The organism is Pseudohaliea rubra DSM 19751 (assembly GCF_000764025.1).
In the GTDB taxonomy this organism is placed as follows: domain Bacteria; phylum Pseudomonadota; class Gammaproteobacteria; order Pseudomonadales; family Halieaceae; genus Pseudohaliea; species Pseudohaliea rubra.
On sequence record NZ_KN234755.1, the window covers coordinates 1 to 57,671 of the forward strand.

The window sequence follows — 57,671 nt, forward strand, 5'->3', positions numbered from 1 at the left end:
CGCCGCGCCCTGCCCGCGGCGTGGCACCGCGCCCCGCCGCGGACCGCGGTGCGACCGCGGACAGCTCGTCGTCATCCCGGGTGGGGACCATGGAGGGGATAGCTTCGGGATCGTCGTCGCGGGACATGGCAGGCGCCGGCTAGCAAAGGAGCCGACGATTATACCGTCCGATAGCATCCCCTTACAGGCGCCCTTCCTGCTCTTCCTGCTCTTCCTGCTCTGGCGTCGTGAGCCGAGCCTCCTGCACCGGGGGCGGTTCATGTTATTCTAATCCCGACAAAAGCACTGCGGCATAGATCGGAGAGCACTTTGCCAACGTATGTCCGGTATACTCATCGTCAACCCAGGAGAGCACCATGGCTTTTGAACTTCCTCCCCTCCCCTACGAGCAGAATGCCCTCGAGCCGCACATCTCTGCGGAAACGCTCGAGTTCCATTACGGCAAGCATCACAAGACCTATGTGGACAAGCTGAATGGCCTGGTCGGCGGCACGGACATGGAAAGCAAGTCGCTCGAAGATGTGATCACGTCTTCCGAGGGCGGCGTGTTCAATAATGCCGCGCAGATCTGGAACCACACCTTCTACTGGCACTGCCTGGCCCCGAACGGCGGCGGCGCACCCACGGGCAAGCTCGCCGACGCCATCGACGCGGCCTTCGGCTCCTTCGACAAGTTCAAGGAAGAGTTCACCGCCAGTGCCGTGAATAATTTCGGTTCCGGCTGGACCTGGCTGGTGCAGAAGGGCGACGGCTCGGTTGCCATCGTCAACACCAGCAACGCCGGCACGCCCCTCACCGACAGCAGCGTCACGCCGCTGCTCACGGTCGATGTCTGGGAGCACGCCTACTACATTGACTACCGCAACGCCCGCCCCAAGTACATGGAAGCGTTCTGGAACCTGGTCAACTGGGAGTTTGCCGCGTCCAACATGAAGTAAGGCGCTTTCAACACGCCATCGAAGAAGCCCTCCTCGGAGGGCTTTTTTGTGTCTGGGGATTTTGTGGCCGGGGGTTGCCAGAGCGAGCTTGCGGGCGTCAGACCGCGGCGTGTTGTCCACACGAACCGGGCATGCAGGCGGCAGGACGCGGCATAGGCCCCCCGGGACACGCTACAAGCACATCCATGTGCGCTCGACGCGGGCCATCCATGGCCCGCGACGGTCCCGGGGGGCCTATGCCGCGCCCTGCCTTCTCAGTGGACGCCTTCACACCGTCGACGCACGTCAAACACGCTTGGATAACAACAACAGTGCCAAGATACTGGCTCTTGAGTGGATGCAGCCTATAACTGCTGTCGGAAGTAGCACTGCGCCGGGGGAGAAGGAAGGGACGGGAGAAGGGGGGAGCGGACCGTCGGCGGCCATGGATGGCCGACGTCGAGCGCACATGGATGTGCTTGTAGCGTGTCCGCTCCCCCCTTCTCCCGGCCCTTCCGCCACAGCCGCCACAGCCGCCACAGCCGCCCCGTTGACCACCCCAAAAATTACGCAGACATAAAAAAACCCGGCACTGAGGCCGGGTTTTTCGTCAGGCTCGGGGGGCGCTTACATCATGCCGCCCATGCCGCCCATGCCGCCCATATCGGGCATTGCGGGTGCCGCTGCCTTGTCTTCCGGGGCGTCGGCGATCATCACCTGGGTGGTGATCATCAGGCCGGCGACGGAGCCAGCAGCCTGCAGCGCCGTACGGGTAACCTTGGCCGGGTCGATGATACCGGCTTCGATCATGTCCACGTACTCGCCAGTAGCAGCGTTGTAGCCGTAGTTGCCCTCGCCCTGGCGGACCTTGTCGAGGACCACAGAGGCCTCGTCACCGGCATTGCTGACGATGTGGCGCAGCGGGTTCTCCATGGCGCGCAGGGCTGCGGCAATGCCGATGTCCTGGTCATGGTTGTCGCCCTTGAGGCCACGGATGGCGTCGATGGCGCGGATCAGCGCGACACCACCACCGGCAACCACGCCTTCCTCGACGGCAGCACGGGTAGCGTGCAGCGCGTCTTCGACGCGGGCCTTCTTCTCCTTCATCTCGATCTCGGTGGCGGCACCGACCTTGATCACCGCAACACCGCCGGCGAGCTTGGCGACACGCTCCTGGAGCTTCTCGCGGTCGTAGTCGGAGCTGGTGTTCTCGATCTGGACGCGGATCTCCTTGATGCGCGACTCGATGGTCTCGGACTCGCCCTCACCGTCGATGATGGTGGTGTTGTCCTTGTCCATGGTCACGCGCTTGGCGTTGCCCAGGTGCTCAAGGGTGGCGGACTCGAGGTCGAGACCGACTTCCTCGGAGATGACCGTACCGCCCGTGAGTATGGCAATATCCTGGAGCATGGCCTTGCGGCGGTCGCCGAAGCCCGGGGCCTTGCAGGCTGCAACCTTGACGATGCCGCGCATGTTGTTCACCACCAGCGTGGCCAGGGCCTCGCCTTCCACATCCTCGGCGACGATAACCAGCGGCTTGGAGGCCTTGGCAACCTGCTCGAGGAGCGGCAGCAGTTCGCGGATGTTGGAGATCTTCTTGTCCACCAGCAGGATGAACGGGGCGTCCTGTTCGACGCTCATGTTGTCCTGGTTGGTGATGAAGTAGGGAGACAGGTAACCGCGGTCGAACTGCATGCCCTCGACCACATCCAGCTCGTTCTCGAGACCGGAACCTTCCTCGACGGTGATGACGCCGTCACGGCCGACCTTGTCCATGGCCTCGGCGATAATGTCGCCGACGGCCACGTCGCTGTTGGCAGAGATGGTGCCCACCTGGGCGATGGCCTTGCCGTCTTCACAGGGCGTGGAAGCCTTCTGTACCGCTTCCACGGCAGCGGCCACGGCCTTGTCGATGCCGCGCTTGAGGTCCATGGGGTTCATGCCGGCGGCAACGGCCTTGAGGCCTTCGTTGACGATGGCCTGAGCCAGGACCGTGGCGGTCGTGGTGCCGTCACCGGCGGCGTCGGAGGCCTGGGAAGCAACTTCCTTGACCATCTGCGCGCCCATGTTCTCGAACTTGTCCTGAAGCTCGATTTCCTTGGCCACGGAGACACCGTCCTTGGTCACGGTCGGTGCACCGAAGGACTTGTCCAGGATGACGTTGCGGCCCTTGGGGCCGAGGGTGGCGCGCACTGCGTCGGCCAGGATGTTAACGCCGGCCAGCATACGGTGCCGGGCTTCGTCTCCAAAAAATACGTCTTTTGCTGCCATGATGTGTTCCTTGCTTGTTCGTTGCTTGTCAGATCGGGATGGTCAGGTGCGGGAGTCTTACTCCACGACAGCGTAGATCTCGCTTTCACCCATGAGGATCAGCTCTTCACCATCGATCTCGATGGTGTTGCTGCCGGCGTACTGGCCGAACACCACCGTGTCGCCGACCTTGACGGCCACCGGGCGCTGCTCACCGTTGTCGAGCACCTTGCCATCGCCAACGGCGACAACTTCACCCTGATTCGGCTTTTCCTTGGCGGAACCCGGCAGGACGATGCCACCGGCGGTGGTCTCTTCTTCTTCCTTGCGACGAACGACCACGCGGTCGTACAGCGGACGGATTTTCATTGGCTACTTCTCCAAGCTTACACGTTAGCAATCCCCCGTCGGGGCCTGCCGCATCAATTGGGGCCCGGGGATCGCTTTTCAAGGGATTTTTAGCACTCTTTTTTCGAGAGTGCTAAAAAATTCTGCAGGTCTTTGTTTTTATTGCTTTTTTTCAGCGACGAGGCGAGCTGTCCTCGTCGTCTACGCGGGTGAAATCGCCCTCGATGGTGGCGTCGTGGCGCCAGTCCCGGGCCGTGTGGCCGGGGCCGTAGGGGTCTTCTGCGGCGCGGGCACCGAAAAGCCAGCGCGACAGCCGCCGGCGCAGCGGGCCGATAAGCACCAGCAGGGCCAGCGTATCGGTGATGAGCCCCGGTGCCATCAACAGCAGCGCAGCGAGGCCCACGGCCATATCGTCAACGAAGATCTGCGGGCCGAACAACCGCCCTGCCTGGGCCTCGCGCAGGCGGTTGAACAGGTCACGCCCCTGCACACGCAGCAGCGCCAAACCGGCGACAAAGGTGAGGAACACATAGGCCAGGGCCGTGAGGGCACTGGTGGCAACGCCGAGCTGAATCAGGGTGAACAGCTCCAGCCAGGGGAGGAGCAGGAGGAAAACTCTCATAGGGGCAGTATGGGGGCGGAAATGGCTTTTGCAAGGCGTGCTTGCGAACTTCCCGGTGCGAGGGCGAGCTGCCGCCCTGGCGGCAGCTCCGACCAGCGACGAACATAGCGGGCTGTTGGTGGCGAGCATCCCCCCCGGGCGGGTCTGCAGCTACGGGGATGTCGCCCGCCGCGCCGGTGCACGCCCGGCGGCCGTCACGGTACAGGCTCCCGCGCAGCCGCCGTCACGGTCCGGTGTTCCCGCGCCATGAGCACCAGGACGAGAGTGATCGCCGGGATGCCGAGCGCCGCCGCCACGACGAAAAACCAGGGATAGCCACCGACATCGACCAGCCAGCCCGAGAAGCCGGAAATGAACTTGCCCGGGAGCGTCATGAGCGAACTGAACAGGGCGTACTGCGTTGCCGTGTAGCTGCGGTGCGTGAGGCTGGAGAGATACGCGACAAAGGCCGTGGCGGCGATCCCGCCGCTCAGGTTGTCGGCGCTGATCACGAGGGCGAGCCAGACGATCGGTGGCGGCGCAGTGCCGCCCTCGAGCGCGAGGAGCGAGAACAGCAGGTTGGTCGCGGCGACGAGCACGGCGCCGAGCAGCAGCGGCTTCAGAATACCGAAGCGCAGCACCAGCAGGCCGCAGAGCGCGGAACCGGCGATGGTCATGAAGAACCCGAAGAGCTTGGCGATGCTCGCAATCTCCGACTTGCTGTAGCCGAGGTCCAGGTAGAAGGGGTTGGCCATGACACCCATGGCGATGTCCGACAGCCGGAACACGGCCACGAAAATAAGCACCACCACCGCAAAGCGGCCATAGCGCTGCAGGAACTCGAGGAAGGGGCAGATGACTGCCCCGAGAAGCTGACGCTGCCAGAAGGCGCGGCGCTCCAGGTGCATGGGACGGCCCATGACCTGATCGACCATGGCGGCATCCATGCGCCGCTGCTCCGCGGCGCCCCGGTGCGGTGGCTCGTCACCCCACAGAGTGGCCGCCACGCCCACAGCAACCAGCGCAGCCATGGACAGATAGGCTACGGACCAGCCGCTCGCATCGGCGATATAGAGCGCCCCGGCGCCAGCCACCAGCAGCGCGACCCGGTAGCCGAAGATGTAACCGGCAGAGAGCGCACCCTGCTCCTCATCGGGCGCCGACTCGATACGGAACGCATCCAGCGCAACGTCCTGGGTCGAGGATGAAAACGCCACGAGCACCGCTGCGGCGGCAATGGGCGTCAGCGACGCGGCCGGATCGAGCTGGCTCATGGTGGCCAGCCCCACGGCAATCCCAAGCTGGCCGAGGAGTATCCAGCTCCGACGCTGGCCGAGGGACGGCGTCAGCAACGGCAGACGCAGCCGGTCCACCACGGGCGCCCAGAGGATCTTGAGGGAATAGGTCAACCCGACCCAGGCAAAGAAGCCGATGGCAGTGCGGGCCACCCCCTCGTCGCGGAGCCAGGCCGTCAGGGTGGAAAAGACCAGCAGGAACGGCAGCCCCGCCGAAAAGCCGAGCAGGGTGATGACCAGCACAGGCTTGCGGGTGTAGACCCGCAGCGCGACCCACCAGGGAGGCGCCAGCGCGCTGCGGCTAGCCACAGCGCCGATCCCGCAGCGCCAGCGCCTGGCGGTACAGAGCCATGTCGCGCGCATGCCAGGCCTCCACCTCGCTGCGGAACGCTGCGTCTTGGATATAGGGCGAGCGGCTGTCCTGCCCCTGCTCCGCGTTCATATTCTGCGGTGCGACCGGGGGCCTCGCCCCGGCGAGAAACTGCTCGCTGAAGTAACGTATGTCTGCCTCGTAGTGCTCGGTGATACCCACGAAGTCGAAGCGCGACAGCGGGAAACCCCAGAGGAAGGCGCTGTACATATTGCGCAGCTCCGACCCGAGGCAGAAGCGCTCGAGGGACCAGCGCTCCTCGACCACCTGTCGGTGCAGCCGACCGGCGTCCCGCGGGTTATAGCTTCGGTACCAGTAGTGGTAGTGGGAGGCCAGGCGCTCCACCGGATCGCGCAGCCAGACGATGAAGCGACGGCCGTCCCGCGCGGGCAGCAGCGCGTATTTCAACGGCAGAAAGTGTCCATGGATGCACTGCGCGGCCCGGACCCGCGCCGGGGGGAGCGCGTGGCGCAGGCAGCCACCCAGCGCGCGCAACCGCCGCGCGGCGACGGAACGATTGATCGGCCGGTCCCCATAGTCGCGCAGCAGCCCGTCGCCATAAACCGCCTCGAGCAGCCCGAGGAAACTCGTCCCCGCGGTCTTGGGCAGGTGCAGGGAAATCAGCACGCCGGGGAAGACTGACCGGCGGCGAAGCCGGCAAGCAGTGCCGCGGCACGCTCCCAATCCACCGGCGCGGGGGCCTCCGGGTAGCGGGAGAAGTCCTCATTGAAGAGCTGCTCACGGCCGAACCAACGCCGCGCGACGGCGGCGTTGCCGGCCGCGAAGGCGGCGTAGAATTCCTCGGCCTCGGCCCGCGCCGGCAGCACGCTCCTGCCGGCACCGTGGGCCTGCAGGTAGGCCGCAAGGGCGTTGCGGGTCGGCCGGTGCCGCTCGCGACTCTCGCGATCCCCACCGCAACATTCGTTGAAGCGCAGCAGCGCGGCCTGCGCCGGAGCCGAAAGCGCCGTATTCACCGGCGACGGCAACACCACATCCAGAAGCGGCAAAGCCGCGAAGTGGCAGAAATCACTCACCACCTCACCGCCCTGCAGCAGACTGCGGTCGTAGAGGCAGGGATACACGGCCGCCTCACCGAAGGCATCGGCCCAGCGCTCGAGCAGGGCCTGGAAATCAAAATAAGGCGGTGGCGTTCGCGGCGAGCGCCGGACGTTGGCAAGGGGCAGAATCGTCGGCGGAATAAAACCGGCACGAAGCTTCTGGCTGTAAAAGCTGAGCGCGAGTTCGTCCTGCCGACGCAGGTAAACACGCACCTGGATATCATCGAAAAGCGGCCGCAGGAACGCCGCGAGCGCGGCAACCTGTGCCGGCGCCAGGAGCCGGGAATGAAAATGCTCGGAGCTGATAACGAAAAGGTCTGCGGTGCAGGCGGCGACCTCTGCCTCGAAGGCCTCAAGGTACGCAGCTCGCCAGGCGGCACGGGTCTCCGTATCGTCGAGGCCGTGCAGACGCGTGTAGTCGTCGCTTTCCTCCAGGTCCATGAACGCGGTGACCAGCGCGCGGTTGTTGCCGTCCCCGGCGCTGGTGCAGCAGTGCACCCCGGCCACAGCCAGCTCACCGGCGCCGCTGCACAGGTAGGCCTGCAGGGAGCTTGACCCCGTCTTCTCGGTGCCGATGTGGATGACGGCGCGCATGACTCAGGCGTCCCGGTAACGCTCAGGGGAAGCTTTCACGGGCGCCTCCCGGCGGCGCGTCAACGCGTCACTAGCCGCCATGCCCGCCGTTTTCGGAAAAAGAAGGAATAGCAGTCCATCGTTGAAAACCACGTCGCGGTAACCCCGGGAAACACTGAGCAGCACCCGACGGGCAACGCCCCGGGCGAGTGGCGCAGTGTACCACCGGCGCGGAAACAGCGCCCAGCGACCGGGACAGCTGCGGGGACGCCCGGTACACTGCAGCGATGCTCGATCAAGCCCTCATCTCCGCCGTCATTTCCGGCTTCACCACGGACCCGGACCAGTGGCGAGCCGTTCCGGCGGCGGATTTCGCCGCCAACGGCATCACCGTGGACGGCGACCCCCGGCGGGTGGCGCTGTATCTCCGGGACGGCATCCGTAAAGCCCGCGTCAGCCTCATTGCACCCCAGGAGGGCACGGCGCAGGTCTTCATCGGCAACAACCTGCGGGGCAGCCTCCATGCGGCGCTGCGCGGCGACGGCAGCACGCTCTACGTGGGCGACAACTGCAGCTTCAACGACCTGACGCTGCGCTCGCGACAGCCGAACGATCTGATCGCCATCGGCAACGACGTTGCCGTCACCGGGCCCGGCGCCTGGACTTCCGGCCTGGCAGCGGCCCCGGGACGACCGACCCTGGTCGTCGGCGACTGCTGCCTGCTCGCTGCCGACGTAACGCTGCGTAACAGCGACGGCCACCCGGTGCTCGACCACAGCAACGGCGACGTCATGAATACGCCGGCCCGGGGCATTCTGCTTGAACCGCACGCCTGGCTCGGCGAGCGCAGTGCGGTGCTCAAGGACGTCACCGTCGGCGCCTTCGCGCGGGTCGCCTTCGGCAGCGTGGTCACCCGGGATCTGCCCCGCTACGCGGTCGCTCAGGGTGTACCGGCAACCTTCCGCGTCGACGGCAACCGCTACTGGGCCTGGGACGCAACGGCGGCCGGGCGCGCGCGGGCGGCGGCTTTTCTCGAACGCTTCCCCCCGGAGGATGGCTAGCCTGCCAGGCCGCCCGGGTCGCGCTGCGGCGGCAGCAGATCCCGGCGCAGCATCGCCTCGGCCCGGCCGCGGCTGAAGTGGGTCGCCAACCATTCACCGTAGCGCGCCATGCGCGGCGCGAGTTCTGCCCGCCCCTCGACAATACCGACGATGGCCTCGGCAAGCGCGGGGGCGCTGTCCGCTGTCCAGAGCACCTCGGCGGCATCGGGGATACCCTCGGCCCCTGTGGGCGTGGTCACCAGAGGCACATTATGTTGCACCGCCTCGATTACCTTGCCCTTCACGCCGGCGCCGTAGCGCAACGGGACGACCGCCAGTCCCACCTGCCGGTAGAGCGCGGCGAGTTCCTCGTCGCTCACATAGCCGTGCACGGTGACCTGCGCTGAGGCCAGGGCCTGAACCTGCTCGCCGGGGTTGGACCCGACCAGGTGCACCTGCACACCCTTACAGGCAGCATTGATCAGGGGCAGGATGTCGTTAACCAGCCAGCGCGCGGCGTCGACATTCGGCGGGTGATTGAAGCCGCCGACAAAGAGCAGGTGTCGCGGCGCCGTTGGCGCGTAAGCAGGCAGGGGCCGGTCCTTGAGCGCATAGAGCGGCACCGTGCGCAGGGCGAGCCCCGGTCGCTCCCGGGCTATTTCGTCGATCTCCACCTCGGAGAAGTAATAGATCCGGTCGACCTGTTCGAACACGGCGTACTCGCGCTTGCGCCAGCTGGCCGCGGATTTTTCCAGTTCCGGGTCCGCGAGCACGGCGGCCTCCCGCTGGATGCGCAGGTAATGCAGATCGTGACCGAAGAAGCTGACCGCCGGGCGCGGCGCCAGCGTCGAGAGCTGAGGCAGAAACTGCTCCGCCACATGCGGGCGGTGCAGGAAGATTTCATCGATGTAGGGCGCGTGCTCGGCGAACCAGCGGTCCAGGTCCCGGGCGATGGACTCACCCGCGAGCACCTCTACCCCAAGCTGCTGCAACGCCTGCGTATAGGGCTGGTGGGGGAAAAAATTCGCGCCCATGAACTGCACGCGATAGCCCATGGCCAGCAGCAGCTGGACGTAGAGAAACGTGGAGCGGGAGCCGGCATCCTTGTCGTGGTGCGGCACGTAATGATCAATGACCAGCACGCAGCGGCGCCGGGCCGAGCGGTCCCGGGCCCAGGTTACATGCCGGGCGTTGTCAAAGTGCTCCGCCTCCAGCACAGCCTGCCACTTGTCGGCGAACACCCCCTGGTTGCGCACCTGGTGCTGCTTGACGCCGGCGGCGAGATCCGTGCCGTTGCTCACCCCCTCGAAGTGGAAAATACGGGAAGCCGGCTGGTAGACCACCCGGTAACCGGCAGCGCGGACCGCGAAGCACAGATCCGCATCCTCGTAGTAGGCCGGCACAAAGCGCTCGTCGAAACCGCCGATGTCCTCCCAGAGCCCGCGGCGCACCATCAGGCAGGCGCCGGACACATAGTCCACAGCTTTGCGGTAAGTGTAGGCGGGCTTGTCCGGCGCATCGCCGCGGCCGAAGTTCCAGCCCGAGGCGTCGCGCCAGAGAATGCCCCCGGCCTCCTGCAGCGTACCGTCGCCGAAGAGCAGCATGGGGCCCGCAGCGCCGACGCTCTCGTCTTCGAACACGGCCAGCAGCGGTGCCAGCCAGCCGGCCGTGACGGCCGTATCGTTATTGAGGAGAAGCACAAAGTCACCGCGGGCCTCCCGCGCAGCCCGGTTGCAGTTGCGCAGGAAACCGACATTCTCACCACGCACCACCCGCACGCCGGCCATGCGCTTCTCGAGAGAGGTCGTGAGATCCGCAGAGCCATCATCGGCGACGATCACCTCCACCGGGGTCGCGTCCAGGTGCTCATGCAGCGCCTGAAGGCAGTGGGCCGTCACCCGGTAGTCGTTGTACACCGGCACGATGATGGAGACCCGGGGCCGGTCGTGTTCGGGGAAGGCGAGCTCCAGCGTGTCGAGGTCCGGGTCCATGGCTTTCGGGTCGAAAACCAGCCGTTCGCCGGCCTGTTCCGGGAAGCGGGCACGGATCCACACCCCCAGGTCCTCCGGGGAGCTGCGGAAGAACACACTGGCGGCACGCTTGAGCCGCGGCCAGCTGAAGCTGCGGGCGGACCCAGCCGGGTTGCGCGCGACGTAGCGCAGCACGTCGGAGGCCATGGCCAGGCGGCTGGGCCGCGCTTCGGGGCCGGGCAGGCCGAAGTCCTGCGCGTGGCCCCGCGCCGCGATGATCACATTGTCATAGCGGGTGGCGGTGCCGTGGCGGCCGGTGAGCAGCTTGTAGGCGCGGGAGAACTGGCGCTGCACGCGACCGAGCGGCGACGCCTCGTAGGCCTGCAGGTTACCGTAGGCCTCGCTGAGCGTGTGGAACAGATAATCGGCCTTCTGTGCCAGCGCATCCTGTGCGGCCTTGAGCTCCGCACGCTGCTGCTCCAGGGCGCGGTGCTCGTCGGCGAGGGCGTCGTAGGCCTCGACCTGGGCCTGATGCGCCGCCGCCAGCGCTTCATGCTCAGCTTCCATTGCCTCGTGCACCGCCTGCAGGCGGCCGTGGGCCGTGCGCTCGGCATCATGCGCCGCCGCCAGCGCCGCATAATCCGTCTCGGTCGCCCGGAGCCGGTCGAGGGCCCGATCCCGCTCGGCGGTACGCTCTTCCATGAGGGCTTCTGCCTCGCGCCGCGCATTGCCGGTCTCGACCACCTCGGCAAGCGGTGCCAGGGCGCGGGCGTAATCGACAATGTGCGCCTGCAGCGAGGGGGATGCCGCGGGCAGTGGCGTGAGGGGCCCGCCGGCGCAGAGGGCCTCACAATACTCTGCCAGGAGTGTCTGCTCGTAGCTTTGCAGGGCCCGATCCCCGGCGGCAAAGTCCGCCGCTGTGGCGGCATGGCGCAGTCCCGCCTCGAAGAGTTCAGCAGGCAGCTGCGCCTGAACCGGCAGGCCGAGAGCCCCCAGGCGCTCCAGGAGCCGCTCCAGCTCCCTGGGGTCAGCGGCGATCGCGTCGTAGGACACGCAGGCGTACTGGCGTCCCCGCAGGGCGGCGATAGCGCAGCGGTTGTAGTGCTCCCAGAGCGCAAGGCCATAGCCCAGGGGAAAGGCGTTGCGGCGGCGCAAAGAATCCGCCACCGCCAGGGGATTGCGGTACACATACAACACCACCGTAGCGGGGCTTGCCCAGGCGGGCCAGGTGAGGCAGAGGCGGGGGTCCTTGAGGAAAGTGCCACGGCCGGCCTCCGCCGCATGCTCAAGTGCCCCCGTGACCCCGGCCACGGCAGCGTCGGCACCCGCAGGCAGGCCACTTTCACCGAGCACAGCGCCGGGCGGTTCGAACCAGCTCGCACCGGTGGACGCGAGCAGCGCCTCATTGGCATCGACGAGGTCCCGGCGTTCATAAAAGCCCAGGGGATTGTCCGCCTGGGCCGCGAGCATGTCCTCCCCCCGCCCGGGATAGAGCCCGGCCTCCGCCAGGGCCCGCGCGACCAGCGAGGTGCCGGAGCGGTGCATGCCCAGAACAAGGGTCAGTGCCATGGTCAGGGCTCCCGGGGCGGCAAACCGTTATTCTTTGTAGGGGGCCAGGAGTTCTTCCATGGCGTCACCGTCGATGAAGGCGTCATCAGTGAGATGGAAGCGCGCACGCACTTCCTTGGCAGCCAGCGTCTTGTACTCGGCACGAAGGTCGCTGATGATCTTCGGCCGCACGGTTTCGTACTCGGCATAGCCGGACTCCTGGATGCCATCGAGGCGGATGATGTGCAGGCCGAACTGAGAGTCGGTCACCTCGGAATAGCCGCCAATCTCATCGATTTCAAAAAGCGCGCCGGAATAAGGCGGGGTGATCTTGGGGTCGCCGAGACGAATCCAGCGATCCAGGGAGCCAGCGCGCTTCTTTGAACCAGGGTCCTCGGAATACTCCTGCACATACGCTTCGAAGTCGGCACCGGCGCGGAGTTCTTCGAGCACCAGCGCCGCTTTTTCGCGCAGCTCCGTGCGATCCTCACCCGGGGGCGAGCGAAACAGAATATGGCTGGAAGCTCGCAACTCTGGATAGCGTGCGTACTTATCTTTCTGGGTCTTGTAACGTTCCCGAGCCAGCTCGTCGAAATCGGGCAAGTCATAGTCGGCTACAAGCCGCTCGAACATGAATTGCTCCTTCGCAGTGAGCAACTTGAACTGGAGCTCCCAATAGCCGGGATCATCCTTGTCCAGGGTCTCGGCCGTCGCGGCCACTTTGCGGCTCGCGATCAGTTGAGTGATGAGCTCAAAGCGGTCGCCGAGGTCGTTGGCGGCCCGGCGCTTGATCTTGTCAGGGGAGGTCGCCAGCACGGCCTCGAATTCCTCGCGGGTGATGTCGACACCCTCATCGGAGATAACCACCTGAGCCAGCGCAGCCGCGGGCATCAGCATTATGAGGAGAAGTGTGAGCAGGATTCGTTGCAACATGAACCACCTGTGGGCAATAGTCGGTCAAAAAAAAGCCGGCGCCCGAAGGCGCCGGCTCGATACCACCCGACTACAAAAGCTAGCCGGGAACCACCTTTTGCTAGGGAGCAGCGGACTCGAAGCTGTGCGCAACAATCCGGCCGTAGGAAGCGTCGGGATTGGCAGCAACCTGACGTGCCCATGCAGCGAAGCCGATCATCGGGACGTTGCCACCGACCGAACTGCAGGTCATGGTCAAGTCGGCGCCAGCAGCGGCACTGTACTCACCATTTGTCACGCGAGTATTGACATCCCAATCGCAGACCGCCGTATCGCCCGTAGTAGCGGATGCTACTTCCAGCGATAGCCAGCCGTAGGGCTGTTCAAGGTCAGCAGTGATGTCGACATCACCGATAACACCCAGCACGCCATTCTGGTCCTTGTTGCCAAAGGTAATGACGTTCGTCTCGTTCGGCAGCACCAGACGCTGGACTTCACCCGGAGGCGCCGGAGAAACCGTCAGGCCGCCCTCTTCCGGCGTAGACGTCAGCTCCTCACGATTGTACGGAACAATGGTTGCCGTAACCGGGATATCGCGATAATCACACGCTTTGTTTAATTCGCCGCGCTTGCAATCCTCGTCAAGGACGGCAGCCCCGTCGGCGTCCAACTCTTCTTCAATGTAATTCGGCAGGTCCAGCATGGTGTACTGGCCGGGCATGGTAACGACCCAATCCAGAGCCGCGCCGTTGGCCGTGTTAGCGGTCCACTCATTGATGAGCTTTGATACGCCAAGAACGCTGCCTGAGCGCAGGGCTACAAACTTACCACGCTCTGCGGGGCTAGCCGTCGGTACGCCACCGTCGAGGTCAGGGAAGTCAAAACCGTTAAGGTCGCCAGAGAATACGCCGTACTGCTGGTTGGTAATACTCGGGTTCTCCAGGAAGTCCTGGATATGCACGGCATTGTCGCCAAACTCAACGCCGGTTGCGTTGTCACGAATGAAGTAGGACACCTTCAGAACGTTACCGCTATCGGTGTACGTTGACTCGCCGCCGAAATCCACAGTATCAGTGGCATCAGCATCAACGCCGTAGGTAGTTTCGAAGTCGATTACGCCTCGAGTCTCACTGCCAGAAGTGCTGCTTCCATCCGCAAAGAAGTTCGAGCGGACAGCCGCACAATCAGCCGGGACTCCCGCCTTGTGCTTGGCGGCCTCGGCTATGGGAGACGTTTCAAATTCCGGAGCACCCATAGCGATGATTTCGACGTAACCCGTCTCGGCATCATCACGGTAGATTTCCGGCATCGTCAGCTTGCCGCCGGTAGTTGCCGGTACCGTACAGGTGGTGTCGTCAGCCTGCCAGGAGATGGCGCCATCGTCGTCCGACAGGTAACCGGCGTAGACGTCTTCGGGAGACATGACGATGTTGAAGTCGAGCGCGTCCATGGAGTCGGTCGCGCGACGGAAACGGAACTTGACGACCTGGGTCTGGGCGCTGGTGTTAACAATGTGCACACCCGTCAGCCAGTCACCGTTGACGGTGTAGTACGGCACAAGGGCGAGATCGCCCAGCGCATTGTTGGCCACAGTCTGAGCAGAGGCCACATTTGCGTAGCCAGCAGATGCGACAGCTACCGCAGCAGCAATGCCCAAGGGCTTAAAATTGCTTTTCATAGAGGAGACTCCTAATGTTTAAACACACAACCAAATGGTTAATGCTAGCGCTATTATTGCTAGCTGCAGCCAGCTGTCAACCTGCTGCCAAAGCTACAATGTGGCACTGAACCACCACTCCCCGTCGACATACACCCACTGTTCGACGAAGCGCGTTGGAACAGCACCGATTGCTGCCGAAGCTGCCGAGGTATGTTTGACGGGTTCGGACATGACCCTTGCCGCCACACTCGCTACAGCTGCGTGAGCATCATAGGTAACCAGTTCAACCTCTGTCAACTGCCACTCCACCATGTAGGAAAACTTCTGGCGGTACAGCGCTTTGGAAAACACTTCTCTGTAGGCAGGTGAGGTGAAGGTCCAGGCCGTGTCGAAGTCGCGCTGCTCGAGGGCGTGCCAGCGCGCCTCGGCCCGCGCGAGGAGCTGCTCCTTCACGGTGTCGGTCATACGCGGAGCGCTCGCACAACCGGCCAGGAGAGTCACCAAAACGACGCCCAGACCCGCTCCGAAGCGGGCCCTCAATGTGTGTAACATACTAATTTTCCTAGTTTTTTAACAGGTTACGAGTATACACGAGAGAACCCGGCACGAAAACGCCGCGGAGGGCTCCCGGCGCGTGTCCTACGCTTTGCCGCCATCCGGGGCGCACAACAGGCGCCCTGTTTCGGGGGAAGAAGGCGCCGGGCGCGGACCGCAGGCCCCGCGCGGCACCCTCCCCGGCCGCCCGTTTTCCGAGAAAGGGCGTTTGAGAGCAGGCTTTATTCCCCCTCGAGAGGCCGTAAAAAGTACCAGCATTTCAAGGCCTGCCCGTCCGCCGTTACTTGCTGCCGGCACCCACGGCGGCCGGTACCTTTTCAATCAGTTCCATAAAGCGGACCTGGGAGCGCATCTCCTCGCTCACCTCGCGCAGGGCATCTTCCGTGTACAGGGCCCGCGGCGTAATAATGACCAGGAGCTCAGTGCGTCGATTTTCCGCCGTGGTAGCGCCGAAGAGGGACCCAAGGCCCGGGATATCCTTCAGCAGCGGCAGACCGCTCTGGCCTGTACTGGCATTTTCCCGGATCAGGCCGCCGAGCACCACAGACTCCGAGGAGCGCACAGCCACCCGGCTGCGGATGGAGCGCTCGAGGAAGGAGCGCTGCCCGGTGGCAGAATCCACGTTGCCCACGTCCGTTACTGATTGCTCCACATCCATGGTCACCAGGCCGCCGGCATTGACCGAGGGGGTCACGATGAGACTGACCCCTGTGTCCTTGAAGACGATATTCTCGATTGTATTGCCGCCATTAGTGACCGTATTGCCCTGCAGCACCGGCACCTGGTCACCGACCTGAATCTCCGCCGTATGGTTGTCCAGCACCATCACCGATGGCGTGGAGATGACGTTGATCAGTGAGTCCTGGCTGAGGGCATTGAGCACCGCGCTGATGTCCCGCACGCTGTTGGTCACCGTGTAGGAGAAGCCGGGCGTAACGGCGCTCGGCACCCCCGAGTCGCCCACCAGCTGCCCGAAGCCCTCGTAGGCGCCATCGAGCCCCTTGCGGAAGGACCACTCGAGCCCGTAGCGCAGCTCGTCGGTGAGGGTCACCTCGAGGATGCTGGCCTCGATGATAATCTGCGTCGCCACCACGTCGAGCTGGTCCAGGGCTTCCTCGATGATCTCGTACTGCTTGCCGGTGGCGTAGATCATGAGGGCATTGTTCTCCTCGTCGGCGACCACCCGTACGTTGGCGAGCACGTCGTCCTCGCCGCCAAGCGCGGCGGCGACCATAGCCGCACCGCCGCTGGCGCCTGATGCACCGCCGGTCGCACTGGAACGGGAACCCCCTGCGGAACCGCTGCTACGGCTGGCGTTACCGATGCTCTCCGGTGTCATCCCCGGTGCCACGCCGCGGTCCGCACCCCGGTCCGTGCCCCCGGACCCGCGAGTCGTGCCGCCACCGGCGCCGCTGCCACCGGCGTAGATGCCGTTCAACAGCTCCGCCAGGCGCGTCGCCGTGGTGTTCTGCACGGGGTACACAAACAGCCTGCGCTCGAAGCGGGCATTGGGGTTCACGTCGAGGCGCTCTAGCCAGGTGCCCACGCGCTCGAGGTAGTGCGACCGGGGCGTTACCACGAGGATGCTGTTCAGGCGCTGCACCGGCATGATGCGCACCAGACCGGCAATATCGCCCCCCTCCCCGTCAGCGGCACCGATGAGGCTGTTCAGGGCCTCGGCGGTCTCGAGCACGCCACCGTTCTCCAGCGGGAAGATCCCCACAGACATGCCGGCGAGCATATCGACATCGAAGGTGGATACGATATCCAGCCAGCCCGTCAGCTGAGCCCGGGTCCCGGCGAGCATAAGCAGATTGCGGGCATTATCGATGCGCACGAAGGCGGAATCGTCGGCCACGGGGCGCAGGATGTCGGCCATGGCCGAGGCGCTGATGTATTCCAGCGGCACGATGATGGTGCTGAAGCCGGCAAATTCGTCCTGGGCGCTGGTCACCTGCGGCGACAGACGCACCGCCTGCTGGGAACCGGTCACCAGGTAGCGGCCATCCTTGCCGCGGATAAGCAGCGCGTTGTGCGCCTTGAGCAGGGACTCGAGCACGCCGAGGAGCTGGCCCCGGGGGATGGGCGTGCGGGTGCGCAGCGTCACCTTGCCCTGCACCGGGTGGTCCACGATGTAGTCGAGCTCGAGGATATCCCCCATAACCGCCTGCACCACCTCCGACAGCGGCGCCTGCTCGAAGTTGAGGCTCACATCATCGCCGACGAAGCGTACCGGGTCTGAGGGCAGAGGCAGCTTTACCTGCTGGTCACTGCCGCGGTAGAGCGTGGGCTCACTGCGACCCGACTGCCGGTTCTCCTCCGCCAGGTCGCGGGCGTTGGCGGAGAGGGGCCGCTGCGCAGGGGATTGCTCGTCGTCGGCCACCTTCGCACTCGACGGTTGCAGCTTGCCGCCAGGGGTCGCACAGCCCACGAGCGCTGCGCTGAACAGCATGGCCATCATTAACTTCCACATGTTACTGCCCCAATGGTTTACCGGCGTGTCGCCGCTGTCGTTGTTTCCTGCCATGAAAGACACCTCAGCGTGCACCGCCCAGGGTCAGCCGCGGCTCGTCCTTGTCACGACCCGCCGCCGCTGATCGGTCGCCATCCTGTGCCGGAGACGCCGCGTCGGCATTCCCGGCCGGTGACTGCGGCTCCGGTAGCTCGATCACTTGCGGCACCAGCTCACGTTCGTCGCGCACGCCACCGCTCAAGAACACGGCACTGTCACCGGTGACCCGCTCGAGCTGCCAGCCGTCCACCTCTTCACCAACCGCCACGCGGAGCTCGCGCTGTTTCAGCGAGAGAATTACGCCGCCCGCGTCGCCGGAGCCATAAACCCCGTGGACCGTGACATTCTTCATGCGCGGTGCCGCCTTCTCCACCTTCTCTGCCTTTTCCACCACCACCGCAGGCTCCTCCACAGCCTCCACCGGCTGCCGCTGGGCCCAGAACAAAGGTCTGGCAGTGATACCTTGCCGATCTTCAGGGGACGGCACCGTGCCGGCGGCCAGGCTGGCTACACGGACACTGTCCGGCGCCGGCTCGATCGGGCGGATAGTGCCTGCTACAGCCAAGCGGACCGCCAGATAAAACACCACGAGCACCAGGACCAGAGCGAGACCGATCGCCGCCAGCTCTACCCGTCGCTCGGAGCGCAAGGGATCAGCCTGCCCGGCATAGCGTGCGCGCAAAGCCTTCACTGCAGCCTCCGTAATGCCAGCAGTTCGATCACGGCCGTCAGCTGTTGCGGCGCCTGTTCCCCGCGCCGCCCTCGGGGCCGCGTGGGGAATGTGTCGAGGGATTCAACCAGGAGCATCGGCCTGAAGGTTTGGAGACCGGCAAGGGCAGCATCCAGCGCGGCAAGAGACCCGCTCACCGTCAACTTGAGCCCGACAAGATCAAAATTGTCATCGTTGCGGGTCGGCAGCACCTGGCTGTTGGTGACCGCAAGGCCCGCTTCACCCAGCAGTTGTCGCACCTCAGCCTGCAGCGAGGCGGCTACCGCCGTGGCATCCTGGGCCGGTGCGTAACCAAGAGTCTCCAGGCGCTCACCAACCTCCCCGGCCGCCGCCCGCAGGGCCGTCTCGTTGTCTATCAGCCCCTGCAGCCGCGCAATGCGCGGACGCAGATCACCAATACGCTCGGCGTCCTCCGCGCCCATGGCGACAAGTTTCACCAGCACGGCCAGGTAGAGATAAACAGGCAGCAGGAGCGTCAGGCCGATAATAATCGCGCTGCGGCGGTGGGTGCGCAGCCAGTTCATGACGCGTCGGGCTCTTCGAGGCGGATATCGAGATAGAACTGCTCTACCTCACTATTGCCCACGCGGCTGATTGCCTGCGGGGCGGTAACCTCCGAATACGCCTTTTCGGCAGAGAGCGTCTGCATGACGGCGGCGGCGTCGCCGGCGCGCCCACGGATGCGCAGGTCCGGGCCGTTGGCGGAAAAGTGCGCCACCCATGCATCGTCGTCGAGGAGCCGGGTAAGGCGCGCAAGCTCCTCGTGCGGGTTCGGATAGCGCGCGATAAGCTCGCGGGCCGCAAGGATCTGCCGGTTGGCGTCAGCAATGGCCTCTCGCAATGCTGTGACGTCACCGGCGGCACGAGAGCGCTCGGTGGCCAGCGCAGACACCCGGGCAAGTTCAAACTGCTTGCCGCCCGCATAGACACCGGCCAGCGCAAGCACCAGCAACAGGCAGGCACCCAGCATCATTCCCACGCGACCGAGCCTGCGCCGGTAGAGCGCCTCGCGACGACCCTCACCAAAGCCGTTGATTACGGCCATGGCGCCGGGCACCGCGGCCCAGATTTCCTGGGACGTCGCCTCGCGGCTGTTGTGCTCGCGCCCCAGGAAGCTCATGACCGCGCTGCGAGCCACAATGGCGAGATCAACGGCAATGGTCTGCTCGCTGCGCGCGGCCAGGCGCCAACCCCAGGCCGTGTCATCCGCAGCGAAGGGGCTGTTGGCGGCGACCTCGATCGCAAGCGCGGTTTGCAGGTCGCTCTCCACTGCTTGAGGCAGGGACAGGCGCTTGTGCAGCACCAACTCGTCCGGGAGACAGACGCCTGTGCAGGCACTGCTGGCCGCCGCGCGTTCAGGAAGCGGCTCACCGGACTGGTAAGCGCGCACGGCACCCTCCCGCTCGACAAGCACCACCTCGTCGAGGTGTCGGCGTACCGGGGAATCAAGGCCCAGGAAGAGATCGCGCCAGGCGGCGAGCCAGTGGCGGCCGAGCTGGCGCATGTCGTAGCCGAAGAGATACCACTGCTGGTCGTTGTTCACGGGGCGCCTCCGACGACGCGCGCCGGCTCCACGCGACGGCTGGACCAGGGGAGCGCCGAGCCCCGCCCGGCGCCAAGCTCAACCCAGCGGCGACGCAGCCAATGGCGGCCTCCCAGCTCCACGAGCGCATCGATACGGTAGGAGGTCGCGCCGCGTCCACCGGCCCCCCGGCGCCCTGCGGAACCCGTTTCTGGCAACCCCTCCCTAGCGATCATTTCCGGCGAGCGCGCGGCTACCCACTCAAGGCGCGGCGCCCGCCCGGTCGCACCGCCGCTGGCGGTTACCATGTGCCGGATGTCGTCGAGTCGTGTTCTGGTCATCCCCTCTACCTGCAGCAGGTCTTCAACGACGTCGAAGCGAACGGAACGCGGCGGCTGCTGGCCGCCGGTCCGGCGCCACTCTACCACACTGGCGGCAAGCGCCGGGGCCGCGTCGCCGGCGGTTTTTCCATAGTCACGGAACAGCCGCGCCAGCTGCTGCGCCGGCGCTGCATTGAGGTCCACCAGGGCCGCTGTCGGCATGGCCAGCACGCGCACCCGCCACTCGCCAAGGCGATAGCTGCCCACCGGCGCGTCCCCGCTGGCAGCGAACTGCCCCTCGAGCAGATCAGCCAGCAGGAGGTTGATCGCGCCATCGCCCGCCGCCTCGGCCTGCGCGCGGGCCAGGTGCGCCTGCGCCAGCCGTGCGTCCACGGTCGCCCGCGACACGATCCCGGCAACCAGCAGCGACATGCCGGCGATGAACCAGACCACCACGGCCAGGGCCACGCCCGCCTGACGCTGTTGGAGGCCCCCGCTCATCGCGCGACGACCATCACCAGGTCGGGCCAGAAGCGACCATCAACCTTCAGGCGCAGACGCACCCAGCCCGGCGGCCCGGCCCGATCCCAGGCGCTGAGCCAGGGTCCGCCCGGCGTCCGCCGGTAGGCCACCTCGAAGCTGTCGAGGCCTGATACTAACGTGCGCTCCGGCGCTTTATTCCAGCCGAGAAGCGGCGAGGTTCCGTCGGACGCCCGCCAGCGCAGCACGAGCTCGTCGCCCTGCTTGCCCAGACGCACCAGGTAATTGCCGCCGTAACTTTCCCCGAACAGCACAACCGCCTTCCAGATAAGTGCACCTTGCCCGGTAAGCTCGAAGACGGTGGTCTCGCTCATGCCGCCCCCCAGCGAAAGACCCCCGCTACCGCTGCCTGTCACCGCGGCACTGAAACTGTCGCGCAAAAAACTGCTGACCGCCCTCACCTCACTCACCCGGTCTACCTGCCGGTCCACGGCGACCTGCGTGTTGCCCAGGGTACGCAGCCCGGTGACCGTGGCCAGCATGATCAGCGACAGCACGGCGAGGGATACCACCACCTCTACCAGGGTGAAGCCGCACCCCCGGCCGCGGCGGATCACCGCCGCCTCCCGTCAAGACGCTGCCCCTCGACAACGGAGTGCAGGCGCACCCGCCGGCGCTTGTCCCCATCGACCCAGCTCACCTCGACCGCCAGTTCCTGCAGCATCCCCGGGGTGAGCCTGGAATCCCGGGGCCGGGACAGGGGCTCGGCACGCAGCTCCCAGCGGAAGCCGCCGTCGGTTTCGCCCTGGCTACGCAGGCCCTCGGCGGGCACGATAGCGCTGTCGGCGACCAGAGAGCGGGCCAGCTCTACCGCATAGGCGTAGCGCTCGTCGGTGCGCACGTTCCGGGTGGCCGCGCTACTGGCCTGGTAAAGGGCGCCGAGGGCAAGACCGAGGATGGCCATGGCGACCACCATTTCCAGCAGGGAGAAGCCGCGCTGGGAAGCGCGCTCAGGAACGGTCATGGACAGTCTGGGTAACGCGGCCGGTCAGCCAGTCCACGGCGATCGCAATGGTGCCGGCCCCGGGGTTGGTGATATCGATGCCGCCGCCGCTCGTGCCCCCCTCCGGATAGAAGCGGATAACGCCGGCGCTCTCGCGGTTGACCTCCTCTGCACCGTGAACGGTAACGCGCAGCCCCCCGGGCAGGCGGCGGGTCGTGTCGCCGAGCACAAGGCGTCGCTCCTCGGGCCAGACGAGTACATCCTGCGCGGCGCCGCTGGTAATTGCCTGTTGCCGCGCCGTCGCGAAAAGCGTGACCACGTCGCGCACGGCCTCCCGCGTCTGCATGCCCTCATAAAAGCGAAAGCCCGCGGGCACCGCCACGGCGAGCATAAGCCCGACGATGGCCATGGCCACCAGCAGCTCGACCAGGGTGAAGCCCCGGCGCCGCGGGGCCATGACCCTACTGCCAGTTGCCGACGTCGGCATCCTCGCCATCGCCGCCGGGGGCGCCGTTCTGGCCGTAGGTGAAGATATCCACCTCACCCCGCTCGCCGGGGTACTTGTAGTGATAGTCCTGGCGCCAGGGGTCCTGGGGCACGTCGGACTTGAGGTAGGGGCCATTCCAGCCGGCAGCGTTGGCGGGTTTCTTGACGAGGGCCTCGAGGCCCTCACGGGTGCCCGGGTAGCGGCCCACGTCGAGCTTGTACATCTCAAGGGCCTGCTCAAGATCGCGGATCTGGATGCGCGCGGTCTTGGTCTTGGCGCCCCCGAGCTGGTTGAGCACCTGGGGACCGACAAGGCTGATCAGCAGGCCGAGGATGGCCAGCACCACCAGCAGCTCCATGAGCGTGAAGCCGCGTCCGCGGCGCAAGCCGCCGCGGCGGCGGAAGGGCTGGTTCATAATGTGTTCCTTTCTGGTAAGTGACCGATCTGATAAATGGCTGGCCCACGACATGGCATTCCCGCACGCCTAGAGCGCGAGGTTATTCACCGAGAGAATGCCCATGAGGATGGCGATAATGATAACCGCAATCACAAAACCCATGAACAGGATGAGCACGGGCTCGAGGAGGGTCAGCGCCCGCTTGACGCTGGCCTCTACATGGTCGTCGAAGACCCGCGCAAGCTCGAGCATCATCGCGTCAAGGCGCCCGGATTCCTCGCCCACCCGCGCCATCTGGATAACCAGTGGCGTGAACAGGGTACTCTCCTCCAGCGAGGCCGAGACCCGGCGGCCGGACTTCACCGCCGGCGGCAGCGCCCCGAGGGCGTCGCGGACCACGCGGTTGTCGACGGTGTCGATGGCAATACCGAGGCTCTGCAGCAGGGGCACACCGCTGCCAAGGAGCGTACCCAGGGTGCGTGCGAACTTCGCCACCTCGAACTCAAACACGATACCGCCGAGGAGCGGCAGGGCGAGCAGGCGCCGGTGCAGCGCCTGCTCGCCGTCAGCGGTCTGCAGCCAGCGCCAGGCAGCAAAGCCGCCGGCGCCGAGCACGGCCAGGAGAATCCAGCCCCAGGCGGCTACAAAATCGGCAAGCCCCAGCACGGCCCGGGTCAGCGCCGGCAGCGCCTCGCCCATGTCCTCGAAGAGTGTCTCGAATTGAGGCACTACAAATACCAGCATAAGAGCAATAGACAGCGTGGCGACCACGAGGAGAATCGCGGGATAGATCAGCGCCGACACGACGCTGTCGCGGTTGCGCCGGGCGTTCTCCAGGGTCTCGACGAGCCGGTCGAGAACGAGCGACAGCTCGCCGCTCGCCTCACCGGAGCGCACCATGTTGATGTAGAAGTTGCCGAAGATGTCGGCGTGCGGCATCAGCGCCGCGGACAGTGCCTTGCCCCCCTTCACATCCTTGAGCAGCAGCTCCAGCAGACCACGAACCCCGGGGGTGGAGGCCATCTCGAGCAGCACTTTGAGGGCCCGGTCCAGGGGTAACCCCGCGCGCAGCAGGGTGGCGAGCTCGCTGGTCAGAGCGAGTACTTCCTTACGTCCGGGAGGTTTACCGGCGCGCCCGCTGCCCGGAGCGGCAGCCCCGGGCTCGAGCTTCAGGAGCGTCAGGCCGCGCTCGCGCAGCTGCCGCGTGGCCAGCTCCGGGGCGTCGGCTTCGATGGTGCCCTCTGCCGCCCGGCCGTCGCGCCCGAGGGCCCTGTAGTAGAACTGCGCCATCAGCGGCTCAGGCGGTCGCGGACTGTTGCAGCGCCGCAGGGCCCGGTTCGGCCATGCTGTCGCTGCTCTGGTCCTGGGTAACACGCATGACCTCTTCCAGCGACGTCTGCCCCGCCACCACCTTGCGCAGCCCGTCCTCGTAGAGGGTAATCATACCCCGGCGCCGGGCTGCAGCGTGCAGGGTCGTGGCGTCGGCGCCGCCCATGATCACCTCGTGCAGCTGCTCGTCGAGGAGGAACAGTTCGTGGATCGCTGTCCGACCGATGTAGCCCGTGTCGCGGCAGTGTTCGCAGCCCCGGGCCTGGAAGACCTTGCGCTGCCCCTCGGGCAGGAAGCGGCGCAGGCCGTAGCGCTCGATGGCGGCATCGCCCAGCTCCAGCGGGACCCGGCAGCTCGAACAGAGCGTGCGCACCAGGCGCTGGGCCAGAACGCCGTTCACCGCCGAGGTGATCAGGTAGCGCTCGACGCCCATGTCCTCGAGGCGGGTCAGAGCACCGGCGGCCGTATTGGTATGCAGGGTGGACAGCACCAGGTGACCGGTGAGCGCCGACTGCACGCCGATCTGCGCGGTTTCTGTATCACGCATCTCGCCGATCATGATGATGTCCGGATCCTGGCGAAGGATCGAGCGCAGCGCCCGGGCGAAGGTCAGCTCGATCTGCGCCTGTACCTGGATCTGGTTGACGCTGTCGAGCTGGTACTCGACCGGGTCCTCCACGGTGATGATCTTGAGCTGCTCTGCGTCCAGGGAAGCGAGGGACGCATAGAGGGTCGTGGTCTTGCCGGAGCCCGTGGGGCCCGTAACCAGCAGCACGCCGTGGGGGCGGGTCAGGAGCGTCTGGTAGCGCTCGAGGGTATCTGCGGAAAAGCCCATATCCGGCAGGCTGAGGCGGATGCTCTCCCGATCCAGCACGCGCATGACGATGCTCTCGCCGTGAACGGTGGGGATGGTCGACACCCGCAGGTCCAGCTCGTGGCCCTTCACCCGTTTCATGATGCGCCCGTCCTGGGGCAGGCGGCGCTCGGCGATGTTCATGTGCGCCATAAGCTTAATGCGCGACGCGATCGCCGGCGCCAGGCTGCCCGGGGGCGGGTCCGCCTGGTCCTGGAGCACGCCGTCGACCCGGTAGCGCAGGTGCAGACCGTCCTCGAAAGGTTCGACGTGAATGTCGGAGGCGCCCAGGTCCAGGGCCCGGTGCATGAGCTGGTCGACGAGGCGGATCACCGGTGCCTCGCTGGCCAGGTCCCGCAGGTGCTCGATAAACTCGTCATCGCTCTGCCCGGCAAAGCTGTCGACGCCCTCGGCCTCCGCCTCGTCGGGCCCGTCGCCGCGCAGGTAGCGCTTCAGGGCCCGGGAGACGTCGGACTCAAGACCAAGCGCAAGCTGCACGGGGCCGTCCAGGGCCATGGTCAGGGCGCGGGCGATGAAAGGATCCTGGGGCACCGCCGCGGCGAAGTGCACCCGATCGCCATCGCGGGCAACAGGGACGACGCCGTTGTTGGCGAGAAAATCCGATGACAGGGCGTCCAGGCGCAGCGGTTCTTCCGGGTAGTCGCCGGCGGCCAGCAGGGGGACGTCGAGCTGCTCGGCGAGGGCCTGGGCGCAGTCGAGCTCCGATACCAGCCCGAGCTTCACCAGCACGCGGCCGAGCAGGTCGCCCATCTCGGCCTGGGCCAGCAGCGCGCGCTCGATGTCGCGCTCCGACACCTTGCCGCGCTCAATGAGAATTTCGCCGATCTTCTTCATGGCACCCACGTGACGCTGAACGTGACCCCGCCAGGCCCCGGGGCGCGGCGAGGTCACCGGGTAATGTTGCCCGCTACCCCTTATTGACGGGTGAGGCGGGCAGAACGTTCCCAACAGTCTAACACAGCAGTGCCCCGGCCCTGCGGGCCGGGAGCGGCCCTCAGCCGGGGAACTCGTAGTCCCGGAAGTGCTCGCGCAGGTCGACTTTCTGGATCTTGCCGGTGGCGCCGTGAGGCAGCTCATCGACGAATTCCACGGCGTCCGGCGTCCACCACTTCGCGATGCGCCCCTCGAACCAGGCCAGCATCTCCTCGGCGGTGAGATCCTCGCCGCCGGCGGCCTTCACCACGATCAGCAGCGGGCGCTCACTCCACTTCGGGTGGTAGCGCCCGATCACTGCCGCTTCCGCGACCTTCGGGTGGTCCGTGGCCACATTCTCCACATCAATGGAGGAAATCCACTCACCACCGGACTTGATCACGTCCTTGGTGCGGTCCGTGATCGCCATGTAGCCCTCGGGGTCGATGGTGGCCACGTCGCCGGTCTCGAACCAGCCATCCTCGGCGTGGGCGTCGGTGCCGTCCAGCTTGAAGTAGCTCGAGCAGATCCAGGGGCCACGTACCTTGAGGGATCCGTAGGCCTGGCCATCCCAGGGCAGCGCCTTGCCGTCGTCGTCGACGATCTTCATCTCGACGCCGAAGATCGGCCGGCCGGCCTTCTGCCGCAGCTTCGCGAAGCTTTCCGGATCATAGCTGTCGCGCGACTCCCAGGACGCGTTGGCGCTGCCGAGGGGGCTCATCTCGGTCATACCCCAGCCGACCCGCGTCTCCACCCCGTGGCGCTCGAAGGCCTCCATGATCGACAGCGGGCAGGCGGCCCCCCCGACGATCACCTGCTTCAGGGATTCGATGGTCTTGCCGCTCTCCCGGAGGTAGGCAAGAAGATTGAGCCAGACCGTGGGCACGCCGGCGGAGCGGGTCACCTGCTCCTCGTTCATAAGGGCCGTCAGCGTCTCGCCATCGCCCATTTTGCTGCCCGGGAAAACGATCTTCGCGCCCACCATGGGCGCCGCGTAGGGCAGCCCCCAGGCGTTGACGTGGAACATGGGAACGATCGGCAGCACCGCGTCGTTGCGCGAAAGGCCAAGGGCATCGGGCATCAGCGTGGCGTAGGCGTGCATCAGCGTCGAACGGTGGGAATAGAGCACGCCCTTCGGGTTGCCGGTGGTACCGGAGGTGTAGCACAGCGCGCAGGCCTGCTGCTCGTCGAGGTCGGGCCAGTCGAACTGGTCGGAGTGGCCGTGCACCAGGCGCTCGTAGCAGATGGCGCCGGGCAGCGATGTCTCGGGCATGTGCGCCTCATCCGTGAGCACCACCCAGTGCTCGACGCCGGGGCACTTGTCGGCCACGGCCTCGACCAGGGGCAGGAAGTCAGCGTCCACAAACACCGCGCGGTCTTCGGCGTGATTGATGATGTAGACGATCTGCTCCGGGAACAGGCGGGGGTTGATGGTGTGACAGACATAGCCACTGCAGGCGGCGGCGTAGTAAGTCTCAAAATGGCGGTAATCGTTCCAGGCCAGGGTCGCGACCCGGTCGCCGCTGCCCAGGCCCCAGCCGGCGATGGCATTGGCGAGCTGACGGGTACGGCGGAAGGCATCGCGATAGCGATAGCGGTGTCGCGGGTTGTCACGGGTGACTGAGACGATCTCGCTGTCTCCGTTCACCCGGTCTGCGTGGTGCATGATCGAGGTGATCGTCAGCGGCACGTCCATCATCGATCCGTTCATGGTGTTCTCCTTAGTGACGGATGGTTCACGGTTGCCCTGCCTCGCCGGGCGGCAGCAGCCGCCAGCGTTCAGCATCGTCCGCGCGGGCCGCGCGTCCCTCCTGCTCGAGTTTTATCAGGTGTGCGGCCATGGACAACTTCGCCCAGCGGTGCATCGCCGGATCCACATCGTCATAGACCACTTTGACCAGCGCATCCGGGTCTGCTTCACCGAGGCGCTCGAGGCCACCGACGACCCTGGCCTCGCGCAACAGGCGGTGGCGCACGAGCCGGTCAACCTCGCGCCGGCTGTCCTCGATCAGGGCGCCGTGCCCCGGCGCTATCACCTGCACCGGGTAATCGAGCAGCAGCTTCAGCGAGCGGATGTAGGCCGCCATATCGCCCCCCGGCGGAATAATCACCACCGTGGAGCCCTGCATGATGTGATCGCCAGCGAAGAGCATGCCCTCTTCTTCCAGCAGCAGGCAGAAATGGTTGCTCACGTGCCCCGGCGTATGCAGGGCCAGCAGCGAGAGTTCATCGGTGACCAGGCGCTGCTCGTGGACGAATTCCACGTCGGGGCGGAAGCTCTCGTCCTGGTGGTCATCGCCGTAGGGCAGCGCCCCGTGTACCTCGGCGCCGGTCGCCTCCGCCAACGCCTGCCAGGCCGGCGAATGGTCCGGGTGCGTATGCGTGCAAACGATGTAGCGGATCGGCCCCTCGGCGGCGGCGAGGATTGCGTCCACGTGCGCCGGGAGGGCCGGGCCCGGGTCCACGACAATGACGCTCTCCCGCCCGAGCAGGTAAGTGTTGGTGCCCGGGCCCGTCATGGGCCCCGGATTCGGCGCCACGAGCCGCGTCACCAGCGGCGAGAGGCGCTCCGGCTGTCCCGGGACCAGCGCCACGGTCAGGACTCCAGCAACCCGGGGATCGGCTGCACCGGGTCGACCTCGGCCTCGTAGTTCACGCCGGGCACCGCAAAGCCGAAGAGGCGCAGGAACTCCTGCCGGTAGCCGGCAAAATCCGACAGCTCATCGAGGGTATCGCTGTCGATGCGCGCCCAGAGTTCAGCGACCTCTGCCTGTACCGCCGGGTCCAGTTCGAGACGGTCGGCGCGCAGCCGGCCCTCGTCGTCCAGAAAAGGCTCATCGCCGTAGAGTGACTCGCTGAACAGGCGATAGACCTGCTCGATGCAGCCTTCGTGAGTGCCGGCGGCCTTCATCACCCGGAACAGGATCGCCAGGTAAATGGGCATGGCCGGGATCGCCGCGCTGGCCTGGGTGACCACCGCCTTGAGCACGGAGACCCGGGCATCGCCGCCGCGGGCAGCCAGGCGCTCGCGGATGGCGACGACCCGGCGATCGAGATCCTGCTTCGCGGCGCCGATGGTGCCATGCCAGTAAATATCCCAGGTGATCTGCTCGCCGATGTAGGTATAGGCCGTGGTCCTGCAACCATCGGCCAGCACACCGGCGTCGTCCAGGGCCTCGATCCAGTACTGCCAGTCCTCGCCGCCCATGACCGCCACCGTGTGGTCGATCTCTTCCTGCGTGGCAGCCTCGAGGTGGAAGTCCTGGATCTCGCCCTTGTCCGTATTGATGCCCTTCTGGGTAGTGTCCTTGCCGATGGGCTTCAAGGTCGAGGTATGCAGTTCGCCGCTGACCGGGTGCTTGCGACGCGGCGCAGCGAGGCTGTAGACGACGAGGTCGACGCTGCCGAGGTGTTCGCGGATCGCCGCGATCGTCTGCGCCTTGAGTTCGCTCGAGAAGGCGTCACCGTTGATACTCCAGGCGCCGAGGCCTGCCGCTTCAGCCTCGGCGTGGAACGCCGCCGAGTTGTACCACCCCGCCGTGCCGGGCTTGCGCTCCGTGCCGGCTTTTTCGAAGAAGATGCCCAGCGTGTCGGCCCCGGAGCCAAAGGCGGCCGTAATGCGCGAGGCGAGGCCATAGCCCGTGGATGCACCGATCACCAGCACCCGCTTCGGTCCCTTCGGCAGCGCGCCCTGCGCCTGCACGAACTCGATCTGGGCGCGTACATTGGCAGCGCAACCGGCCGGGTGCGTGGTGGTGCATAGAAAGCCCCGGACCTTCGGCTTGATGATCATGCGATGCTCCCTGATTCCCGCGATCAAAACGCCGAAAGTCTAGCACGGTCGCCGCTAGCGGTGGTCCGGCAGATTGGTGATCCACACTGTCTGATAGGGCGCCAGCGTCACCTGCTCCACGCGGGACTGGAAGGGGCGGCCGGTGAGCAGGTCCTGCCAGGCTTCCGTGTCGATGAGGTTGATGTCGGCCAGATTGAGGGTCTGCGCAAGGGCGCTGACGTTGCTGATGCAGAAGATGCTCTGGCGGCGGTCGGCGCTCTGGCGCCAGAAGCCGAACAGCTGACAGCCCAGGTGCAGGGTGAACTGGGTGGCATTCGGGTGGAAGGCCGCCTGCCGCTGGCGGATCTCCAGAAGCTCCAGCATGCCCCGGTGCACCACCCCGTGCTCGCTGGTGGGGTCAGCAAGCGCCTCCTCCAGCTCGGCCAGGTTCCACTGGTGCCGGTTGATGGAGCGCGGGTGACCCGTCTCCTCGACCCGCTCGTGATCGTTGTGGGTGGCGAGCAGGCTGTGCAGGTAGATACCGGGAATGCCCTCAAGGCCGAGCATGATCGCATGGGCGCAGAGGAAGCGCGGGATGTTGTGTTCGTCCGGCCCCTCCACGGTGCCCTGGAGCGCATCGAAAAGCGCGATATTGATTTCATAGGGCTTGCTTTCACCGTCGGCGAGGCGCCGGTAGGACACATGGCCGCCGAAGCGGCGCATGGTGCCGATGAGTGCCTGCAGTTCATCCTCGGAAAGGAGCCCCTCGGCGGGCCGCAGACCGATGCCGTCGTGGGAGGCGATGAAGTTGAAATAGGCCGTGCCGTGCTGCGGCGGCGGCATACTCATCATCCACTGCTTGAGATAGGTGCAGTCTCCCGTCACTAGCGTATTGAGGAGCAGCGGCGGCAGGGAGAAATTGTAGACGCAGTGGGCCTCGTTGCCGTTGCCGAAGTAGGACAGGTTCTCCTGGTTCGGGATGTTCGTCTCGGTAATCAGCATGGCGTCCGGGCGCGCATGGGACACCAGAGTGCGCAGGAGCCGGACGACCTCGTGGGTCTCATCGAGGTTAAGGCAGCTGGTACCCGGCACCTTCCAGAGGAAAGCGATGGCGTCGAGGCGGAAAATGCGCACACCGTTGTCGAGGTAGTAGCGCACGATGCGCACCATCTCGGCCAGCACCCGGGGATTACGGAAATCGAGGTCCACCTGATCCGGGCTGAAGGTACACCACACGTGGCGCGGGCCATCCACAGCCTGCACTTCGCGCAGCAGCGGGGTCGTTCGCGGGCGCACCACCGCCTCCAGATCCGTAGCCGGGGCCGCGGTGACAAAGAAGCCCCGTCCCGGGTCGCGATTGTTCAGGAAATTGCGGAACCACTCGCCCTCGGCAGAGCAGTGATTGATGACCAGATCGGCCATGAGATCGTACTTGTCGGCAATGGCCTGGATGTCTTCCCAGTCGCCGAGTTCCTCGTTGACGCTCAGGTAATCGAGCACGGCAAAGCCGTCGTCGGAACTGTAGGGATAGAACGGCAGAATATGCACGCCGGAGACCCGGCCCTGGAGGTAGCGGTCGAGGAAGTGCTTCAGTGTGCGCAGCGGTGGTTCGCCCGGAGCGAGGATGGAGCCGCCGTAGCTGAGGACCAGGGCATCCCCCTGGTCCCACTGGTTGACGTGAGTCGGCGGCGCCGGCGTATCGCTCGCAAGGCGCATGATGGCGAGGAGCTCCTCCGCCAACGCCGGACAGTCAGGCCCCGGCTCGACCTCCCGGTAGATGAAGGCAAGGTGCTGGGCGACGCGCTCGCAGAGCGTCAGCGTCTGGTCGCTGCTGCCGGTCCGCATATCAATGACCGGCTACCTCGCGGTTATCGAGCTCCACGGCCTCGTTGAGCCGGTCGAGGACATCGGGCATGGCGCTGCTCACCCGCGACCAGCTGGGGATGAAGGGGCGCTCCTTGGGTCGGGCCAGGAAGGCCTCCCCCGCCTTCATGATGTTGTCGGCAAACAGCTCCACGGCCTTTTCTTCCTGGTGGATATCGAAGTCCAGGCCGTTCATGAGCGCGTCCGTGTTGTACGTCTCCACAAAGTCGAGGGCGATGCGGTAATAGGTCGCCTTCACGGAGCGGAAGGTCTCGGGGCTCAGGATCACCCCGCGGGTGGCAAGCTTGCGGAACAGCGCCTTGGCGATATCGATGGACATGCGCGACAGACCGTCGCGGTCGTTGTTCGCCGACAGGGCCTGGTGCTTGTGGTCATAGCTGTCGGCGATATCCACCTGGCAGAGGCGGTTGTTCGCATAATTGCGGTACATCTCCGAGAGCACGCCGATCTCCAGGCCCCAGTCGCTGGGGATGCGCAGGTCCCGAAGTACGTCTCGGCGGAAGGAGAACTCGCCGGCAAGCGGATAACGGAAGCTGTCCATGTACTCGAGATAGTCCACCTCGCCCACGGTTTTCTTCAGGGCGCGGAGGAGCGGCGTGACCAGCAGCCGACTGACCCTGCCGTTGATACGGCCGCCTGCCACGCGCGCATAGAAGCCTTTGCAGAACTCGTAATTGAACTGCGGGTGCGCCACCGGGTAGATGAGCCGGGCCAGCAGGTGTCGGTCGTAGGTGGTGATGTCGCAGTCGTGGAGGGCGATGGACTCCGCCCGGCCCGTTGCCAGAATGTAACCCATGCAGTACCAGACGTTGCGACCCTTGCCCATCTCCCGCGGCGCGAGGTCCAGGGCGCGCAGCTCCTCGTCCAGAGCCATGAGTCGCGGGCCGTCGTGCCAGAGGATCCGGTGCTCCTGGGGCAGGCAGGAAAAGAACCGGTGCGCGTGACGGAATTGCTCCGCATCGGCCCGGTCGAGGCCGATCACTACCTGGTTGAGGTAGGGCACGGCCGCAAGGTGCTCGACAATCCGCGGCAGGGCCTCCCCCTCGAGCTCCGAATACAGCGAGGGCAGCAGCAGCCCCAGCGGCCGCTTGCGCGAGAACGCGAGCAGCTCCGCCTCGAGTTCCGCGACCGGTCGCCGGGAAAGGTTGTGCAAGGTGGTGATGATGCCGTTCTGGTAGAAGTCGCCCATGCTCTCGCTAGCTGTCCTGTGTTACCAAACCGTGCTCACACAGCCACTGCGTGACGCCTTCTGCCCAGCCTGCGGGACCCTCGGCGTCGCTGCACAGGACCCCCCCGGCGCGCTGGAGCGGCGGCAGGTCGCGGTCCGGTGCCCGCACCAGGAGCGCCGTTTCGGCGCTCTCCAGCATCGGCACGTCATTGGCACCGTCGCCGGCGGCGAGGTCCTTAATATGTCGGATGCCGCGGGCCATGGCAAATTGCTTCCGGAGCCAGCGCAGGGCCTCACCCTTGTCCGCCTCACCGCCGAGACTGTAGAAGCGCCCACCGCGGCTGACCCGGGCGCCGCCGGCGGCACAGGCGGCGAGGAACGCATCGAGCCCGGCCCGGTCACCGCGCCACTGGACCGGTTCACTGTATTCGCGGGCGTTGGCGAGCGCCGCCTTTGCCTCCGACAGGCCGGTCATGGCGGCAATACCCGCCTCACCGGCACGGGCAAAATACTCGAACTGCCCGGGGAAATCCGCCGCGATCTGCTCCAGCAGCGCCACCCAGCGCGCCCGCGGAGCAGCCAGCTCACGCACCCAGTAGCCGTCGCGCAGCACTGTTCCGGCGGGCTGCGCGAGGAAGTAACCCTCGGGGATGAAGACTGCGGCGCCGTTCTCGACCACAAAAGGATGCCCGTTGGCGAGGCGGCGGCGCAGGGCCACGACCTCGGCGCGGGTCTTGCTCGAAACGAACACCAGGGGAATGGCCAGCACATCCAGCAGATCGATGGCCGGCTGTGCGGCGGCATGGCTGTAGCTGTCATGATCGAGGAGCGTGCCATCGAGATCGGAGAATACGAGGAAAGCCGTGCTGGCAGCGTCGACGTCTCCGGCGGTATTGCTGGCAGTGGTCATCATCAGTTACAGGCCTCTGGCATTGACGATCTGCCGGTCATTATCCAGCGAGAAGATGACATCCATATGGCCCGGCAGTTCATGGAGGCAGTGACGGGTCAGGCGCTCGAAATGCTGCACAAAGCGCGCCACGTCGTCGTCATCCATCACCGCTGCTGCGGCCCCCGCGCGCGCGCGGAGCTTGTGTTCCTGCTCCAGACGCCAGCGATAAACACAGGCAAAGGAAGGCGCATGCAGCATCACCCAGCGGTCGACGTCACCATAAAGCGGGAGAAAGGCATCGTGCAGGGCCTCGTTGACGTGCCGGCGCCAGCGGCCATCGCGGTCCTCCGTTGCCTCGAGGCTATTCACCGGGACCCGCAGCGCCGCCTCCGACTGCGGTCGGGCGCCGAGACACCAGCCTTCGAGGAGGACCACCGCAACCGGCGCAGGGACACGGTCCCAGCGGGCCTGCGGCGCGCGATCATCGAGGGCTTTGTCGAAGCGCGGCACGTGAACCACGCTGGTGCTTCCCCGCCCCAGAAGGTTCCCCAGGGTCTCGCGGAGCAGGGGAATATCGTGGGTCCCCGGTACGCCACGGGTCGCGAACAGCGGATGGACCCTCGAGGCGAGAACAGCGCGCTCCGCCCGGGTGAGGTAGAAGTCGTCGAGGGAAAGAGCAAGAGCCGGCAGCCTCTGCTCCTCGCAGAGCGCCTGCACCAGCCAGGCGCAGCAGGTGCTCTTGCCCGAGCCCTGGCTGCCGTTGACGCCGACCAGCAGCGGCCGTCCGCTCTCGCGGTGCGCCGAGGCCAGCTGTGCGGCAAGGGGGGCAAAATAACGCCGGGCCTGCGCGGCATAGGCCGGCGGCAGACCTTCAGCAGCCAGCCAGTCCCGCTCCCAGGACCCTCCCGGTTGATCAGTCTCTGTCACGGCCCTCGTCCCGGTCATCCGCCTTCTGCCCATGCTACCCGCGTTGCGGCTGGGAGCGTGAGGGCAGGAAACGTGCCAGGGGCCGCTGCCCCGAGCTCAGAGCAGGAGTCGGCGGATATCCCCGAGGAGGCCGAGCAGCGTTTCCATGAAGCGCCCGGCGTCACCGCCGTTGATCACCCGGTGGTCGTAGGACAGGCTCAGGGGCAGAAGGGTCCGCGGCTGGAAGGAGCTGCCGTCCCAGGCCGGCTGCACCCCCGCCCGGCCGACGCCGAGGATGGCGACTTCCGGCGTATTGATGATCGGCGTGAAACCGCGACCGCCCATGCTGCCCAGGCTGGATACGGTAAAGCATCCGCCCTGCATGTCCGCCGGCTTGAGCTTGCGCTCCCGGGCCAGTTCCGCCATTGCCAGCACTTCCTCGGCAAGCTCCCAGAGTGACTTGCGGTCGACATCCCGGAGCACGGGCACCATGAGCCCCACCGGCGTGTCGACGGCCATGCCGATGTGCACATAATCCTTGTAGGTAAGCGCATTGCCGCCGTCGGAGAGCGATGCATTGAACTTCGGATGGGCGCGGAGCGCCGCGGCGCAGGCCTTGAGGAGGAACGGCAGGGGCGTCAGGCGCGTGCCGCGCCCGGCCGCCTCTTCCTTCAGCGAGCGGCGGAAGCCTTCGAGCTCGGTGATATCCGCATCGTCAAAATGCGTGACATGGGGCACGTTCAGCCAGCTGCGCTGCATGTTCGCAGCGGTGAGCCTGTCCAGCTTGCTGCGCTCTTCCACGGTCACCGGGCCGAAGGCCGCAAAATCCACCTCCGGTATGGGCGGCACACCCGCCCCCGCGGCCGGTGCAGGGCCCTCTTTCAGCGTTTTCTGCACGTAGCCCTGTAGGTCTTCCTTGAGGATGCGTCCCCGCGGGCCGCTGCCGCTCACCCGGCCGAGTTCCACGCCGAATTCCCTCGCCAGCTTGCGTACCGCCGGCCCGGCGTAGACGTCGCGCTCCGGCGGCGCAACGGTCCCGGCGGGCGCAGAAGTCGGCGCAACGGTCTCCCGGGGTCCGGCACCGCTGCCCCCGACCTCGGAGATCGCCGCTGGCGCTTCGGACGCTTTCGGCGCCGGGGGCCCGGCACCTTCGCCGCGATCGTCCTTCCCGGCCGCCGGTGCACGTTCTTCTTCGCTTTCGCGCCCGGGTGCCTGGACCGTACCGGCCGCCGCCGCCGACGCCGGACTTGCCCTGCGCAGCCGCAGCAGCAGATCACCTTCGCCGACCGTTCCTCCGGCCTCGACAAGGAGCTCGACAACCTCGCCGGCAGCCGGCGAGGGGACTTCCATGGACGCTTTGTCCGATTCAAGCACGACGAGGCTGTCGCCTTCCTCGACGGTGTCACCCACAGTGACGGCAACCTCGACGAGGTCCACGGGGTCGTCCGAACCGATATCGGGAACCGGCACGTCAATGACCTCCCGGCTCAGCTCATCCTCCGCGCGCGCAGGTGCAGTTTCTTCGGCGCTATCAGCTCCGGAGGGAGCGCTGGGGGCGGTATCAGCTCCGGAGGGAGCGCTGTCCGCCGCTTCTGCCGGGGCGGCGTCCTCACCACGCCCGGCGTCGCTGCCGTCCTCAGCCTCACGGCGCGCGGGCTCGCCGCCCGCTGAGCCGCTTTCAGCGGCCGCGGTCTCAACCCAGGCGATCGGGTCGCCCTCGGCAAGCTGATCGCCCTCCTTGACCAGCAGCTCCACAAGCCTGCCCGCGATCGTCGAGGGGATCTCCATGGAGGCCTTGTCCGACTCAAGGACGATCAGCCCCTGTTCTTCCTCAATACTGTCGCCGGCCCCTACCAGCAATTCCACAACCTCCGCGGCCTCAGCACCGCCGATATCGGGAACGAATACCTGTTCTTTCGCCACCTAACGCTCCTGCTTCTGACTGGCCCTCAGGCCAGCATGGGGTCGATCTTGTCGGGGTCGATAGCGAGGTCGCGGCGCGCCTCGACCACCTTCGCCGGCTCCACGGCACCCTCGGCTGCCAGCGCACCAAGGGCCGCAAGGGCGATGTACTCGCGGCTCACCTCAAAATGCTGGCGCAGCTTCGCCCGGGTGTCGCTGCGGCCGAAGCCGTCCGTACCGAGCACGGTGTAGGATCGTGGCAGGTAGGCACGCAGCTGCTCGCCATAGGGCGTGATGTAGTCCGTTGCCAGGACCGCCGGCCCATCCGCATCCGCCAGCAGCTCCGCGACATACGGCACGCGCGGCTCCTCCTCAGGGTGCAGTCGGTTCCAGCGCTGGCAGACCCGGCCGTCCCGGGCCAGCTCATTGACGCTGGTAACGCTCCAGATATCCGCGGCAATGCCATAGTCGCTTGCCAGCAGTTCCGCGGCCGCCTCGACCTCGCGAAGGATCGCGCCCGAGCCCATGAGCTGCACTCGCGGACCATCCTCGCGCGGGGAGCGCCGCAGCCGGTACATGCCGCGGATGATCCCCTCCTCTGCGCCCGCCGGCATCTCCGGGTGCGGGTAGTTCTCGTTCATGGTGGTGATGTAGTAGAAGCGGTTCTCCCGCTCCAGGTACATGCGTCGCAACCCGTCCTGGATAATGACCGCGAGCTCGTAGCTGTAGGTCGGGTCATAGCTCACGCAGTTGGGAATGGTCTGCGCGAGCAGATGACTGTGGCCATCCTGATGCTGCAGACCCTCGCCATTCAGCGTCGTGCGGCCCGAGGTGGCCCCGATGAGAAAGCCGCGGGCCTGGCTGTCACCGGCCGCCCAGGCCAGATCGCCGATGCGCTGGAAGCCGAACATGGAGTAGAAGATATAAAAAGGCACCATCGGATAGTCGCTGGTGCTGTAGGCCGTCGCGGCGGCCAGCCAGGAGGAGAACGCGCCGGCCTCGTTGATGCCCTCCTCGAGGATCTGTCCCTTGATATCTTCCTTGTAGAACATGATCTGCCCGGCATCGTGGGGCGTGTAACGCTGCCCTACGGAGGAGTAGATGCCGAGCTGCCGGAACATGCCCTCCATGCCGAAGGTACGCGCCTCGTCGGGGACGATGGGCACCACGCGCTCGCCGATGGCCTTGTCCTTGGCGAGCGAGGACAGAATGCGTACGAAGGCCATGGTAGTGGAGATCTTGCGCTCGCCGCTGCCCTTGAGCTGGGACTTGAAGGCGTCGAGGTCCGGCACGTCCAGGGAGCGCTCGCCGCGCCGCCGCGCCGGCACGAAGCCGCCGAGCGCCTCGCGCCGCTCGAGCATGTAGCGCATCTCGGGGCTATCGGGCGCGGGACGGTAGTAGGGGACGTTCGCCAGCTCGCTGTCGCTGATCGGAATGCCGAAACGGTCCCGGAAGGCCTTGAGGCCATCCATATCGAGCTTCTTCAGCGAGTGGGTCTCGTTGTTCGCCTCTCCCGCTTCACCGGTGCCGTAGCCTTTGACGGTCATGGCCAGGATCACCGTGGGCTTCTCGTGCTGGGCCACCGCGTGGGCGTAAGCGGCATAGACCTTGTAGGGATCGTGGCCGCCCCGGTTCAGGTACATGATGTCCTCATCGGACAGGTCCTTCACCAGCTCCAGGAGCTCGGGATACTTGCCGAAGAAATGCTCCCGGGTGTAGGCGCCGCCATTGTACTTGTAGTTCTGCAGCTCCCCGTCACAGACCTCGTCCATGCGCTTCTGCAAAAGCCCGGTCTCGTCGCGCTCCAGCAGCGGGTCCCACTTGCGGCCCCAGACCACCTTGAGCACGTCCCAGCCGGCGCCGCGGAAAACACCCTCGAGCTCCTGGATGATCTTGCCATTGCCGCGCACCGGGCCATCGAGGCGCTGCAGATTGCAGTTGACGACAAAAATAAGGTTGCCGAGGCGCTCGCGCCCCGCCAGGGAAATAGCACCGAGCGACTCGGGCTCGTCGCACTCGCCGTCGCCGAGGAAGCACCAGACGTTGCGGTCACCGTGGTCCAGGAGACCGCGATCCTGCTGGTACTTGAGCAGTCGCGCCTGGTAGATGGCCTGGATCGGACCGAGACCCATGGACACCGTGGGGAACTGCCAGTAATCAGGCATGAGCCAGGGGTGGGGATAGGACGACAGTCCGTGGCCGTCCACCTCCCGACGGAAGTTGTCCAGCTGCTCCTCGGTGAGGCGTCCCTCGAGATAGGAGCGGGCATACATGCCCGGGGCGCTGTGCCCCTGATAGAAGACCAGGTCGCCCGGATGCTCCCGGTCGGCGCCGCGGAAGAAATGGTTGCAGCCCACGTCGTAGAGCGTGGCGCTGGACGAAAAGCTGGAGATATGGCCGCCGAGCCCCTCGTCGTTGTCATTGGCCCGCATCACCATGGCCAGGGCATTCCAGCGCACGAGGGAGCGGATGCGACGCTCCATGAACAGGTCGCCGGGCATCTGCTTCTGGTCCGCCGGAGCGATGGTGTTGCGGAAGGGCGTGGTCATCGCGGTCGGCAGCGGGATGCCATCGGCCATGGCCCGCTTCGACAGCTCCTCCATCAGATAGGTGGCGCGCTCCTCGCCCCGGTACTTCACGACCTCATCGAAAGAGTCTATCCATTCGCGGGTTTCGACGGGATCAAGGTCATCGATCATGGCTCGGGAGGCTCCTGGCGCTAGGAAGACTTAAGTTCTTTTTTAGAACCATTAAACGCGTGCCCTGGCACGCCGCGGGCGCGAAAACACCGCCGCACACCACGAACACCCAACTATCCTACAGGAAAGCGGCGGCCGGGGGAAATAGCCATTCCCATTTAGAACTATCAGTACTGATCCACTGACCAGGTGTCATGGTCCGCCTTGATTGCCGTGGCGTTCGTCACTCGCCGACCGATGTTGTCGGGGATCACGCCGCGGGCGCCGGGGGCCACCACCTGCAGGGAACGCGGCTGCTCCCGGAAAACCTCGCGGAAATAGGCTGCCCACTCGTCCCGGTCGAAGTCATTGACCGCGGCGGCCAGCTGTCGACGACCGTCGAAGGCATACTGGCGCTTGGCAATGGACTGCCAGTAGAACTCCGCCCGCTCGAAAAGATTCTTGTCCGGCTCCTCGATCTCCGCCACCAGGGCCTCCCGGTGCCGCTGGAAGCGGCTGTTGTCGAGGGACGGCAGCACCTCGTCGAGAAACTCCTCCATGGCGCCGGCGACATGCCCGGCGTCGTGGCTCGGGGACTGCACCAGCAATACCAGCCCAGGGATATCGAACTGCGGCCAGGAGAAAGCGCTGACCACGTAGCCAAGCTGCTGTTCCGTACGCAGCTCCTGGAAGAAGCCGGACTTCATGACCTGCGCCGCCAGGGCCGTGGCCGCGCGGTCGCGCCAGCTGTCGCCGGCACCCTGCAGGTACCAGCTCACCACGGCATCATCGTGAGGCACATCGGTCACAAACTGCAGGGACTCACCAGCGCCAATACGCAGCACCTCGAGAGGTGGCAGCGCCGGCACGTCGCCAGCCGGCAGCAGGTCGGCCAGCGCCGCGGCAAGCTCGGCGACCGCGGACTGCGGGTAGTTGCCGTAGAGCAACGCTTCCGCGCTCACGCCGGCCCAGAAGGCATCGGCATAGTCCTCGATTGCCGCGAGATCGAGTCCGCGAAGGGCCTCGATAAGTGCCGCCTCGCCGTAGGCACCGTAAAGCAGCGCCTCGCGCAGGTCATCGATCACCTGGCTCACGGGGCGCTTGGCCACTGCATTTTCCAGGCCCCGGACAAGGTCGGCGCGAAGGCTCTCAAAGCGCGACCGGTCGAAGGCCGGCGCCTGCACGGTGTCCAGCAACTGCTCCAGCAGGACCTGCTGCTTGTCGTTATAGCCGCTGATGCGCAGGCTCACCCCGCGGGCGTGCTTGTAGAGGCTGAAGTCGAGGCCGGCCAGGCGTGCCGGGTAGGTGAAAGAGTTGACCGCATCGGTGAGGAGCCGGGTGTAGAGCATGGCCGCCGCCACCGCCCGCGCGTCCCCGCTCACGAGCGGGGAACGAAAATTCACGTAGAGGGCACCGCGTGGTGTCCGGAAATCCTTGCCCTGGCGAAACCAGATGCGCGTGCGCGGCGTGTCGAGGGCGATCGTCGGCGTCTCCGGGTTGTCCGCCGCCAGCGGCACCAGCGACAGATCCTCGGCGATGAAGGCATTCGGCGCCGGCAGATGCAGGCTGGCGACGTCCGTCGGCGCCCAGCGGGACGCAAGGGCCGGGGCCGTCGTCACTCCGAAAGGCACCTCATAATGGGGCGACTCACGATCCACCGGCACGCCGGGGGCCGTAAGAACCACCTGCGCCAGCGCCGGTCGCAGGCGGTCCAGCGCCTCTTCGATCAGCTCCGGCGCGAAGCGTTCCATGAGGTAGGGACCCTGAAGCACGTCCCGGGGGGCGTAGTAGTGCATGCCGCCGGCCAGGGCACTGACGTAGCCCATGGGCTCACCGTGTTCCCGGAAGCGAAAGTCGATGGCCGCAAGCTCCGACTGCTCTTCATACAGCCAGCGCTGGGGGCCCTCTTCCCGGAGCATGGCGAGATAGCTGAAGAGCAGCCTGAGCACGCGCTCATGCTCAGCCACGCCACGCTCCGTGAGCGACACGGTAACACTGAACAGCGAGCCGCCGCGCCAGGACAACCCCTCGCCGGCCGACAGGCCCTCCGCCAGCCCCTCGCGCTTCAGCGCCAGCAGAAGACTGCCTTCGCCCTCGTGGCCGATGAGGTTACCGAGGTAAGCCATGGGCTTGGCCCGGTACCGGGAGCGGTAGTCCGGCACCTGAAAATTGACCTGCAGCTGCCGAAGCGTCGCCTGCGGCTGCACCGTGACCTTCATCGGCAGCGATGCCGGCTCGAAGAGCGGCTCGGCCATGGGCTCGGGCTCATAGTCGTGATTGGGGACGCGGGCGAAGAGCGGCGCCACCAGCTTTTCCAGCTCCTCCAGCGGCTCGGCGCCGAGCACCACAAGGCGCATGGCGTTGGCGGAGTAATGCTTGCGGTAGAAGGCGAGCAGGTCCTCGCGCACCGGGGCCCCGGGCCGGTCGGCAAGGGTCTCGAGGCTGCCAACGGAGAACTGGCTGTAGGGGTGGGCCGGGTTCATGACCGCCTGCAGCACATCGAGGCCACGCCGGGGATCGCTCTTCAGGCCCATCTGGTACTCCGCCTGCACCGCGTTCTTCTCCCGGTCGACGTAGTCGGCATCCAGCCGCGGCGCAATGAAAAACTGGGCAAAACGGTCGAGCCCCTCCTCCAGATAACTGGCGTTGATATCGAAGAAATAGTTGGTGTGCTCGAAGCTCGTATAGGCGTTGCGGGAGCCACCGTGCTCGGTAATGTAGCGCTCGTACTCGGCGGCATCCGGGTACTTGTCGGTGCCGAGGAAAAGCATGTGCTCGAGGAAATGAGCCAGCCCCCCGCGCCCTGGCGGGTTGTCGCCGCTGCCGACCATCACATCGAGGGAAGCCGCCGCCTTCCGGGTATCCGGGTCGGAGATGAGCAGCGCCTGCAAACCGTTTTCGAGAGTGAGGAGACGGTAGGCGTAGTCATCAGCCTCGCTCTTGGCCGGCTCCGTGTACTCACGAACAGGGCTTGCTGCACAGGCCGCGAGGAGCGCGGAAAACAGAAGGACGAGAAGCGCCGGCAGGGGCGGCGCAGATCGCAGGGGCATGAATCAGTCTCCTTCTATGACTTCCGGTTCAACTTCCCGGGTGGGCCAGGCATTGATGACGGCTTTGATCAGCGTGGCCAGAGGGATCGCGAAAAACACACCCCACAGGCCCCAGATTCCGCCGAAGAACAGTACGGCGATAATGATGGCAATTGGATGAAGGTTCACCGCCTCGGAAAAGAGCAGCGGCACCAGCATGTTGCCATCGAGTATCTGAATGGCGATGTAGACAACCATCACCACATAAAATTCCCCGCTGATGCCCCACTGGAAAAAGGCGACCATGAGGATCGGGATGGTGATCAGAAAGGCACCGATGTAGGGGATGATCACGGACAGACCGACGAGCAGGGCGAGCAGGGCGGCGTAGTTGAGGCCCAGCCAGGTAAAAGCCACGTAGCTGACAGCACCGACAATGATGATCTCCACCATTTTGCCCCGGGCGTAATTGGAGAACTGTACGTTCATCTCCGCCCAGATCCGGGTCAGGAGGGGGCGGCGCGATGGCAGGAAGCTGGTGAGCCAGTCCGAGATCAGCTGCCGGTCTTTCAGCAGAAAGAACACCATAATGGGGATGAGCACCAGGTATACGGTCACCGTCAGAAACCCGGGAATACCGGCGAGGGTCCGGGTTACCAGGCGCTGGCCGAAACCGGCGACTTCCACCTGGGCGGCGGCCACGACCTGATTGAGCTGCTGCTGACTGAACAGGTCCGGGTACTGGGTCGGCAGGACCGCCAGCAACTGCCGCCCCTGCTCAAGCATGCGAGGCACCTCGCCCGCGAGCCCCACGAGCTGGCGCCAGACCAGCGGCAGGAGGCCGAGGATCACGCCAAAAAAAGCGCCTATGAAGATGATGAAAGCCAGCGTAAAGCCCAGCCACTGCGGAAGCCCGGAGCGCTGTAGCACGTTGGCCACACCCTGCACCAGGTAGGCGAGAACGATGGCGGCCAGTACCGGCGCAAGGATATCGCCGATGGTCACCAGCAGCACGGTTCCGACGAGGAGCAGCAGCAGCAGCAGAATGGATTCCTCCTCCTGCAGATAGCGCCGGTACCATTTCGTAAAGACTTCCATCATCGGAAGATCAGCTCCCTGAGCACGCCGCGGGCCACCCCGCCGGACCCGGATATCATGCCCGAGCCCGCGGCCGGATGTATACGCCGGAGGTTCTTTCCCGCCTAGCGGACGGCCGGCGACCCCAGCCCGAGCAGCTCGCGGACCGGGTCCGGATGGAGCTCGGCAAAGCGCTCGCCGGTGTAGCGGGCGAAGGCCCGCGAGTGGTGGTGCTTGTCATAAAACGCCGGCACGCCGTCCGGGGTTTCAGTGGGGCAGCGCTCCGGACGTCGCGCAGCGCAAAGCAGATCAATGCGGTCCACGTAGAGGTCTGTTACCGCCATGAAAGGCTCGAAAAGCCGGTCTCGCGCCGGGTTCGTCTCGAAATAGTCGAGGTTTTCCGGCCGGCCGCACGCCGCACTGCTGCCCGTCTCGTTGATGAGACGAGCGCAGGGAACCCGAGTCTTCATGTAGCTGCCGAAGGTCATGACCCGAAGCCCGGGATTGGCCTCGCGCAGGGCTCTGACCGCCACCAGAAAAGGCTCCGCGATCCGCGAGAAGGCTCGGTTCGAGGCCGAGACCGCAACGACCTGGAAGCGCTGTGCCACTTCCGGCGTCCCCAGCCGCGCGAAACGCGCCGTGCACGCCGGGTACTGGGCGCGCACAACCCCCGCTTCCACCCGAAGCCGGCCGCAATCCTGGGTGCCTCCGAAGAGCACGAGCGCAACACCGGGGTCATCCTCGTAGACGGCGCGGAGGAAGTTGTAGCCATCCACCTCGTGAGAGTTACCGAGTACCAGCACCTGGATCGGCGCCATGGCGCAGGCGTCGTCAGTACCCAGACCCAGGTTGCAGGCCTTGCGCGTATCGAGGAAACGGCGCTGCTCACCGGCCTTGATGGCTTCTGCGGTGAGCTGCTGACGGGGAAAGCGCCAGGCCCAGCCATCCCCCTGCCAGGCATGCAGCGCGGGCAGGGCCAGCACCACGACCAGGCCGGCAATAACCAGGGCGAAGCGGCCATCAGACAGGCGGACCCGGGGTCCGGGGTCGCCCGCGCGGGAATAAAAGCGCCGCTCAACACCCGCATGCAGCAGCCAGGCCAGGAGCATCATCAGGGAAACCAGCGCGAGCTGCTCTGCCGGAACCAGATGGCTACCGGTCCGGTAGCGGTAGAGCGCCACCACGGGCCAGTGCACGAGATACAGGGCGTAGGACACCTTGCCGAGCCAGGTGGCCAGCGAATGGCGCAAGGCAGCATGAAGCGGCCCGCCTGCAGCCGGCGCCGTAGCGCCTAGCAGCGCCAGGGCAGCGCCCAGCGTCGGCAGCAGCGCGGCCCAGCCCGGATAAAGCGTGTCGGCGTCCAGAGCGAGGGTGCTCGCGAGGATCAGCGCAAGCCCCGCCGCCAGAGCGGCCCGGACCACGCCAGGCCTCGCCCCGAGACGCTTCCCGAGGCCAGTACCAAGAAAAAAAGGCAGCATGGCGCCAGCAGCGAACTGGAACACTCGGAAGGGCGACAAAAAGAAGGCGGCAGAGGCATCGACACCCGTAAACCAGATGGTGATGGCGGCGCCAGCCACGGTCAGACCAGCAAGCGCCGCACCGAGCCGCAACCGTCCGCGCAGCCGCCAGAGGAGTAGCAGGAGCGCCGGCCAGGCCAGGTAGAACTGCTCCTCAACGCCGAGGGACCAGGTGTGCAGCAGCGGCTTCAGCTCGGAATCCGCGTCCCAGTAGCCGGCCTCGGCATAAAACACGATATTCGACACGCTGACCATCGCACCGAGGGCGGAGCGCGCAAAGGGAGCGAAGTCATACGGGTTGAGGATCAGAGCGGCGGCCACGAAGGTGGCAGCCACCGTGGCCAGAAGCGGAGGCAGGAGACGACGGATACGCCGCAGATAAAAACCGGCCAGAGAGAACGTGCCGCTATCGACCCGGGCGAGGATGAGCCGGGTGATCAGGTAGCCGGAGATCACGAAAAAGACATCCACCCCGACGAAGCCCCCGGCCAGGGGTGCGATACCGAGATGGAAGAGCACCACCGCGGCAACCGCGACGGCCCGCAAGCCATCGATTTCCGGACGGTAGATCACCTGTCAGGGACCGAGGGTGTAACGGGCCTCAAACCTTGCGCAGCAGGTAGCGGTAGATGCCGTCCCGCTCCTCGCTGAGAAGAAGCTCATGGCCGCTCTGCTCGCAGAAGACGGCAAAATCGCGCACGGAACCGCTGTCCGTCGCCAGCACCGCCAGAAGCTGCCCCGGCGCGAGCGCATTCAAGGCGCGCTTGGCCTTCAAAAGCGGCATGGGACAGCGCAGATCGCGCGCGTCGACCTCACTGTCGGCGGACTCGAGCATAGGGTGGCTTCCTCCGTAGGCCGGGGTGCTTTTGGTTCATCCTGAACTTCCGGGGGCATCCGATCGCAGCCGCTTCGGAAACCTTCGAAGCGCCGAACTTTTTCCGCCCACGGCCGCCTAACTCGACGCACGGGCCCGTCTGGCAATACGGTCAGGGCCTCGTCGCGTAGAATACGTCAAGCTGCCCGGGCAGACTATGGGCATCCGTAAACCAGGTTGAACGCTATGCCACGCCACCGCTTCCAAGCCATAACCGCTGCCCTGCTCGCCCTGGTGCTGGCCGCTGCCCCCGTGGCTGCCGTGGAGGACCTCAAGCTGCCCAACCTCGGCGAGTCGAGCACCAGCCTTTTTTCAGCTGAGTACGAGTATCAGCTGGGGCGGACCTGGCTGCGTATCTTCCGGGGGCAGGTGCCCACGGTGAATGACCCCCTCCTCTTCGACTACCTTGAAGGCCTGGTCTTCCGCCTCGTCAACCACAGCCAGCTCAAGGATCGCCGGGTTGACCTGGTCATCGTCGACAACCCCACGATCAACGCCTTTGCTGTGCCCGGCGGCGTGATCGGGGTACACAACGGCCTCCTTCTTTACGCCCAGAGCGAGGATGAACTGGCCACGGTCCTTGCCCACGAGATCGCTCACCTCAGCCAGCGCCATTTTTCGCGCCGGGTGGAGTTCCAGAAAAAGCAGCAGCCACTGACGCTGGCAACGATGCTCGCCAGCTTCGTGCTGATGGCGGCCGTGGGAGGCGATGCCGGAATGGCCGCCCTCAGTGCGTCGCAGGCGGCCGCTCAGGGCTCGGCGTTGCGCTATAGCCGCGGCAATGAGGCCGAGGCGGACCGGGTTGGCATGCAGACCCTCGTCGCCGCCGGCATGGACCCGCATGCCGCCCCGAGCATGTTTGAGCGCATGCTGCAGGCCTCGCGCTACGCCACCGGCAACCGCGTTCCGGAATTCCTGCGCACCCACCCGCTGTCAGAAAACCGCATCGCGGACACGCGCAACCGCGCCCGCCAGTATCCAAAGCAGATCCGCGCATCCGACCTCACCTACCAGCTCATGCGCGCCCGGGTCGTGAACCAGCTGGCAGAGACGCCCGAAGAAGCCCTGCGCAAGTTCCGCAGCGAACTCGACGGAGCACCGCGCTCGCAGACCGCCGCTCGCTACGGCCTGGTGCTGGCACTCACCGATGCCGGGCGCACCGACGAGGCCGCCCTGGAGCTCGACACAATCTGGGCCGGTGACCGGGAGCGGCTGGAATACCTCCTCGCCGACGCAGAAATCGATCTGGCCCGAAACCGGCCGGAAAAAGCGGTGCATAAACTCTCCGCACGGCTCGAGCTCTCTCCGGACAACCACCCGCTGGTCATGGCCTACGCCCGCGCCCTGCTCAAGAACGAACAACCCCATATTGCCGAGCAGGTGCTCGAGGCGCAGAGCAAACAGCGCCCCGACGATCCCTACCTGTGGTATTTGCTGGCGGAAGTGCAGGGACTGGCGGGCAACATCGTGGGGCTGCACCAGTCACGGGCCGAATACTTTATCCTCAACGGCGGGCTCGGCGAGGCCGAGAAACAGCTACGCTACGCGCTGCGCAGTGTTAACAGCGACTACACGACCAATGCCCGCATCAACGAGCGCCTGAAGGACGTCCTGCAGATGAAGGAGCAACTCGAGTCCTAGCCTGCAGCCGTCTTGGGGACCACGGCCGGGTGCCAGGCGCCTAAGCCTCGGACCGGCGCAACTCCGCGGAAAACTCGAGCATGCGCCGCAGAGGCACCATCGCGCGCTCGCTGATCGCCGGATCCACGTGTATCTCGTTGTCAGCCCGGTCGAAGACGGTGGCGAGGTTGCCGAGTTCGTTCATGGCCATCCATGGGCAATGCGCACAGCTCCGGCAGGTGGCGCCCTTTCCTGCGGTGGGTGCAATGATGAACTCTTTGTCCGGCGCCTGCTGCTGGAGCTTGTAGAAAATCCCCTGGTCTGTGGCAACGATGAAGCGCTCGTTGGGCATGTCTCTCGCCGCGTTGATAATCTGGGTTGTGGAGCCGACACGGTCTGCCATCTCCACCACCGCCGCCGGGGACTCCGGGTGCACCAGTACCGCTGCCTCCGGATAGACCTTCTTGAGATCGGCCAGACCGCGGGCCTTGAACTCCTCATGCACGATGCAGGCGCCGTCCCACATGAGTATATCGGCGCCCGTTTCACGACGGACGTAGTCGCCCAGATGCTTGTCCGGTGCCCAGAGGATTTTCCTGCCCTGGTCTGCGAGGTATTCGGCGACCTTGAGAGCGATGCTCGAGGTAACCACCCAGTCCGCCCGGGCCTTCACCGCCGCCGAGGTGTTGGCGTAGACCACCACTTCCCGATCCGGGTGCGCGTCGCAGAAGGCCGAGAACTCATCCGCAGGGCAGCCGATATCCAGGGAGCAGGTGGCCTCAAGCGTAGGCATGAGCACCCGCTTGCCAGGCGTGAGGATCTTGGCGGTTTCACCCATAAAGCGAACTCCGCAGACCACAAGGGTGCGGGCCGGGTGATCATGGCCGAAGCGGGCCATTTCCAGCGAATCGGACACGCAGCCGCCCGTCTCCTCGGCAAGCGCCTGAATCTTCGGCGACGTGTAGTAATGGGCAACGATCACCGCATTGTGCCGCTCGAGATCGGCCTTGATGCGGACGACCAGGTCCGACTCTTCTGCAGGGGTCAGCTCCTCGGCTTCAGCACGGTCGAGATGATGCTGCACCTGGAGGCGGATCGCTTCCAGCTTTTCGGATGCAAGGCTCATGGGGGGTTTGCCAGTCATACGATGGAAACCGCTATTTTATCACAGCTGACACCGTCTCCCCCACGGCCGGGTTACTTGCGCTAGGCAAGGGCGCCCATCGGTGATAGCCTCTGCGCAACGTCTGTCACACGCGCACGCCATGACTTCGCAGCCGCAAGCGAAAGTGACACCTGCCTCGGCCCAACCGAAGGCAAAGATTCTGGTCAGCGACGACGATATGAACGTGCGCCTGCTGACGCGCCAGTGCCTCGAAGCCGAAGGCATGACCGTTGTCGAGGCGGCTGACGGCCAGCAGGCACTGGACGCCTTCCTCCGGGAGCGACCGGATCTTATTTTTCTGGACGTAGAAATGCCAGGGCTGTCGGGGCTGGAAGTATGCCGTCGCATCCGCGAGATGCCCCAGGGCGAGAATATCCCTATCATGATCGTCACCGGGTCCGACGATCGTAAATCCATCGATGAAGGCTTCGAAGCAGGCGCGACCCAGTACAAGACCAAGCCGGTCAACTGGTCCCTGCTCGGCCGCGATGTGCAGTACATGCTGCGCGCGAGCAACGCCCTCAACAGTCTGAAGCGTCAGGAAGACCGCCTGCGCTACCTGGCCTACTACGACCCACTCACCAACCTGCCCAACCGACGCAGCTTCAACGAGCAGCTCACCCGAATCCTCAAGCGCGCGCAGCGCCTCGATCATAGCGCCGCACTGCTGTTCATCGACCTCGACAACTTCAAGCGCATCAACGACTCCATCGGCCACGGACGCGGTGATCGGCTGCTGGTGGAGATTGCCAAGCGCCTCGCCCGCGAGCTTCGCGAAGACGATGCCATCAACTACCTCTCCGACAGTAATGCGGGTGCTGTGGACGAGAGGGACCGCAACACAGAGATCGCCCGGCTGGGCGGCGACGAGTTCACCGTCGTTCTCTCGGACGTTCGCGACATGCGGGACGTGGAAAGCGTAGCGCAGCGGATCATCCAGACACTGTCGGAACCGATTTCCCTGCACTCGCACAACCCGGTAGTGACCCCGAGCATCGGTATTGCCATGTACCCGCAGGACGGGCTCGACGCTGACAGCCTCGTGCGCAACGCCGACACGGCCATGTACGCGGCAAAGGCCGACGGCCGTGCCTGCTTCCGCTTCTATAACGAAGCCATGAACGCACGCTCCGTCGAACAGCTGAAGCTCGAAGAAGATCTCCGCGAGGCCATGCGGGAGGGGCAGCTTGAGCTGCGCTATCAGCCCCAGGTCGATACCACCACCGGCCGGGTCGTCAGCCTCGAGGCGCTCGTGCGCTGGAAACACCCTGTGCGCGGGCTGATTTCACCTGGGGATTTCATCCCCGTGGCGGAGCGGACCGGCCAGATCATCGAACTCGGCGAGTGGGTACTGTCCGAGGTAGCGAGGCACTGCACCTTCTGGGAAACGCTGGGCCTCGATGACTTCCGCGTTTGCGTGAATATCTCGCCGCTCCAGTTCAACCAGCCGGACTTGGTGGAGCGTGTACGCTACTTCCTGGAACACTCGGGGCTGAGACCCTCCCGGCTCGAGCTGGAGCTGACAGAAAGCGCGATCATGACGGACGCCAAGACCAACATCGACAAACTGCGCCAGCTCAACGAGCTGGGGCTCGATCTTGCGGTGGACGATTTTGGCACCGGCTACTCTTCCCTCAGTTACCTTAAACGCTTCCCCATCCGCACCCTGAAGATCGATCAGAGCTTCGTGGCCGACATGTCGAGCCACGATGGTGTTGCCATCGTCGACGCCATCATCGTTCTGGCCAAGACCCTGAACCTGCGCTCCATCGCCGAGGGTATCGAGACCCGCGACCAGCTCAGGCATCTGGCAGCGCAGCACTGCGACCTGCTGCAGGGCTTCTTTTTCGCCCGACCGCTTTATCCCGAGGACGTGCCCGACGCCCTGCGCCACGTTTACGCCCAGGATATCGCCGACGCCCTGAGGGACTGATCACCGCACATGGGAGGCAACATCAACGGGCTGCTCCGAAGTCTCGGCGCCCCCACGCTCTGTTTCCTCGCTGCGGTGGCCCACGGCCAGCCCGCCTCCGTCATGCTCCAGGGCGAAGCGGCGGAAACGCTCCGGGAGCAGGTACTTGCCGTCGGCGGAGAGCTTACCCACTTCCTCCCCATCATCGACGCCATCGGCGCGCGGTTGACGCCAGCCCAGGTGGATCAGCTCCGCGGCGCCGCGGGGGTGCATCGCATTATCGACGATCTGGACCGCAAGGAACCGGAAGCACCCCCGCCAGCTTGTCAGCTCGGCGCCGGCCTGGAGCTTGATATCGATGGGCACGTAGTACGGTGGCGCCTCTTCAACAAGGGGAAAGACAGCGCCGGGCTGGAAACCGTGACGCTCGCCTGGCCCGAGACCCTGGGCGAACTCGACAGGGCCAGCTTCGCCGGCCGGGCACTGACAGCAACCCTGGATGGCAGCAGACAGGGAGCGACCCTGCTCGCGGCCGATGCCCTCCCCCTCGCCGGCGGCGCCGCGGCGACCTTGCAACTCGAGTTTTCACGCCCCTGGCCGTCAGGTGAGCTGCACCAGCGCCACCTGAACCTCACCGCAACCTTTGCCGATGAATGCGCCGTCGAGCTAATTCCGGGCTACGATGACAACGACGGAGACAGCTACTACAGCACCGTTGCCGGAGCAGACCTGCTGCACCGCCACGGCATCACAGGGGCCGGCGTCACCGTGGCCGTGCTGGACTCTGGGCTCTGGGACGACCCAAGGCTGACCCGGGACACGCAGGGCGAGCCCCGCGTCCTCGCAAGCTACGACGCCATCGCCGGCGAAGAAGTCAGCATCGCCTTTGACGAGAGCGGTCACGGCAGCCACATGACCAGCATTCTTGCCCAGAGCCGCCCCGTCACCCGGGCTGAAGCCACTCCCGGAGCCTGGCGCGGCATTGCACCGGATGCGCGGCTCGTGGTGGTAAAGGCCTTCAGCCGTGAAGGCCAGGGCGACCTGCTGGATATCGTGCGTGGCGTACAGTGGATCGTCGACCACCGGGAGACCTATGGGATACGCGTAATCAACCTATCGTTCGCGGCAAAGCCACGCTGGCCCTACTGGCAGGACCCCATCAATCAGGCCCTGATGCGCGCCTGGGACGCCGGCATCGTCGCCGTCGCCGCCGCTGGCAACGAAGGGCCCGACGCGATGACCGTTGGCTCCCCGGGGAACCTCCCGTACCTGCTCACTGTAGGCGCCATCACGGACTCCTGGACCGTCCACGACCCCGACGACGATTATCTACCCGACTTTTCATCCCGCGGCCCCACGCCAAGTGCGCACATCAAACCGGACCTCGTCGCCCCCGGGGGACACATGGCCGGCCTGACCCGCCCCGGCTCCACGCTGACGCAGGAATTCCCGGAGTACCAGCTTGCGAACGGTGACTTCGTGATGACCGGAACCTCCCAGGCCGCTGCGCTCGTTTCCGGCCTGGTCGCCCTGCTCCTGGAAGTCGAACCGGAACTGACACCGGACGATGTGAAATGTAAGTTCATGTCGTCCGCCAACCCTGCCATCAGTGCCGACGGCAGGCTAAGCTACTCCCCCTTCGAGCAGGGAGCAGGCGCAATCAGCATCCAGCGCGCGCTTACCCTGGGCGATACCGGCTGCGGGAATGCGGGGCTCAATCTCAAGACCGATATCGCTGGCGAAGATCATTTCGAGGGCCCTGCCGTCCTGGCGGAAGATGGCTCCCCGACACTACCCGGTCTCGAACAGATGGTGACTCCCGAACCCCCGGAGAAAGGACACAGCGAGAGCCGCCGGTGGGGTATAAAAGCCCATATCGAAAGACCGCAGCACGGCATGAGTGAGCCGGGTACTCCCGAGGACCCGCAGCTTCCCTTCGATTGGCACAGCCTCTATCTCGAGGAGAAAGCCAGAATGGAGCAACTGTCTCGCACGCCCGAGTAGCACGCACCTCTGCATTGCAACCGCCCAGATAACCTCATCTACCCCAAAGGGGGTAGCACACCGCCTTCATCAATTCCGGCCCCGCGCCTAACTTCAAGTCGTACGCAACGGAAACGATCTTCTCGGAGATCAATTCAAAGGTCAGACGCCGGGAACGCCGGTGCTGGTAAAGCAAATTCGACGACGAAGGTAGGCGTGAGATTATGAAGAAACTGGTAAGAGAAACGGCATTCGCCACACTCAGCATCGGTGCAGCGCTTACCGCAGTGGCAACCAACGCTGAAATCAATCAAGAGATCGGCAGCCTCCGCATTGAAGTCGCCAAGACCATGCTCTATCAGAGCAGCCCTAAGACCACGGCGGGTTACAAGTGGACTGGGACCTCTGGTCCTCAAGGTAGCAGTCTTGAGATTACGCAAAGTCGTTCAAACACTCATATCGCTTCCGGCTACAAGTGGAATCGCGCAAGCCCGATACAGCATAGCGCGACTGCAGACAGCAGGGGAGCTGTCGCTGCTCACGAAGCTGGTTACAAGTGGGGCATTCGTACCAACTCTGATCAGGCTGGCTACAAGTGGGGGATCCGATCCAACGCTGACCAGGCTGGCTACAAGTGGGGGATCCGGTCCGACGCTGACCAGGCTGGCTACAAGTGGGGGATCCGATCCAACGCTGACCAAGCTGGCTACAAGTGGGGGATCCGATCCGACGCTGACCAGGCCGGCTACAAGTGGGGCATCCGGTCCAACGCTGACCAAGCCGGCTATAAGTGGGGGATCCGATCCAACGCTGACCAGGCCGGCTACAAGTGGGGCATTCGATAACACCAACGTACCAAGCTGCAGGAATAATAAGCTAGAAAAGCCAGCGCCTGTAGGCACTGGCTTTTTTTGTTTTGCCCATACTCCGCTTGCATCTGCTAAACTCGCAGTACAGACCAGCGTGTTACAACGATGCTTCAGCTACTGCAATCCATTAGAGCCACTCTATTCCTCGCAGTTCTACTGACATCGCCTGGAGCAAACTCGGCCGACGAGCCACCAACCCAATATCATTTTCAAATAGCTGAAGTCTCCGACGACCTCACGCAGAGCTCCGTATCTGACCTACTTCAGTCCAAAACTGGAGAGCTTTGGATTGCCACCCAAGAAGGCCTGAACAGATATAACGGCCACACTCTCATCACATACCGCCATTCACCATCAGCACAGGGGAGCATATCTTCAGATGCTGTTACGAGCATAACTGAATCCTCTGATGGCAGCATATGGGTAGCCACGATCAATGGGGGATTAAACCGTTTCAACCCTAAAAAGAGAGTCTTCGAAACTTTCCTTTCTTCAAATGAACCTGAAAGCCTGGTATCTAATGACGTTTACGCAGTTTTTGCGGATTCTAAAGGGAAAATCTGGATTGGGTACGAGGGGGCCATCAGCTACCTTGACCTGCAAAGCAACAGTTACAAACATCTAATTGGCGATCGGGACCTCGATCGTTCTCTAGGGCTAGTAACAAGTTTCGCCGAAAGCTCCCAGGGAGAAATCTGGGTATCGACTACAGAAGCGGGCCTTCTCCAAATCAGCGATAGCCTGGAAATTGAACGCCAACAAACGCTGCAGACATCCGACCGCCAAGCAACCAAGCCCGCACAGCCTACTCACATAGCCCTCCATGGCGAAGAGATCTGGGTTGGCACATTAAACAGTGGGCTCTTTATGCTCAACACATCAAGCGGGAAATTTCAGCAATACAATACTAGAACGGCCACAACGCGGCTCCCCTCGAATACCATCTACGACATTTTTTTTGATGATCAGTCGAACCTATGGATTGGGACTAACTCCGGTTTAGCCGTGCTCGACGAGAGTCGAACCAACCTTCAACTCTACAGCAATGAGGACAGCGCCCTGCCAGCCGCCAGGATTACCTCAATTACTCAGACTCGCGACGGCACCTACTGGGTGGGCACTTTTTTCGGGCTCACGAAGGCGAGACGGTCTTATTTCAGCAAATATACCCCAGAGAATTTCGGACTCTCTAACCCTTCAGTGAACGCGTTTGCCACCACTGGAGATGGATCCATCTGGGTGGGGACGGATGACGGATTAAACCAGCTTAGCCAGAATAGCGAAAGGTTCAACTGGCTAAATACATTCACAAATCCAAGCTTATCGGACAGCGCCGTCATGTCGCTATTCGGAGAGGACGAAACACTGTGGATCGGAACTTACGCAGGAGGGCTCAACAAGTACAACCTGAAGACCAAAGAACTTACAAAAATTCGCGCGTCTCAGAGCACCCCTCGAGCCCTCGCTTCAGACGGAATAACATCCATCCTAAGAGCTTCTACCGGCCACTTAATTGTTGGGACGTATCAAGGCGGCTTATCGGTTTTTGATCCGGAATCCCAACACGCGACCGTCTACCTGCATGAACCATCAAACCGCACATCGATCAGCAGCAACAATGTTTTAGCATTACTCGAAGATTCCCGTGGGGCAGTTTGGATAGGCACAGAAAACGGCCTAAATCTCCTTGACCTCAAGACACGGGATTTCCAACGATACTATGCCGAGAATGGGAATACCAGCAGCCTGTCAAGCAACATGGTGTGGAGCCTTCATGAGGACCGAACGGGCAACCTCTGGCTTGGCACCAATGGTGGCGGTCTGAATTTGTGGCGAAAAAATCGCATAGAGGCGAATGCACCACAGTTTGAGCATTATTCGGAAAACATATCCCTACCCAGCAGTTCTATCTTCGGAATCCAAGAAGACAGTAAAGGAAATCTCTGGCTTAGCCACAACAAGGGGGTGACTAGATTTAACCCGAGCTCCCTTGATGTTCGTCACTTTCGAGAAGTAGACGGCCTACAAGATTCGGAATTCAATATGGGCGCAGCCTTCAGCGACAAAGAAGGCCACATTTACTTCGGTGGCCCCAGAGGCTTCAACAGAATCACCCCTGCTAACGTACCCGACTCAGCTCCAAGTCCTCAGGTGTCCATTGCCGAAATTCGCGTCATGAATCAACCGGCAAACTTGCAGGAGCCGTTCAATGAGGTCTCTGCGCTCCATCTCGATTACACAGACAGAATGTTTACAGTCGAATTTTTCGCAGCCGACTTTTCGTCACCCGAAAGTATACTCTATGCCTACAAGCTTGAGGGTATATCACCAGACTGGGTTATCTCGAGAGATGCGAAAAAGGCTTCCTTCACGACATTGCCGGCAGGCGAGTACCGTTTGCGACTCGCTGCGGCCAATGCGGCCGGGACCTGGAACTGGGACGCGAAACAAATCGACATTATCGTCGCTCCGCCACCATGGCTCAGCAAGGCTGCTTACATAATTTACGCAACGCTAGCGACGACGGCCGTACTGATCGCCATAGGATTTCTTACTTCGCGAGCGAGACGGGCAGAAGCGAGAAGAATGGAACTGGAGAATAAAGTCCGAGAGCGAACTCTGGAATTAGAAGAGGCGACAACGGTCGCTGAAGAGGCGAATAAAGCAAAGTCACAGTTCTTGGCGACCATGACACACGAAATCCGTACTCCCATGCATGGGATTATCGGAATGTCCGAACTTCTTCTAAGCTCAAAGCTCACGCCGTCACAGCGTCGCTTCGCTGAGACAGCTAAGCAAAGCGGGGAATCTCTACTCCAACTAATTAACGACATCCTTGACCACTCAAAACTCGAGGCCGATAAAACAGAGCTTGAGATTACACGTTTTGACCTGGTAGCCCTCATCGACGATGTGTGTCGCCTCCAATCCGAAGTAGCTTTTCGGAAGGGCATTCGCGTTTATAACACTTGCGATCCGGAAGGGCCAAGAGACTACTTGGGCGACCCCACTAGAATTCGACAGATCGTCACGAACTTAGTTGGGAATGCGATAAAATTTACCGAGGACGGAGCAGTACGGGTTTCGCAAAAAATCACTCAACCGATTACGCCAGAAGGAATTTACCGTGTATGCATTGCAGTCGATGATGACGGCATTGGTATGGACGAAACAACGCAAGCAAAGGTCTTCGAATCGTACACGCAGGCTGACGCCAGCACGACACGGCGCTTCGGTGGATCAGGCTTAGGTCTTACCATCTCAAGGAAGTATGCAGAGCTGATGGGCGGGGAGATACAAGTAAAATCGACCCCCGGCGTGGGCTCCAGAGTTGCTCTCGTTCTACCAATTAACAGTACTAAAGGCACTCAGGAGCTCACATTCAACCAGGAACCAGCGCTCCAATGCACGATATTTTCGGATGACGAGCTGATAACTAAAATGCTGGACTCACATCTACGCGTCCTATCTGTTACGACCATTGATCATCAATCGGGCATGATAGCGCCTTATGTAGGCGATGCTGATGAACCTCAGAGCGGCATAAAGCGAGTTGCATTCGTCCCGATCACCTACAACACGCCTGAACGCGCGGCACAAACCTCAGGCATGACTTCCCGCTTCAAGTCGATTGTTTACTATAGCTTTTCTGCGAAGGAGGTTGCGCTTGCCCTGGACAAGGGGCTGCAAGCGATTCATTTACCGGCAGTGAATAACGAAATAAAAGCCTTTATCGGTGAAGCAACAGGCAATCTTGATTCTTCCCCACAACCTGAGCCTACGACCAAGCCTGCGGTAAATTCTATCGTCGCAAGGGCTCATATTCTCGTCGCGGAAGATATGCCGGTGAATCAAATGATTATTGGCGAGTTCCTACACGCGGCGTCCTGCACTTTTGATATTGCGGCGAGCGGGAAAGAAGCCGTGGATTTGTTTGCAATTGGGGCCTACGATTTGGTCTTGATGGACTGTCAAATGCCTATCATGGACGGCTACGCCGCCACGAGAGCAATCAGAAAAAGCGAACCAATTGGCTCGCACATCCCGATCATTGCCCTTACTGCCGGGGGTAGCAAGGAAGACATAGTCCAGTGTCAGAAGGCCGGCATGGACAAACTTCTACAAAAGCCATTTAAGCAAGCAGACATCATTCTGATACTTGATGAATTTGGGCCCCCTATGCTCACGGGCGGCCATCCATACAAAGAAACAGAGAGTCAACAGTTATCGCCTTTTTTTGTGGACTCAGGCACAGAAATAGACGATACAGTAATTGATGGCTTGCGACGCCTCGCCGCTCAGACTTCTAATAGTAAACTCCTGGAAAGCCTCTTAGAGGGTTATCACGATCAAATGCAACAGAAGTTGTTCGAGCTTGATGCGGAGACAACTTCCATGAATGCGGCTAATGTTGCAACGATTGCACATGCCATCAAATCGATGAGCGCTAATATGGGTGCTATTCTCGTTAGAGAAATAGCACAAAGACTTGAAGAGGAGGCCAAGGCCGGTTGGGTTTCGGACTTCGAAAAGCAACACGAGAGCATAAAATGTGCGTTCATGTCTTTCATGAAGGCAGCCGAGAAAATTTCTTTTCGGTAAACGCACCTCAGGAGCTCCACAGGCTATGTATGCTTACGATTATCGTAAGCGTCGGTTTATTTTCTTTCCCAAAGCTCACAACGGCGGCTTCAACTGACCCCGGGAACTTTCTTAATGTAACCCCCCTTGCCCTTGCAGAAACATCCGGGACTACGTTT

The 57,671-nt window shown here is 64.2% G+C and carries 43 protein-coding genes (1 of these 43 running past the window's edge); 8 read left to right on the forward strand and 35 right to left on the reverse strand.

From position 1 onward, the window contains the following. Positions 1-356: 356 nt before the first annotated feature. Positions 357-938 (forward strand): superoxide dismutase [Fe], encoded by a 582-nt coding sequence (sodB, locus tag HRUBRA_RS05860; RefSeq protein ID WP_035515395.1) that lies wholly within the window; start codon positions 357-359, stop codon positions 936-938. A 606-nt stretch (positions 939-1,544) separates the two neighbouring features. Here sodB and groL read toward each other — a convergent pair. The 6 genes from groL to HRUBRA_RS05890 all read right to left on the reverse strand — a co-directional run bounded on the left by groL (position 1,545) and on the right by HRUBRA_RS05890 (position 7,433). Then, the gene (gene groL / locus HRUBRA_RS05865; protein ID WP_035515396.1) at positions 1,545-3,188 is read right to left on the reverse strand and encodes a chaperonin GroEL; all 1,644 of its coding nucleotides are present in this window, start codon (positions 3,186-3,188) and stop codon (positions 1,545-1,547) included. Between the two features lie 57 nt (positions 3,189-3,245). Beyond that, on the reverse strand, positions 3,246-3,536 hold the full coding sequence (locus HRUBRA_RS05870) for a co-chaperone GroES (RefSeq protein ID WP_035515397.1): 291 nt from the start codon (positions 3,534-3,536) through the stop codon (positions 3,246-3,248). Between the two features lie 151 nt (positions 3,537-3,687). Beyond that, a complete protein-coding gene (locus HRUBRA_RS05875; RefSeq protein WP_035515400.1) occupies positions 3,688-4,137 on the reverse strand; it encodes an FxsA family protein in 450 nt (149 codons plus the stop codon). A 194-nt stretch (positions 4,138-4,331) separates the two neighbouring features. Beyond that, the gene (locus HRUBRA_RS05880) at positions 4,332-5,720 is read right to left on the reverse strand and encodes an AmpG family muropeptide MFS transporter (RefSeq protein ID WP_236629796.1); all 1,389 of its coding nucleotides are present in this window, start codon (positions 5,718-5,720) and stop codon (positions 4,332-4,334) included. After that, a complete protein-coding gene (locus HRUBRA_RS05885) occupies positions 5,713-6,408 on the reverse strand; it encodes a sulfotransferase family 2 domain-containing protein (protein WP_035515403.1) in 696 nt (231 codons plus the stop codon). The genes HRUBRA_RS05880 and HRUBRA_RS05885 overlap by 8 nt, the downstream gene beginning before the upstream one ends. Further along, positions 6,402-7,433: a hypothetical protein gene (locus tag HRUBRA_RS05890; RefSeq protein WP_035515405.1), complete on the reverse strand. Its 1,032-nt coding sequence runs from the start codon at positions 7,431-7,433 to the stop codon at positions 6,402-6,404. Before HRUBRA_RS05890 ends, HRUBRA_RS05885 begins: the two co-directional genes overlap by 7 nt. 266 nt (positions 7,434-7,699) lie before the next feature. Here HRUBRA_RS05890 and HRUBRA_RS05895 point away from each other — a divergent pair, with 266 nt between their 5' ends. Continuing rightward, a complete protein-coding gene (locus tag HRUBRA_RS05895; RefSeq protein ID WP_144244407.1) occupies positions 7,700-8,473 on the forward strand; it encodes an acyltransferase in 774 nt (257 codons plus the stop codon). Here HRUBRA_RS05895 and HRUBRA_RS14635 read toward each other — a convergent pair. The 28 genes from HRUBRA_RS14635 to HRUBRA_RS06035 all read right to left on the reverse strand — a co-directional run bounded on the left by HRUBRA_RS14635 (position 8,470) and on the right by HRUBRA_RS06035 (position 45,323). Next, positions 8,470-11,991, reverse strand: a complete 3,522-nt coding sequence (locus HRUBRA_RS14635) for a glycosyltransferase (RefSeq protein ID WP_052094445.1) — start codon at positions 11,989-11,991, stop codon at positions 8,470-8,472. The genes HRUBRA_RS05895 and HRUBRA_RS14635 overlap by 4 nt on opposite strands. A gap of 27 nt (positions 11,992-12,018) precedes the next feature. Continuing rightward, positions 12,019-12,903 (reverse strand): peptidylprolyl isomerase, encoded by an 885-nt coding sequence (locus HRUBRA_RS14640; protein WP_084592492.1) that lies wholly within the window; start codon positions 12,901-12,903, stop codon positions 12,019-12,021. Positions 12,904-13,003: 100 nt separating this feature from the next. Then, positions 13,004-14,560: a hypothetical protein gene (locus tag HRUBRA_RS05910; RefSeq protein ID WP_035515409.1), complete on the reverse strand. Its 1,557-nt coding sequence runs from the start codon at positions 14,558-14,560 to the stop codon at positions 13,004-13,006. 93 nt (positions 14,561-14,653) lie between these two features. Continuing rightward, the gene (locus HRUBRA_RS05915) at positions 14,654-15,007 is read right to left on the reverse strand and encodes a hypothetical protein (protein WP_236629797.1); all 354 of its coding nucleotides are present in this window, start codon (positions 15,005-15,007) and stop codon (positions 14,654-14,656) included. A 370-nt stretch (positions 15,008-15,377) separates the two neighbouring features. Continuing rightward, on the reverse strand, positions 15,378-17,624 hold the full coding sequence (gene gspD / locus HRUBRA_RS05920) for a type II secretion system secretin GspD (RefSeq protein ID WP_168139641.1): 2,247 nt from the start codon (positions 17,622-17,624) through the stop codon (positions 15,378-15,380). A 10-nt stretch (positions 17,625-17,634) separates the two neighbouring features. Then, entirely contained in the window at positions 17,635-18,300 is a 666-nt protein-coding gene (locus HRUBRA_RS05925; protein WP_035515411.1) for a hypothetical protein, read from the reverse strand. Then, a complete protein-coding gene (gene gspM / locus HRUBRA_RS05930; protein WP_035515412.1) occupies positions 18,297-18,863 on the reverse strand; it encodes a type II secretion system protein GspM in 567 nt (188 codons plus the stop codon). The genes HRUBRA_RS05925 and gspM overlap by 4 nt, the downstream gene beginning before the upstream one ends. Next, positions 18,860-19,882, reverse strand: coding sequence for a PilN domain-containing protein (locus HRUBRA_RS05935; protein ID WP_035515413.1), 1,023 nt, complete (start codon positions 19,880-19,882; stop codon positions 18,860-18,862). The genes gspM and HRUBRA_RS05935 overlap by 4 nt, the downstream gene beginning before the upstream one ends. Continuing rightward, positions 19,879-20,682, reverse strand: coding sequence for a hypothetical protein (locus HRUBRA_RS05940; protein ID WP_035515415.1), 804 nt, complete (start codon positions 20,680-20,682; stop codon positions 19,879-19,881). Before HRUBRA_RS05940 ends, HRUBRA_RS05935 begins: the two co-directional genes overlap by 4 nt. Further along, entirely contained in the window at positions 20,679-21,278 is a 600-nt protein-coding gene (locus HRUBRA_RS05945; RefSeq protein WP_035515417.1) for a PulJ/GspJ family protein, read from the reverse strand. The genes HRUBRA_RS05940 and HRUBRA_RS05945 overlap by 4 nt, the downstream gene beginning before the upstream one ends. Then, on the reverse strand, positions 21,275-21,685 hold the full coding sequence (locus HRUBRA_RS05950) for a type IV pilus modification PilV family protein (protein ID WP_035515419.1): 411 nt from the start codon (positions 21,683-21,685) through the stop codon (positions 21,275-21,277). The genes HRUBRA_RS05945 and HRUBRA_RS05950 overlap by 4 nt, the downstream gene beginning before the upstream one ends. After that, positions 21,672-22,121, reverse strand: a complete 450-nt coding sequence (locus HRUBRA_RS05955; protein ID WP_035515421.1) for a GspH/FimT family pseudopilin — start codon at positions 22,119-22,121, stop codon at positions 21,672-21,674. Before HRUBRA_RS05955 ends, HRUBRA_RS05950 begins: the two co-directional genes overlap by 14 nt. A 4-nt stretch (positions 22,122-22,125) precedes the next feature. Further along, positions 22,126-22,566, reverse strand: a complete 441-nt coding sequence (gene gspG, locus HRUBRA_RS05960; RefSeq protein ID WP_035515424.1) for a type II secretion system major pseudopilin GspG — start codon at positions 22,564-22,566, stop codon at positions 22,126-22,128. 69 nt (positions 22,567-22,635) lie between these two features. Then, positions 22,636-23,838 (reverse strand): type II secretion system F family protein, encoded by a 1,203-nt coding sequence (locus HRUBRA_RS05965; RefSeq protein WP_035515427.1) that lies wholly within the window; start codon positions 23,836-23,838, stop codon positions 22,636-22,638. 7 nt (positions 23,839-23,845) lie between these two features. Next, a complete protein-coding gene (locus HRUBRA_RS05970) occupies positions 23,846-25,585 on the reverse strand; it encodes a GspE/PulE family protein (protein WP_052094448.1) in 1,740 nt (579 codons plus the stop codon). Between the two features lie 160 nt (positions 25,586-25,745). Then, the gene (locus HRUBRA_RS05975; RefSeq protein ID WP_035515429.1) at positions 25,746-27,374 is read right to left on the reverse strand and encodes a 3-(methylthio)propionyl-CoA ligase; all 1,629 of its coding nucleotides are present in this window, start codon (positions 27,372-27,374) and stop codon (positions 25,746-25,748) included. 25 nt (positions 27,375-27,399) lie between these two features. Beyond that, positions 27,400-28,257 carry an MBL fold metallo-hydrolase gene (locus HRUBRA_RS05980; RefSeq protein ID WP_322786721.1) on the reverse strand — a complete coding sequence of 286 codons (858 nt, stop codon included), beginning with the start codon at positions 28,255-28,257 and terminating at the stop codon, positions 27,400-27,402. Positions 28,258-28,259: 2 nt separating this feature from the next. Further along, on the reverse strand, positions 28,260-29,456 hold the full coding sequence (fabV, locus tag HRUBRA_RS05985) for an enoyl-ACP reductase FabV (RefSeq protein ID WP_035515430.1): 1,197 nt from the start codon (positions 29,454-29,456) through the stop codon (positions 28,260-28,262). 54 nt (positions 29,457-29,510) lie between these two features. After that, complete coding sequence (locus HRUBRA_RS05990) at positions 29,511-31,280, reverse strand: sugar phosphorylase (protein ID WP_035515431.1); 1,770 nt, start codon at positions 31,278-31,280, stop codon at positions 29,511-29,513. Between the two features lies 1 nt (position 31,281). Beyond that, the gene (locus HRUBRA_RS05995) at positions 31,282-32,508 is read right to left on the reverse strand and encodes a glycosyltransferase family protein (RefSeq protein ID WP_035515433.1); all 1,227 of its coding nucleotides are present in this window, start codon (positions 32,506-32,508) and stop codon (positions 31,282-31,284) included. Positions 32,509-32,515: 7 nt separating this feature from the next. After that, positions 32,516-33,400, reverse strand: coding sequence for an HAD-IIB family hydrolase (locus tag HRUBRA_RS06000; protein WP_236629798.1), 885 nt, complete (start codon positions 33,398-33,400; stop codon positions 32,516-32,518). A 3-nt stretch (positions 33,401-33,403) separates the two neighbouring features. Continuing rightward, a complete protein-coding gene (locus HRUBRA_RS06005) occupies positions 33,404-34,306 on the reverse strand; it encodes a hypothetical protein (RefSeq protein ID WP_236629799.1) in 903 nt (300 codons plus the stop codon). 96 nt (positions 34,307-34,402) lie between these two features. Continuing rightward, entirely contained in the window at positions 34,403-36,208 is a 1,806-nt protein-coding gene (gene aceF / locus HRUBRA_RS06010; RefSeq protein ID WP_035515435.1) for a dihydrolipoyllysine-residue acetyltransferase, read from the reverse strand. A gap of 26 nt (positions 36,209-36,234) precedes the next feature. Beyond that, positions 36,235-38,886 (reverse strand): pyruvate dehydrogenase (acetyl-transferring), homodimeric type, encoded by a 2,652-nt coding sequence (gene aceE / locus HRUBRA_RS06015; protein ID WP_035515437.1) that lies wholly within the window; start codon positions 38,884-38,886, stop codon positions 36,235-36,237. Between the two features lie 167 nt (positions 38,887-39,053). Continuing rightward, positions 39,054-41,915, reverse strand: coding sequence for an insulinase family protein (locus HRUBRA_RS06020; RefSeq protein ID WP_035515439.1), 2,862 nt, complete (start codon positions 41,913-41,915; stop codon positions 39,054-39,056). Between the two features lie 3 nt (positions 41,916-41,918). Continuing rightward, a complete protein-coding gene (locus HRUBRA_RS06025) occupies positions 41,919-42,995 on the reverse strand; it encodes an AI-2E family transporter (protein WP_035515441.1) in 1,077 nt (358 codons plus the stop codon). A 101-nt stretch (positions 42,996-43,096) separates the two neighbouring features. Continuing rightward, entirely contained in the window at positions 43,097-45,061 is a 1,965-nt protein-coding gene (locus tag HRUBRA_RS14645; protein WP_052094450.1) for an acyltransferase family protein, read from the reverse strand. A gap of 28 nt (positions 45,062-45,089) precedes the next feature. Next, the gene (locus tag HRUBRA_RS06035; protein ID WP_035515443.1) at positions 45,090-45,323 is read right to left on the reverse strand and encodes a sulfurtransferase TusA family protein; all 234 of its coding nucleotides are present in this window, start codon (positions 45,321-45,323) and stop codon (positions 45,090-45,092) included. Between the two features lie 225 nt (positions 45,324-45,548). On the opposite strand from HRUBRA_RS06035, the gene HRUBRA_RS06040 reads away from it, so the two are divergent. Then, positions 45,549-47,003 carry a M48 family metalloprotease gene (locus HRUBRA_RS06040; RefSeq protein WP_035515445.1) on the forward strand — a complete coding sequence of 485 codons (1,455 nt, stop codon included), beginning with the start codon at positions 45,549-45,551 and terminating at the stop codon, positions 47,001-47,003. A gap of 40 nt (positions 47,004-47,043) precedes the next feature. Here HRUBRA_RS06040 and nadA read toward each other — a convergent pair whose 3' ends face one another. Beyond that, complete coding sequence (nadA, locus tag HRUBRA_RS06045) at positions 47,044-48,108, reverse strand: quinolinate synthase NadA (RefSeq protein WP_035515448.1); 1,065 nt, start codon at positions 48,106-48,108, stop codon at positions 47,044-47,046. A gap of 163 nt (positions 48,109-48,271) precedes the next feature. Between nadA and HRUBRA_RS06050 the strand changes: the two genes are divergently transcribed. The 5 genes from HRUBRA_RS06050 to HRUBRA_RS14920 all read left to right on the forward strand — a co-directional run. Beyond that, a complete protein-coding gene (locus tag HRUBRA_RS06050; protein ID WP_035515450.1) occupies positions 48,272-50,080 on the forward strand; it encodes a putative bifunctional diguanylate cyclase/phosphodiesterase in 1,809 nt (602 codons plus the stop codon). Positions 50,081-50,089: 9 nt separating this feature from the next. Next, positions 50,090-52,063 carry a S8 family peptidase gene (locus tag HRUBRA_RS06055; RefSeq protein ID WP_052094452.1) on the forward strand — a complete coding sequence of 658 codons (1,974 nt, stop codon included), beginning with the start codon at positions 50,090-50,092 and terminating at the stop codon, positions 52,061-52,063. Between the two features lie 203 nt (positions 52,064-52,266). Continuing rightward, positions 52,267-52,887, forward strand: a complete 621-nt coding sequence (locus tag HRUBRA_RS15555) for a hypothetical protein (RefSeq protein ID WP_035515516.1) — start codon at positions 52,267-52,269, stop codon at positions 52,885-52,887. 129 nt (positions 52,888-53,016) lie between these two features. Then, on the forward strand, positions 53,017-57,513 hold the full coding sequence (locus tag HRUBRA_RS14915; protein ID WP_084592494.1) for a hybrid sensor histidine kinase/response regulator: 4,497 nt from the start codon (positions 53,017-53,019) through the stop codon (positions 57,511-57,513). Between the two features lie 29 nt (positions 57,514-57,542). Next, positions 57,543-57,671: the 5' end (the start) of a triple tyrosine motif-containing protein gene (locus tag HRUBRA_RS14920; RefSeq protein WP_236629800.1), read on the forward strand. The gene runs 2,955 nt beyond the window's last position; only the first 129 of its 3,084 coding nucleotides appear in the window; its start codon is at positions 57,543-57,545; its stop codon lies off the right edge, out of view.

What these genes read in the sequence shown, in the direction of transcription:
- HRUBRA_RS06035 (WP_035515443.1), bottom strand. Translation starts at nt 45,323, where the DNA reads ATGCTCGAGTCCGCCGACAGTGAGGTCGACGCGCGCGATCTGCGCTGT.
- HRUBRA_RS14635 (WP_052094445.1), bottom strand. Translation starts at nt 11,991, where the DNA reads ATGGCACTGACCCTTGTTCTGGGCATGCACCGCTCCGGCACCTCGCTG.
- HRUBRA_RS05950 (WP_035515419.1), bottom strand. Translation starts at nt 21,685, where the DNA reads ATGACCGTTCCTGAGCGCGCTTCCCAGCGCGGCTTCTCCCTGCTGGAA.
- gspM (WP_035515412.1), bottom strand. Translation starts at nt 18,863, where the DNA reads ATGAACTGGCTGCGCACCCACCGCCGCAGCGCGATTATTATCGGCCTG.
- HRUBRA_RS05895 (WP_144244407.1), top strand. Translation starts at nt 7,700, where the DNA reads ATGCTCGATCAAGCCCTCATCTCCGCCGTCATTTCCGGCTTCACCACG.
- aceE (WP_035515437.1), bottom strand. Translation starts at nt 38,886, where the DNA reads ATGATCGATGACCTTGATCCCGTCGAAACCCGCGAATGGATAGACTCT.
- HRUBRA_RS06055 (WP_052094452.1), top strand. Translation starts at nt 50,090, where the DNA reads ATGGGAGGCAACATCAACGGGCTGCTCCGAAGTCTCGGCGCCCCCACG.
- HRUBRA_RS14915 (WP_084592494.1), top strand. Translation starts at nt 53,017, where the DNA reads ATGCTTCAGCTACTGCAATCCATTAGAGCCACTCTATTCCTCGCAGTT.
- HRUBRA_RS05910 (WP_035515409.1), bottom strand. Translation starts at nt 14,560, where the DNA reads ATGAAAAGCAATTTTAAGCCCTTGGGCATTGCTGCTGCGGTAGCTGTC.
- HRUBRA_RS05890 (WP_035515405.1), bottom strand. Translation starts at nt 7,433, where the DNA reads ATGCGCGCCGTCATCCACATCGGCACCGAGAAGACGGGGTCAAGCTCC.
- HRUBRA_RS06040 (WP_035515445.1), top strand. Translation starts at nt 45,549, where the DNA reads ATGCCACGCCACCGCTTCCAAGCCATAACCGCTGCCCTGCTCGCCCTG.
- sodB (WP_035515395.1), top strand. Translation starts at nt 357, where the DNA reads ATGGCTTTTGAACTTCCTCCCCTCCCCTACGAGCAGAATGCCCTCGAG.
- HRUBRA_RS05915 (WP_236629797.1), bottom strand. Translation starts at nt 15,007, where the DNA reads ATGACCGACACCGTGAAGGAGCAGCTCCTCGCGCGGGCCGAGGCGCGC.
- HRUBRA_RS06000 (WP_236629798.1), bottom strand. Translation starts at nt 33,400, where the DNA reads ATGATGACCACTGCCAGCAATACCGCCGGAGACGTCGACGCTGCCAGC.
- HRUBRA_RS05995 (WP_035515433.1), bottom strand. Translation starts at nt 32,508, where the DNA reads ATGGGCGACTTCTACCAGAACGGCATCATCACCACCTTGCACAACCTT.
- gspG (WP_035515424.1), bottom strand. Translation starts at nt 22,566, where the DNA reads ATGAACCAGCCCTTCCGCCGCCGCGGCGGCTTGCGCCGCGGACGCGGC.
- HRUBRA_RS05955 (WP_035515421.1), bottom strand. Translation starts at nt 22,121, where the DNA reads ATGGCCCCGCGGCGCCGGGGCTTCACCCTGGTCGAGCTGCTGGTGGCC.
- HRUBRA_RS05875 (WP_035515400.1), bottom strand. Translation starts at nt 4,137, where the DNA reads ATGAGAGTTTTCCTCCTGCTCCTCCCCTGGCTGGAGCTGTTCACCCTG.
- HRUBRA_RS05975 (WP_035515429.1), bottom strand. Translation starts at nt 27,374, where the DNA reads ATGAACGGATCGATGATGGACGTGCCGCTGACGATCACCTCGATCATG.
- fabV (WP_035515430.1), bottom strand. Translation starts at nt 29,456, where the DNA reads ATGATCATCAAGCCGAAGGTCCGGGGCTTTCTATGCACCACCACGCAC.
- HRUBRA_RS15555 (WP_035515516.1), top strand. Translation starts at nt 52,267, where the DNA reads ATGAAGAAACTGGTAAGAGAAACGGCATTCGCCACACTCAGCATCGGT.
- HRUBRA_RS06020 (WP_035515439.1), bottom strand. Translation starts at nt 41,915, where the DNA reads ATGCCCCTGCGATCTGCGCCGCCCCTGCCGGCGCTTCTCGTCCTTCTG.
- gspD (WP_168139641.1), bottom strand. Translation starts at nt 17,624, where the DNA reads ATGGCAGGAAACAACGACAGCGGCGACACGCCGGTAAACCATTGGGGC.
- HRUBRA_RS05870 (WP_035515397.1), bottom strand. Translation starts at nt 3,536, where the DNA reads ATGAAAATCCGTCCGCTGTACGACCGCGTGGTCGTTCGTCGCAAGGAA.
- groL (WP_035515396.1), bottom strand. Translation starts at nt 3,188, where the DNA reads ATGGCAGCAAAAGACGTATTTTTTGGAGACGAAGCCCGGCACCGTATG.
- HRUBRA_RS14640 (WP_084592492.1), bottom strand. Translation starts at nt 12,903, where the DNA reads ATGTTGCAACGAATCCTGCTCACACTTCTCCTCATAATGCTGATGCCC.
- HRUBRA_RS05965 (WP_035515427.1), bottom strand. Translation starts at nt 23,838, where the DNA reads ATGGCGCAGTTCTACTACAGGGCCCTCGGGCGCGACGGCCGGGCGGCA.
- HRUBRA_RS06025 (WP_035515441.1), bottom strand. Translation starts at nt 42,995, where the DNA reads ATGATGGAAGTCTTTACGAAATGGTACCGGCGCTATCTGCAGGAGGAG.
- nadA (WP_035515448.1), bottom strand. Translation starts at nt 48,108, where the DNA reads ATGAGCCTTGCATCCGAAAAGCTGGAAGCGATCCGCCTCCAGGTGCAG.
- HRUBRA_RS05970 (WP_052094448.1), bottom strand. Translation starts at nt 25,585, where the DNA reads ATGAAGAAGATCGGCGAAATTCTCATTGAGCGCGGCAAGGTGTCGGAG.
- HRUBRA_RS05940 (WP_035515415.1), bottom strand. Translation starts at nt 20,682, where the DNA reads ATGAGCGGGGGCCTCCAACAGCGTCAGGCGGGCGTGGCCCTGGCCGTG.
- HRUBRA_RS05990 (WP_035515431.1), bottom strand. Translation starts at nt 31,280, where the DNA reads ATGCGGACCGGCAGCAGCGACCAGACGCTGACGCTCTGCGAGCGCGTC.